Annotated in this window: 61 protein-coding genes and 2 other annotated features (1 of these 63 running past the window's edge); of the genes, 17 read left to right on the top strand and 44 right to left on the bottom strand. The window is 40.0% G+C overall.

Features of this window, described 5'->3' with window-relative positions:
• From ctaD to cyoE, 3 genes are all read right to left on the bottom strand, one after another.
• Positions 1 to 685, bottom strand: partial view of a cytochrome c oxidase subunit I gene (gene ctaD, locus ACQKL5_RS07170; RefSeq protein ID WP_427607518.1) — the start only. Its footprint begins 1187 nt before the window's first position; 685 of the gene's 1872 nt are visible here — the first part of the coding sequence; the start codon lies at positions 683 to 685; its stop codon lies off the left edge, out of view.
• Between the two features lie 24 nt (positions 686 to 709).
• On the bottom strand, positions 710 to 1792 hold the full coding sequence (gene coxB, locus ACQKL5_RS07165; protein WP_427607516.1) for a cytochrome c oxidase subunit II: 1083 nt from the start codon (positions 1790 to 1792) through the stop codon (positions 710 to 712).
• Between the two features lie 242 nt (positions 1793 to 2034).
• Positions 2035 to 2973 carry a heme o synthase gene (gene cyoE, locus ACQKL5_RS07160; RefSeq protein WP_427607514.1) on the bottom strand — a complete coding sequence of 313 codons (939 nt, stop codon included), beginning with the start codon at positions 2971 to 2973 and terminating at the stop codon, positions 2035 to 2037.
• A gap of 631 nt (positions 2974 to 3604) precedes the next feature.
• Here cyoE and ACQKL5_RS07155 point away from each other — a divergent pair.
• On the top strand, positions 3605 to 4591 hold the full coding sequence (locus ACQKL5_RS07155) for a COX15/CtaA family protein (protein ID WP_427607512.1): 987 nt from the start codon (positions 3605 to 3607) through the stop codon (positions 4589 to 4591).
• A gap of 146 nt (positions 4592 to 4737) precedes the next feature.
• Here ACQKL5_RS07155 and pyc read toward each other — a convergent pair whose 3' ends face one another.
• Both pyc and ACQKL5_RS07145 read right to left on the bottom strand, forming a co-directional pair.
• On the bottom strand, positions 4738 to 8175 hold the full coding sequence (gene pyc, locus ACQKL5_RS07150; protein WP_427607510.1) for a pyruvate carboxylase: 3438 nt from the start codon (positions 8173 to 8175) through the stop codon (positions 4738 to 4740).
• Between the two features lie 566 nt (positions 8176 to 8741).
• On the bottom strand, positions 8742 to 9023 hold the full coding sequence (locus ACQKL5_RS07145) for a YlaN family protein (RefSeq protein ID WP_427607509.1): 282 nt from the start codon (positions 9021 to 9023) through the stop codon (positions 8742 to 8744).
• 192 nt (positions 9024 to 9215) lie between these two features.
• Between ACQKL5_RS07145 and ACQKL5_RS07140 the strand changes: the two genes are divergently transcribed.
• On the top strand, positions 9216 to 9728 hold the full coding sequence (locus ACQKL5_RS07140) for a peptidyl-prolyl cis-trans isomerase (RefSeq protein ID WP_427607508.1): 513 nt from the start codon (positions 9216 to 9218) through the stop codon (positions 9726 to 9728).
• A gap of 73 nt (positions 9729 to 9801) precedes the next feature.
• On the opposite strand, the gene ACQKL5_RS07135 is transcribed toward ACQKL5_RS07140, so the two are convergent.
• On the bottom strand, positions 9802 to 11130 hold the full coding sequence (locus ACQKL5_RS07135) for a PhoH family protein (RefSeq protein ID WP_427607506.1): 1329 nt from the start codon (positions 11128 to 11130) through the stop codon (positions 9802 to 9804).
• Between the two features lie 201 nt (positions 11131 to 11331).
• Here ACQKL5_RS07135 and ACQKL5_RS07130 point away from each other — a divergent pair, with 201 nt between their 5' ends.
• From ACQKL5_RS07130 to ACQKL5_RS07120, 3 genes are all read left to right on the top strand, one after another.
• Positions 11332 to 11931, top strand: a complete 600-nt coding sequence (locus ACQKL5_RS07130; RefSeq protein ID WP_427607504.1) for a YhcN/YlaJ family sporulation lipoprotein — start codon at positions 11332 to 11334, stop codon at positions 11929 to 11931.
• Between the two features lie 159 nt (positions 11932 to 12090).
• Positions 12091 to 12291 (top strand): YlaI family protein, encoded by a 201-nt coding sequence (locus tag ACQKL5_RS07125; protein ID WP_427607502.1) that lies wholly within the window; start codon positions 12091 to 12093, stop codon positions 12289 to 12291.
• Positions 12281 to 12700: a hypothetical protein gene (locus ACQKL5_RS07120; RefSeq protein WP_427607500.1), complete on the top strand. Its 420-nt coding sequence runs from the start codon at positions 12281 to 12283 to the stop codon at positions 12698 to 12700. Before ACQKL5_RS07125 ends, ACQKL5_RS07120 begins: the two co-directional genes overlap by 11 nt.
• Before the next feature lie 31 nt (positions 12701 to 12731).
• On the opposite strand, the gene ACQKL5_RS07115 is transcribed toward ACQKL5_RS07120, so the two are convergent.
• From ACQKL5_RS07115 to typA, 3 genes are read right to left on the bottom strand one after another with little or no spacing between them, the layout of a single operon-like run.
• Positions 12732 to 13016, bottom strand: a complete 285-nt coding sequence (locus ACQKL5_RS07115) for a hypothetical protein (RefSeq protein WP_427607498.1) — start codon at positions 13014 to 13016, stop codon at positions 12732 to 12734.
• A 7-nt stretch (positions 13017 to 13023) separates the two neighbouring features.
• Positions 13024 to 13332 carry a YlaH-like family protein gene (locus ACQKL5_RS07110; RefSeq protein ID WP_427607496.1) on the bottom strand — a complete coding sequence of 103 codons (309 nt, stop codon included), beginning with the start codon at positions 13330 to 13332 and terminating at the stop codon, positions 13024 to 13026.
• Positions 13333 to 13354: 22 nt separating this feature from the next.
• On the bottom strand, positions 13355 to 15202 hold the full coding sequence (typA, locus tag ACQKL5_RS07105) for a translational GTPase TypA (RefSeq protein ID WP_427607494.1): 1848 nt from the start codon (positions 15200 to 15202) through the stop codon (positions 13355 to 13357).
• A 125-nt stretch (positions 15203 to 15327) separates the two neighbouring features.
• On the opposite strand from typA, the gene ACQKL5_RS07100 reads away from it, so the two are divergent.
• Complete coding sequence (locus ACQKL5_RS07100) at positions 15328 to 15510, top strand: YlaF family protein (protein WP_427607493.1); 183 nt, start codon at positions 15328 to 15330, stop codon at positions 15508 to 15510.
• Positions 15511 to 15617: 107 nt separating this feature from the next.
• Here the strand turns inward: ACQKL5_RS07100 and ACQKL5_RS07095 are convergent, their stop codons facing one another.
• Both ACQKL5_RS07095 and ACQKL5_RS07090 read right to left on the bottom strand, forming a co-directional pair.
• Complete coding sequence (locus ACQKL5_RS07095; protein WP_427607546.1) at positions 15618 to 16421, bottom strand: inositol monophosphatase family protein; 804 nt, start codon at positions 16419 to 16421, stop codon at positions 15618 to 15620.
• 240 nt (positions 16422 to 16661) lie between these two features.
• A complete protein-coding gene (locus ACQKL5_RS07090) occupies positions 16662 to 16859 on the bottom strand; it encodes a hypothetical protein (protein ID WP_402968452.1) in 198 nt (65 codons plus the stop codon).
• A gap of 202 nt (positions 16860 to 17061) precedes the next feature.
• Here ACQKL5_RS07090 and ACQKL5_RS07085 point away from each other — a divergent pair, with 202 nt between their 5' ends.
• Positions 17062 to 17682, top strand: coding sequence for a DUF1054 domain-containing protein (locus tag ACQKL5_RS07085; protein WP_427607491.1), 621 nt, complete (start codon positions 17062 to 17064; stop codon positions 17680 to 17682).
• 97 nt (positions 17683 to 17779) lie between these two features.
• Here ACQKL5_RS07085 and trpA read toward each other — a convergent pair whose 3' ends face one another.
• The 9 genes from trpA to ACQKL5_RS07040 all read right to left on the bottom strand — a co-directional run bounded on the left by trpA (position 17780) and on the right by ACQKL5_RS07040 (position 26230).
• Entirely contained in the window at positions 17780 to 18559 is a 780-nt protein-coding gene (gene trpA / locus ACQKL5_RS07080) for a tryptophan synthase subunit alpha (RefSeq protein WP_427607489.1), read from the bottom strand.
• Positions 18552 to 19757: a tryptophan synthase subunit beta gene (trpB, locus tag ACQKL5_RS07075; protein WP_427607487.1), complete on the bottom strand. Its 1206-nt coding sequence runs from the start codon at positions 19755 to 19757 to the stop codon at positions 18552 to 18554. Before trpB ends, trpA begins: the two co-directional genes overlap by 8 nt.
• 4 nt (positions 19758 to 19761) lie before the next feature.
• Positions 19762 to 20376, bottom strand: a complete 615-nt coding sequence (locus tag ACQKL5_RS07070; protein WP_427607485.1) for a phosphoribosylanthranilate isomerase — start codon at positions 20374 to 20376, stop codon at positions 19762 to 19764.
• 18 nt (positions 20377 to 20394) lie between these two features.
• Positions 20395 to 21171, bottom strand: coding sequence for an indole-3-glycerol phosphate synthase TrpC (gene trpC / locus ACQKL5_RS07065; RefSeq protein WP_427607483.1), 777 nt, complete (start codon positions 21169 to 21171; stop codon positions 20395 to 20397).
• On the bottom strand, positions 21172 to 22194 hold the full coding sequence (gene trpD / locus ACQKL5_RS07060; protein WP_427607481.1) for an anthranilate phosphoribosyltransferase: 1023 nt from the start codon (positions 22192 to 22194) through the stop codon (positions 21172 to 21174).
• A gap of 27 nt (positions 22195 to 22221) precedes the next feature.
• Complete coding sequence (locus ACQKL5_RS07055; RefSeq protein WP_427607479.1) at positions 22222 to 22827, bottom strand: anthranilate synthase component II; 606 nt, start codon at positions 22825 to 22827, stop codon at positions 22222 to 22224.
• Positions 22824 to 24218: an anthranilate synthase component I gene (trpE, locus tag ACQKL5_RS07050; protein ID WP_427607478.1), complete on the bottom strand. Its 1395-nt coding sequence runs from the start codon at positions 24216 to 24218 to the stop codon at positions 22824 to 22826. Before trpE ends, ACQKL5_RS07055 begins: the two co-directional genes overlap by 4 nt.
• Before the next feature lie 144 nt (positions 24219 to 24362).
• Positions 24363 to 24602 (bottom strand) — a binding site (T-box leader).
• 35 nt (positions 24603 to 24637) lie between these two features.
• Positions 24638 to 24875 (bottom strand) — a binding site (T-box leader).
• A gap of 68 nt (positions 24876 to 24943) precedes the next feature.
• Entirely contained in the window at positions 24944 to 25216 is a 273-nt protein-coding gene (locus tag ACQKL5_RS07045) for a UPF0223 family protein (protein WP_427607477.1), read from the bottom strand.
• 54 nt (positions 25217 to 25270) lie between these two features.
• Complete coding sequence (locus ACQKL5_RS07040) at positions 25271 to 26230, bottom strand: NAD(P)H-dependent flavin oxidoreductase (RefSeq protein WP_427607475.1); 960 nt, start codon at positions 26228 to 26230, stop codon at positions 25271 to 25273.
• A 330-nt stretch (positions 26231 to 26560) separates the two neighbouring features.
• On the opposite strand from ACQKL5_RS07040, the gene ACQKL5_RS07035 reads away from it, so the two are divergent.
• Positions 26561 to 28018, top strand: a complete 1458-nt coding sequence (locus tag ACQKL5_RS07035; protein WP_427607474.1) for an aminotransferase class I/II-fold pyridoxal phosphate-dependent enzyme — start codon at positions 26561 to 26563, stop codon at positions 28016 to 28018.
• Between the two features lie 170 nt (positions 28019 to 28188).
• On the opposite strand, the gene ACQKL5_RS07030 is transcribed toward ACQKL5_RS07035, so the two are convergent.
• From ACQKL5_RS07030 to hutH, 5 genes are all read right to left on the bottom strand, one after another.
• Positions 28189 to 28314, bottom strand: coding sequence for a GapA-binding peptide SR1P (locus ACQKL5_RS07030; RefSeq protein WP_427607472.1), 126 nt, complete (start codon positions 28312 to 28314; stop codon positions 28189 to 28191).
• A gap of 165 nt (positions 28315 to 28479) precedes the next feature.
• A complete protein-coding gene (locus ACQKL5_RS07025) occupies positions 28480 to 29490 on the bottom strand; it encodes an agmatinase family protein (protein WP_427607470.1) in 1011 nt (336 codons plus the stop codon).
• Positions 29483 to 30760, bottom strand: a complete 1278-nt coding sequence (hutI, locus tag ACQKL5_RS07020) for an imidazolonepropionase (RefSeq protein WP_427607468.1) — start codon at positions 30758 to 30760, stop codon at positions 29483 to 29485. Before hutI ends, ACQKL5_RS07025 begins: the two co-directional genes overlap by 8 nt.
• Entirely contained in the window at positions 30761 to 32428 is a 1668-nt protein-coding gene (hutU, locus tag ACQKL5_RS07015; RefSeq protein WP_427607467.1) for a urocanate hydratase, read from the bottom strand.
• A gap of 5 nt (positions 32429 to 32433) precedes the next feature.
• Positions 32434 to 33945, bottom strand: a complete 1512-nt coding sequence (gene hutH, locus ACQKL5_RS07010) for a histidine ammonia-lyase (RefSeq protein WP_427607466.1) — start codon at positions 33943 to 33945, stop codon at positions 32434 to 32436.
• A gap of 328 nt (positions 33946 to 34273) precedes the next feature.
• Between hutH and ACQKL5_RS07005 the strand changes: the two genes are divergently transcribed.
• Together ACQKL5_RS07005 and ACQKL5_RS07000 are read left to right on the top strand one after the other, a co-directional pair.
• Positions 34274 to 34708, top strand: a complete 435-nt coding sequence (locus tag ACQKL5_RS07005; RefSeq protein WP_427607465.1) for a DUF1885 family protein — start codon at positions 34274 to 34276, stop codon at positions 34706 to 34708.
• Positions 34709 to 35055: 347 nt separating this feature from the next.
• Positions 35056 to 35304 (top strand): hypothetical protein, encoded by a 249-nt coding sequence (locus ACQKL5_RS07000; protein ID WP_427607464.1) that lies wholly within the window; start codon positions 35056 to 35058, stop codon positions 35302 to 35304.
• Between the two features lie 148 nt (positions 35305 to 35452).
• On the opposite strand, the gene ACQKL5_RS06995 is transcribed toward ACQKL5_RS07000, so the two are convergent.
• From ACQKL5_RS06995 to ACQKL5_RS06965, 7 genes are all read right to left on the bottom strand, one after another.
• A complete protein-coding gene (locus tag ACQKL5_RS06995; protein ID WP_427607463.1) occupies positions 35453 to 36280 on the bottom strand; it encodes a polysaccharide deacetylase family protein in 828 nt (275 codons plus the stop codon).
• A gap of 43 nt (positions 36281 to 36323) precedes the next feature.
• Positions 36324 to 36572, bottom strand: a complete 249-nt coding sequence (locus tag ACQKL5_RS06990; protein ID WP_427607462.1) for a hypothetical protein — start codon at positions 36570 to 36572, stop codon at positions 36324 to 36326.
• 253 nt (positions 36573 to 36825) lie between these two features.
• On the bottom strand, positions 36826 to 38238 hold the full coding sequence (gene lpdA, locus ACQKL5_RS06985; RefSeq protein WP_427607461.1) for a dihydrolipoyl dehydrogenase: 1413 nt from the start codon (positions 38236 to 38238) through the stop codon (positions 36826 to 36828).
• Positions 38239 to 38241: 3 nt separating this feature from the next.
• The gene (locus ACQKL5_RS06980) at positions 38242 to 39603 is read right to left on the bottom strand and encodes a dihydrolipoamide acetyltransferase family protein (protein WP_427607459.1); all 1362 of its coding nucleotides are present in this window, start codon (positions 39601 to 39603) and stop codon (positions 38242 to 38244) included.
• Between the two features lie 120 nt (positions 39604 to 39723).
• Positions 39724 to 40701 carry an alpha-ketoacid dehydrogenase subunit beta gene (locus ACQKL5_RS06975; RefSeq protein ID WP_427607458.1) on the bottom strand — a complete coding sequence of 326 codons (978 nt, stop codon included), beginning with the start codon at positions 40699 to 40701 and terminating at the stop codon, positions 39724 to 39726.
• A gap of 3 nt (positions 40702 to 40704) precedes the next feature.
• Entirely contained in the window at positions 40705 to 41820 is a 1116-nt protein-coding gene (gene pdhA, locus ACQKL5_RS06970) for a pyruvate dehydrogenase (acetyl-transferring) E1 component subunit alpha (protein WP_427607456.1), read from the bottom strand.
• A 612-nt stretch (positions 41821 to 42432) separates the two neighbouring features.
• The gene (locus ACQKL5_RS06965) at positions 42433 to 43101 is read right to left on the bottom strand and encodes a YkyA family protein (RefSeq protein WP_427607454.1); all 669 of its coding nucleotides are present in this window, start codon (positions 43099 to 43101) and stop codon (positions 42433 to 42435) included.
• A gap of 207 nt (positions 43102 to 43308) precedes the next feature.
• Between ACQKL5_RS06965 and ACQKL5_RS06960 the strand changes: the two genes are divergently transcribed.
• Positions 43309 to 43482: a YjcZ family sporulation protein gene (locus ACQKL5_RS06960; protein WP_427607452.1), complete on the top strand. Its 174-nt coding sequence runs from the start codon at positions 43309 to 43311 to the stop codon at positions 43480 to 43482.
• A gap of 202 nt (positions 43483 to 43684) precedes the next feature.
• Positions 43685 to 44239, top strand: a complete 555-nt coding sequence (gene def, locus ACQKL5_RS06955) for a peptide deformylase (RefSeq protein ID WP_427607450.1) — start codon at positions 43685 to 43687, stop codon at positions 44237 to 44239.
• 66 nt (positions 44240 to 44305) lie between these two features.
• On the opposite strand, the gene ACQKL5_RS06950 is transcribed toward def, so the two are convergent.
• Entirely contained in the window at positions 44306 to 45073 is a 768-nt protein-coding gene (locus tag ACQKL5_RS06950) for a Cof-type HAD-IIB family hydrolase (RefSeq protein ID WP_427607448.1), read from the bottom strand.
• Between the two features lie 883 nt (positions 45074 to 45956).
• On the opposite strand from ACQKL5_RS06950, the gene ACQKL5_RS06945 reads away from it, so the two are divergent.
• A complete protein-coding gene (locus ACQKL5_RS06945) occupies positions 45957 to 46169 on the top strand; it encodes a DNA-dependent RNA polymerase subunit epsilon (protein WP_427607446.1) in 213 nt (70 codons plus the stop codon).
• A 3-nt stretch (positions 46170 to 46172) separates the two neighbouring features.
• A complete protein-coding gene (gene rnjA, locus ACQKL5_RS06940; protein ID WP_402968538.1) occupies positions 46173 to 47843 on the top strand; it encodes a ribonuclease J1 in 1671 nt (556 codons plus the stop codon).
• Positions 47844 to 47930: 87 nt separating this feature from the next.
• On the opposite strand, the gene ACQKL5_RS06935 is transcribed toward rnjA, so the two are convergent.
• From ACQKL5_RS06935 to ACQKL5_RS06920, 4 genes are all read right to left on the bottom strand, one after another.
• A complete protein-coding gene (locus ACQKL5_RS06935) occupies positions 47931 to 48590 on the bottom strand; it encodes a potassium channel family protein (protein ID WP_402968541.1) in 660 nt (219 codons plus the stop codon).
• A 71-nt stretch (positions 48591 to 48661) separates the two neighbouring features.
• The gene (locus ACQKL5_RS06930; protein WP_427607445.1) at positions 48662 to 49792 is read right to left on the bottom strand and encodes an N-acetyldiaminopimelate deacetylase; all 1131 of its coding nucleotides are present in this window, start codon (positions 49790 to 49792) and stop codon (positions 48662 to 48664) included.
• A 71-nt stretch (positions 49793 to 49863) separates the two neighbouring features.
• The gene (gene dapD, locus ACQKL5_RS06925; RefSeq protein ID WP_427607444.1) at positions 49864 to 50574 is read right to left on the bottom strand and encodes a 2,3,4,5-tetrahydropyridine-2,6-dicarboxylate N-acetyltransferase; all 711 of its coding nucleotides are present in this window, start codon (positions 50572 to 50574) and stop codon (positions 49864 to 49866) included.
• Positions 50575 to 50696: 122 nt separating this feature from the next.
• Positions 50697 to 51581 carry a LysR family transcriptional regulator gene (locus ACQKL5_RS06920; protein WP_427607443.1) on the bottom strand — a complete coding sequence of 295 codons (885 nt, stop codon included), beginning with the start codon at positions 51579 to 51581 and terminating at the stop codon, positions 50697 to 50699.
• Between the two features lie 111 nt (positions 51582 to 51692).
• On the opposite strand from ACQKL5_RS06920, the gene ACQKL5_RS06915 reads away from it, so the two are divergent.
• Positions 51693 to 52430, top strand: coding sequence for a sulfite exporter TauE/SafE family protein (locus ACQKL5_RS06915; RefSeq protein WP_427607442.1), 738 nt, complete (start codon positions 51693 to 51695; stop codon positions 52428 to 52430).
• Between the two features lie 53 nt (positions 52431 to 52483).
• Here ACQKL5_RS06915 and ACQKL5_RS06910 read toward each other — a convergent pair whose 3' ends face one another.
• The 4 genes from ACQKL5_RS06910 to ACQKL5_RS06895 form a co-directional block, all read right to left on the bottom strand.
• Entirely contained in the window at positions 52484 to 53995 is a 1512-nt protein-coding gene (locus ACQKL5_RS06910; RefSeq protein WP_427607441.1) for an MDR family MFS transporter, read from the bottom strand.
• A 144-nt stretch (positions 53996 to 54139) separates the two neighbouring features.
• Positions 54140 to 54580, bottom strand: coding sequence for a cyclic-di-AMP-binding protein CbpB (cbpB, locus tag ACQKL5_RS06905; RefSeq protein ID WP_427607440.1), 441 nt, complete (start codon positions 54578 to 54580; stop codon positions 54140 to 54142).
• A 122-nt stretch (positions 54581 to 54702) separates the two neighbouring features.
• Positions 54703 to 54849 (bottom strand): hypothetical protein, encoded by a 147-nt coding sequence (locus tag ACQKL5_RS06900; RefSeq protein ID WP_402968557.1) that lies wholly within the window; start codon positions 54847 to 54849, stop codon positions 54703 to 54705.
• 117 nt (positions 54850 to 54966) lie between these two features.
• Positions 54967 to 55206: a YkuJ family protein gene (locus ACQKL5_RS06895; protein WP_427607439.1), complete on the bottom strand. Its 240-nt coding sequence runs from the start codon at positions 55204 to 55206 to the stop codon at positions 54967 to 54969.
• 183 nt (positions 55207 to 55389) lie between these two features.
• Between ACQKL5_RS06895 and ACQKL5_RS06890 the strand changes: the two genes are divergently transcribed.
• Both ACQKL5_RS06890 and ACQKL5_RS06885 read left to right on the top strand, forming a co-directional pair.
• Positions 55390 to 56367 (top strand): MBL fold metallo-hydrolase, encoded by a 978-nt coding sequence (locus tag ACQKL5_RS06890; protein WP_427607438.1) that lies wholly within the window; start codon positions 55390 to 55392, stop codon positions 56365 to 56367.
• A 51-nt stretch (positions 56368 to 56418) separates the two neighbouring features.
• A complete protein-coding gene (locus ACQKL5_RS06885; RefSeq protein ID WP_427607437.1) occupies positions 56419 to 56652 on the top strand; it encodes a glutaredoxin family protein in 234 nt (77 codons plus the stop codon).
• Between the two features lie 80 nt (positions 56653 to 56732).
• On the opposite strand, the gene ACQKL5_RS06880 is transcribed toward ACQKL5_RS06885, so the two are convergent.
• The 3 genes from ACQKL5_RS06880 to ACQKL5_RS06870 all read right to left on the bottom strand — a co-directional run bounded on the left by ACQKL5_RS06880 (position 56733) and on the right by ACQKL5_RS06870 (position 57668).
• Positions 56733 to 57233 (bottom strand): DUF3993 domain-containing protein, encoded by a 501-nt coding sequence (locus ACQKL5_RS06880; protein WP_427607436.1) that lies wholly within the window; start codon positions 57231 to 57233, stop codon positions 56733 to 56735.
• 11 nt (positions 57234 to 57244) lie between these two features.
• A complete protein-coding gene (locus tag ACQKL5_RS06875) occupies positions 57245 to 57367 on the bottom strand; it encodes a hypothetical protein (protein ID WP_427607435.1) in 123 nt (40 codons plus the stop codon).
• A 70-nt stretch (positions 57368 to 57437) separates the two neighbouring features.
• A complete protein-coding gene (locus ACQKL5_RS06870) occupies positions 57438 to 57668 on the bottom strand; it encodes a hypothetical protein (RefSeq protein ID WP_427607434.1) in 231 nt (76 codons plus the stop codon).
• Positions 57669 to 57671: the final 3 nt, after the last annotated feature.

Raw genomic sequence — 57671 nt, 5'->3', positions numbered from 1 at the left:
CGAAGAAATTAGCTCCGAACATCCGGTCAAACATCATTAATACTAACCCTACAGTAAGCGGAGGGAACGCAAATAGTATTAAAGCAGAAACCACGAATGTTGACCATGTAAATAGCGGCATACGCATATAGGTCATTCCTGGAGTACGCATATTGATAATGGTCACAAGGAAGTTAATCCCTGCAATTAAGGTTCCCAAACCAGATATCTGTAATCCTAATACATAAAAATCAATACCGTGCCCTTCAGAGTGAAGGGATAATGACGCATATGAAGTCCATCCTGCATCAGGAGCTCCACCTAAAAACCATGAAAGATTCAGGAAGATACCCCCAAAGAAAAACAACCAAAAACCTAATGAATTTAAAAATGGGAAAGCAACGTCGCGCGCGCCTATTTGCAGAGGCACAACGGCATTCATTACAGCAAATACCAATGGCATGGCAGCCAGGAAAATCATCGTCGTGCCGTGCATGGTCAATATTTCATTATAAAATCCGGCGCTTACAAAATCATTATTCGGAATCGCTAGTTGGATACGGATAAACATCGCTTCCAAACCGCCGATTACAAAGAATAATCCGCCAGCAATTAGATATAAAATGGCGATTTTCTTATGGTCTACCGTGGTTAGATAATCCCAAATCGTAGCGCCAAAACCTTTTTTATTAGCGTGCGTACTCACGATTTAACCTCCTTAATCAATGTTCTATTTGTCTTCCACCTTAAGCTCCAAAAGATAAGCTGTCAGTGCATTAATTTCTGAATCAGAAAGCTCACCGTAAGTCCCGGTCATAGTATTACCCGGCTTATACTTTTCAGGATTCTTGATCCATTTCTTCACATTTTCTTCAGTGTGATCCAATACTCCCGCTACTCGTTCACGTTCACCAAAAGTAGCCAGGTTGGGAGCTTGACGGGCCGCTTCGGGTCTACTGTCATTAGGCGTAACCGCATGACACCCGATACAGCTTTTATTAAAGACTTCTTCCCCCTGCTTAGCAACATCCCCTTTTGCCACAGGTGCTTTAGCAGTCTTCATATTTTTAGTCCAAGTTTCAAAGTCGGATTTTGATTTCGTAACGACCTTAAAATCCATTAGTGCATGGGAAGGTCCGCAAAGCTCAGCACATTTCCCGTAGAACAAGTCATTTGAATTTTCAGCTTTTTTGCTATCGAATTCTAAGAAAAATGAATTAACTCCTTCAGTGTTTGTATCCATCTTTCCTCCGGCAGCCGGAATCCAAAATGAATGTTTGACATCTGAAGCTGTCAAGTTAAAATATACTTTCTGATCAGTAGGAACGACTAGATCCTGGCTTGTTATCACGCCTAAGTCTGGATACTCGAACTCCCACCAATAAAGGTTCGCCCTAACATTGACTACCAAAGCGTCCTTCGTTTTTCCATCCTTATCTTTTTTATCCATTGCACTTGTGTCATCTAAATCAAAAGTTGTGACGACAGTCGGAACAGCTAGAACAATTAAAAGAAGGATAGGAATAACAGTCCAGATAATTTCAAGTTTGTGACTTCCTTCAATTTGTTTCGGTATTGTCTCGTCGCCTTTTTTTCGGCGGAAGCGCAATAATACTACAACGAATAAAATAACGACTACAATAATTACCAGTACCATGATTAATGTACTCAACATCAGTAAGTCAAACTGTGTTTGCGCAACATTGCCAGCTGGCTTCAGCGTGGATAGAAATGGTTCACCGCAGCCCGAAAGGACAAGTCCTACAATACCCAGCAAAGCAATCAGGCGCCATTTGTGCAACCTTTTTTTCATAGCTTCAGAAACCCCTCTTTCATCAAAATTTTCTCACAAAAACAAAAAATGGGCGCAATTGCGAATATTCTCTCTATGTCAATTTCTATTAAAGAAAGAATCCCTAGACTAAGGATTTTTAGTGAATAATCAACCGCTCTATCAATGAAGGAATCTCGTGATGTTCTCTCTGAATAATATGTATGAGGCAATTAATTACCAAGTAAGGTACAGCTCATTCATTAACAAGCTGCAACCATATTTTAAATAAGTGTAACTATAACCATCGCTACAAATAATATAGTCATATAATTAAGCGAATATACAAACATGGAAGTAGCCCATTTAATGTCATTTTTATTTTTATACCCCTTTAATCCCAAAATGAGCCATCCAGTACTTAATAATGCTGCCAACACGACTAATGGGGTACCTAATGGGGTTAAAAAGAAGGGAATGAACATTAAAGCAATAATCCACAATAAAATTGATTTTTTTGTCCTTTTAAAACCTTTTATAACAGGGAGCATTGGAATCCCAGCTGCACGGTATTCCTCGACTCGCCTCATTGCAAGAGCATAAAAGTGAGGTGGCTGCCATAAGAACATAATCGCGAATAACACCCACGCAATCACATCAAGATTCGGGTCAATGGCTGCCCAACCAATCAGAGGTGGTACAGCACCCGATATACTACCTATTATCGTATTCGAGACAAATCTTCTTTTGAAAACCATTGTGTAGAGGACTACATAGGCAAAGACGCCAAATGCTCCAATCAATAACGTGGTCATATTAGTCAATGCAAGAAAAATAAGGCCTGCAGCAATCAACCCAAAGCTTAGAAACAATACCTTGGAAGGCTGTGCTTTACCAGTAACAGTCGGACGATTTTTTGTTCTTTCCATCAAATGATCGATATCCCGATCAAAGTAATTATTAAAACAGCAGGATCCAGCCATGATTAGAGCCGACCCTACAAGAGCATAAAACACTACATCAAGGTTACTGAAAAAGCTAAGTTCCGAAAAGTGAATAGCTAACCACACACCAGTAAAAGCTGTGATTATGTTTGAATTGACAATCCCCACTTTAATAAGTGCGAGAAAGTCTTTCCAAGCTGTAGTTTCTGGTATATCCGATTGAAGGGTGGCTTTACTGTCTTTCAGGACAGCTTCGGACATACCCCTTGTATCTGACATTGGTTCTCCTCCTTTGAATCATCCACAAACATGCAAAAGTAAAAGTTTACACTTATTACATCTTATAGAACATTATTTCATACTTTTCAATATTTGTAACCAAGGAAGCGCAAACAAAAAGTAAATAAATTACCAATGTCCTTTACCATCGGCAGCCCTCGGAAGTTCATCAGATTCTCAATACTTTATAGCATACTTAGATAAAAGTAAAAATCAGTAAAATCATTTCTTCAATATATTAAAACACATTTTTGGAAGCTTTTGTGAAATTTTTTAGTATTATTCTTGACCAAATTGTGTCGAGAACTTTTTAATGAAAAGCGCTTTCAGCATTAAAAAATGCTAGTAAGTACATTCAGTGATTATTATATCAATATCCTGCATTTTACACATCTTTACTCTTTTTTACATTTCCCACTTCTTATACTTTTAGCAAATTTTCTTATATTTTTCAACCATAACCATTGTTCTCATATAAAAACACACTTTTTTCTAACTTGTAAAATCATGCTATTTTGTGTAATATCGAGGAGATTCTACAAATATTTATGAAATACTTTATGATATGATGATAGTAACAAATTTTTATAAACCTAACTAATTTGACTCCAAGAAAAAGGTGGGACTACTAGTGAAATCGTCTCTTAAATGGTTGGCTGTTTTAACTACGATTGTAATGCTCTTTATCTTAATAGGGGGGGCTTTAGTCACAAAGACAGACTCCGGTATGGGTTGTGGAAGATCATGGCCTTTATGTAACGGTCAATTTATCCCCGAAAAAATCACGTTCGAACTGGTGATAGAACTCTCCCATAGACTTATATCAGGTGCAGGTGGACTTTTGGTCCTTCTATTATCAATTATGTCTTGGCGAAAGATAGGCCATATTAGGGAAGCTCGCTTTTTATCCATCATTTCCTTCGGCTTCCTCGTTCTTCAAGGATTAATAGGGGCAGCTGCCGTCATATGGTCACAATCTGATTTCGTCTTGGCTCTTCACTTCGGTATTTCCCTGATATCCTTTGCATCTGTCTTATTGCTAACCCTATTGATTTTCGAAGTGGATAAAAAATTTGAAGCTGAAAAACTTATTGTTGATAAAAGAATGAGATTTCACATTACAGGCATTTTAATTTTTTGTTTAATAGTCGTTTATACTGGCGCACTCGTTAGGCATACCGAATCTAGCCTAGTCTGTAAAGATTGGCCTTTATGCGGGAATGGGAACTTGATTCTACCTACCAATATCTATGAATGGATTCAAATGGGGCATAGGGCGATAGCCGGAATAATTTTCTTTTGGGTATCATACGCCACATTTTTGGCACATAAGCACTATAAACATCAAAAAGTCATATATGGTGGTTGGAATGTTGCATTCATACTCGTTTTTTTGCAAGTGACCGCCGGAGCTTTCATCATTTTTTCAAAACAGAATTTGTATATAGCCTTGGCACATGCCTTATTTATTGCCTGTTTTTTCGGGGTAATGAGTTATCTGCTGCTCCTCACTACAAGAAGCAGGAGAAACGCTTTGATAGTTGAAAAGGATAATACGGTCCCAACGATTAATGAACAAGACGTGAACGTGACATCCCCAACCATTCCCGCTCGCTAACGTCTGATTTTTCACACAATAAAAGCCATCATTCGTTGAATGATGGCTTTTACATGCTTTTAATAGTGGAAAGAGAATGGAGGCCTACGGGCAATTATTAATCCTGTAGACCTCCATTATCGTCCTTCACTTATTCTCTTAATCTCTTACTTTGAGATTTCAATCAATAAATCTCCTGTACTTATCGGTTCTCCATCTTTAACATGGATGTCCTTAATTGTCCCAGAGAACGGAGCTTGAACAGTTGTTTCCATTTTCATAGCTTCTGTAATGATAAGGTGATCCCCTTGCTTGACTTGATCGCCTTTTTCTACTACTACACGGATGACTGTACCAGGCATCGTAGCTGCGATATGTTCTTTGTTTTTCGCATCAGCTTTCATTTTGGTTTGTACGGACGATTTAATGTTCTCATCTTTGATGATTACCTCACGAGATTGACCATTCAATTCAAAATAAACCACTCGTGTACCATCAGCCAACGGCTGTCCGATAGATACCAATTTAACGATAAGGGTTTTACCTTTTTCTATCTCGACTTCGATTTCTTCCCCTAATCTCATGCCGTATAAGAAAGTGGCTGTGTCTAAATTGGATACATCACCAAATGACTCTATCGTTTTATTATAATCCAAAAATACTTTAGGATATAGGGCATATGCAAGCACATCAAAATCAGTGACTGGACGACCCAATTCTTTGAATAATTCTTCTCTGAGCGCTTCAAAATCCACATCTTCTAATAGTTCACCAGGTCTTACTGTAATTGGTTGTTTCCCTTTAAGGATAACTTCCTGCAATTCTTTAGGGAAACCTCCCGTTGGTTGTCCCAAATATCCTTCGAAAAGTTCAATAACGGAATCAGGGAAATCAATGGTTTGACCTTTTGTAAGTACATCTTCTTCCGACAGGTTATTTTGTACCATGAATAAGGCCATGTCACCTACCACTTTTGATGAAGGCGTAACTTTAACGATATCTCCAAACATTACATTGACGCGTTGATACATTTCCTTCACTTCATGCCACCGTTCCCCAAGTCCTACAGCTTTAGCCTGTTGTTGTAAATTACTATACTGTCCACCTGGCATTTCATGCTTATAAACTTCGGTATGAGGTGCGTTCATTCCGCTTTCGAAGTCTTTATAGAACTTCCGTACCTCTCCCCAATATTCTCCTAAACGTTCAAGTGATTCCACTTCCAATTTCGGCTGTCTTCCCGAGCCTTCTAATGCATAATGAAGAGTTTGAATGCTTGGCTGCGACGTTAAACCAGCAAGAGATCCAATGGCCGTATCAACGATATCCACTCCAGCTTCAATGGCTTTTGAGTACATATAGATTCCATTTCCGCTCGTATCATGCGTATGCAAATGGATAGGAAGGGAGGTCGTTTCTTTCAATTCTGATACCAAACGGTAAGCAGCGTCCGGTTTTAAAAGTCCAGCCATATCCTTGATAGCTAAAATATGAGCACCTGCATGTTCCAATTCCTTCGCCATATCTTTATAGTAATCGATATTGTATTTACTGCGTGACGGGTCATTCAAATCGCCGGTATAACAAATGGCCGCTTCAGCAATTTTGCCGGATTGACGAACCGCATCAATAGCAACCTCCATGCCTTTTACCCAGTTAAGGCTGTCGAAAATACGGAAGACATCTATGCCAGCTTGCGCTGATTTCTCGACGAATTCCTGAATGACATTATCCGGGTAATTTTTATATCCGACTGCATTGGAAGCTCTTAAAAGCATTTGTAGAAGGACATTAGGTGTTTTCTTCCTGAAACTTAATAAACGCTCCCATGGATCTTCTTTCAAGAAACGATAGGCTACATCAAATGTTGCCCCTCCCCACATTTCCATGGAAAATAGGTTAGGAAGTAATTTCGCTGTAGGCTCTGCAATATCTAAAATATCCTTGGATCTAATTCTTGTTGCCAATAAGGATTGATGCGCATCACGGAAGGTCGTGTCGGTAACTAACACTTCTTTCTGTTCCTTGATCCAGTTTACCAGCCCTTCCGCTCCCTGCTCATCTAAGATATTTTTCGTACCTGGGATGAGAGGTAGATTACTAACCTTCGGAATCGGTGCAGGATCAAAGACAGGTTTTTTCTTTGTTTCCACTCCCGGGAAGCCGTTAACCGTGACATTTCCGATATACGAAAGCATTTTTGTTCCACGGTCTTTTCTAACTGGGAAATTAAATAGTTCAGGCGTTGAGTCGATAAACGAAGTATCGTACTCTCCCGTTAGGAAATTCTTATGTTTGACGACATTTTCAAGGAATGGGATGTTTGTCTTGATTCCACGAATCCTGAATTCTTTCAGGTTACGCACCATTTTGGAGGCAGCTTGCTCGAATGTTAGCGCATGTGTTGAAAGCTTAACGAGCAAGGAATCATAATAAGGTGTAATCACAGCACCTTGGAATCCATTACCTGCATCCAAACGTACTCCAAATCCTCCTCCTGAACGATAAACCATCATTTTACCCGTATCAGGCATAAAGTTATTCAACGGATCTTCTGTTGTTACCCGGGACTGAATGGCAAAGCCATGTGTGCTGATCCCAGCTTGTTCAGGGATACCTATCTTTTCGCCATGGAGCTCATGCCCTTGTGCAATCATGATTTGCGTTTGAACGATATCGATACCAGTAATCATTTCTGTAATCGTGTGCTCCACCTGTACCCTTGGATTGACTTCGATGAAGTAAAACTCTCCATCTGCAACAAGGAATTCAACTGTACCCGCATTAACATAGTCAATATTTTTAGCCAATTTGACTGCGGACTCACATATCTTTTCTCTAAGTTCCACCGGAAGGGATACGGAAGGTGCAACTTCCACCACTTTTTGATGACGTCTTTGTACCGAACAATCACGTTCATATAAGTGAACGGTATTACCATGGGTATCCGCCAATATTTGGACTTCAATATGCTTTGGATTTTGAATGAATCTTTCTACATAAACTTCATCATTACCAAAGGCCGCTTTCGCTTCTGATTTACAGCGATTGTATGCTTCTTCGGTTTCATCCATTTTTTCAACAATACGCATGCCGCGACCGCCACCGCCAAGTGAAGCTTTTATAATGATGGGAAAACCATACTTTTCACCGAATTCTTTGACTTCCTCCACGCTTGTAACAGGTCCGTCGCTTCCTGGAATAACCGGAATACCAGCCAATTCAGCCTGTGTTCTTGCCTTTACTTTGTCCCCAAACATATCTAGGTGCCTTGATTCAGGTCCAATGAAGATGATTCCTTCTTCTTCACAACGTTTAGCAAAATCTATGTTTTCTGAAAGGAATCCATAACCCGGATGAATAGCGTCAACTCCACTCATCTTAGCGATTTCAATAATTCCTTCAATGTCCAGGTATGCGTCGATCGGCTTTTTACCTTCACCAACTAGGTATGCTTCATCAGCCTTATATCGGTGATAGGATCCGTAATCTTCCTTGGAATAGATTGCAACTGTACAAATGTCTAATTCCGTACATGCCCGAAAAATCCGTATCGCAATTTCTCCACGATTTGCCGCAAGTACCTTTTCTATACGTTTAACCATTGCTACCACCCTAATCAATATGTATTTTTTAAAAAATAAATATATAGAAAAAAAGTGTGAGTGATATCACAACTTTTAAATCTCCAGTTCGCAGAGTAACTTTCCATATTATCCCTAAATTATTATTGTACATTAATTCATTTCTCTTATTTAACAATTCAAAGTAGTATAAAACTAAATTTTTAAATAATTACTATTATTATGATATATCAACTTTTTATATTTTTCACTTTAACAATCAATTAATATAACCATAATACTAAAATAAACTGAATACAATAAAAAAATAAAAAATTCTTTTATTTCCATTACTAGGAAATATACAATCCGCTCTTAGTCGTAGTACCAATGGTTCAGCGATAAGATATAGATTTCGAGGTATGTCGATACTTAGATGCCTGCTAAAACCATTTGTATCAAATTACATATAAAAGAGGACTAACAATGACTGTTACACCCGATTAGTATAACACTTTTATATATAGTATAACTCTTATTTTTTTATGTATATAAATAAAAAACTCAAACAATCATCGAGATTTGTTTGAGTTAGTATGTTTTGTATATTATTTTTTTAATGATGCTTCATGTAATACTGACAATTCTCTTTCAAGTGTCTCTAAAAGAGATTTGCCTTCCAGTTCCTCTATTAAGTCTAAACGCACGGCAAAATCAATTTCCCGTGATAAACCAAACATTTGAGTATCCAATACCTCTTCATATAATGGACATTGAGGCATTGTGAGATTCTCCATTTGAACTTTTATCAATTTTAGAATCTTGTCAGCATCTGCTTTTAATAAAGCATAAGCTTTTTCTCGATGATTGACAAGCATTTCAGATGCCATGTTAAATCCCCCCGCTCAGAGCGATTAAATCTTATCTTTAAATTCTACCTTTAGTTGTCTGAAAAAGCAAGGATATTGACAAACAAAAGAATAACGAAATTAAGGAAGCAATCGTCTCGAAGGCTGCTAGATAATGTGACAATTTACTTGTAATTGATTATAATTGAACCTGTATGTGAGTAAAAGGAAGGAATGAGATATTTGGAATCCATCGTGTTTATTAACGGCAAAGTGAAATATCCTATTACTATTGACCCTGGAGTATGGATCTTTGATGATCGTAAAATGGAGATTGATACATATTTTAGTGCCGAAAGAGTACAAATCAATGAATTAGAAGATTATACGAAGAAAGCTTCTAGACATTGGCAAAAAGAGATCCAAGAGGGAGCCATTTTACCTCCTACCATAAAAACTGAACGGAAATTCGAGAAACAAAGATTACTTGAAGGTTCTTTCGGTATCCTTTTTGAACCTTTCTTAAAAAATTCCGAACCCGCTGACGATGCAACTGAAGTTATCGTCACCACAGATGGAAAAGAAATAGCGTTTCCTTTAGAAGATGCACTGAAATTTTTCATAGGATTTTCCAAGGATGGCCAACCTCTTAAAGTATCGGAAGGCGGCCCTATGGAAATTTATTTTGGTGATGGTTCTAATATCAATAATCCAATTAGGCATGTCACGTCTTTCACCGTTAAATAATACTATTGACGCAGACTGCAGCGATATCTGACAAAAATGGCAAAGGAAATTTCCCGCGCCATTTTTTTGTTTGTTATAAGAGTGTTGCAGCCAACTGGGCCAATACGGACCTTTCTCCTTTTATCAACTTTACATGCCCTGCAATCCGCTCTGTCTTGAATTTTTCGACAACATAGGTTAAGCCATTATTATATTCATCCAAATACGGATGGTCAATTTGCTCTGGATCTCCCATCAGAACTATCTTACTTCGTTCCCCGACCCTTGTTAAGATCGTTTTCACTTCATGTTTGGTTAAATTCTGGGCCTCATCTATGATGATGAATTGATCGGGAATACTCCTTCCCCTGATATACGTTAAGGCTTCTACTTCAATCGAACTCATTCCCGCTAAAATGGCATCCAATTCCCCTGGTTTCTTCGTATTGAACAAATATTCCAGGTTATCGAATATAGGCTGCATCCATGGTTTCAATTTCTCTTCCTTTTCTCCCGGCAAATACCCGATATCTTTACCGACTGGCACAATTGGCCTCGCGACAAGAAGTTTCTTATAATGCGCAAGATCTTCTGTCTGCAGCAAACCTGTTGCTAAAGCGAGCAACGTCTTTCCCGTACCTGCTTTACCGATAAGGGTAACAAGCTGAACATCCGAACGAAGCAATAAGTCTAAAGCCATCGTCTGTTGGACATTCCTTGGCTTGATTCCCCATATATGTTCTCCTTCATACATCAATTTCTTCACTCTCTTACAGTTTTCATCGATAATTCCTATCGCTGAAGCTGAACTTCCTAACGTGTCCTTCATAAGTAGAAATTGATTTGGATAGTATTGTTCATCCTTTAATTCTTTAAGATCTAAATAACCTTTTTCATAAAACGTATTTAGATTGTCAATCGAAATAAATTTCTCTTTATACCCTCCATACACATGGTCTAGTTCTACAACCCGGTCATTTAAAAAATCTTCTGCTTCAAGACCGATAGCATCCGCCTTTACACGCACTAACGTATCTTTGCTAACTAAGATGACCGTCTTCCCATCCTCTTTTGTCTCTTCCTCCAATGATAAATTTTTTGCAACCGCTAGTATTCTGTTATCATTTGTTTTCTCTACAAAAATTTCCTGTAACTCATGAAAAGAACGATGATTTAGCTCTATTCGTAAACTGCCCCCATTATGAAGCGCAACACTCTGGTGAAGTTTCCCTTTTTCACGAAATTGATCAATTAATTTCGATACCTGCCTTGCATTTCTTCCGATTTCGTCCATATACCTTTTTTTCGAATCCAATTCTTCTAATACAACCGCTGGAATGATGATTTCATTATCTCCAAATGAATAGATTGAATACGGATCCTGCAACAGGACATTCGTATCTAAAACGTAGATTTTGTCCAATATGACGCCTCCTGCCTGCTCTTTATCGGATATACCCTACCAATGACTGCACTCAGCAGTTATGTAGCGGACGAGACTGTTGATAAAATATATGTTCCTTTGTATAAAGATAGAAGAACATTTAAAGACTATAAAGAAAACTTCCATAAATGAAATGAAATGTGCTTAGAGATACTATTCAATGAAAGGGAGGTTAGACACTTGCACAAACTATTTTTTTCATTCGCAACGATTTTACTGATGTCAGGCTGTTCAATGGATAATAATAGTAATGAATCAACAGATTCAACTAAAAACAATCTAACTCAAGTCCATAACACAACCATTCAGGAAAGCGATCGTAGAACTGGACAAAATACCTCTAAAAGGCTTAAGGCGCTCGCTCAGTCTGTACCCGAAGTGAATGATGCCACTGCTGTTGTACTTGGAAAATACGCACTGGTGGGAATCGATATCGATGAGGACATCGAACGCTCTCAAGTCGGAACCGTTAAATACACGGTTGGCGAAACATTAAAAAACGATCCCTACGGGGCTTATGCAATTGTCGTCGCCGATCCAGACCTATATGCCCGAATTAAAGAAGTCGCAGCAGACATTAGGAATGGAGAACCAGTAAGAGGGATTTTAAATGAGTTGGCAGATATCACAAGCAGAGTCATCCCCGAGATCCCAAGTGATAATCTAGAGCCCACTCCGACCAAAGTTATGGAAGATAAGAAGAATTCTCCGAATGACACACATGAAAGAAAACAGTTGGATAAAGAACAAAATGAACAATCGAACCATTATAAAGACTAACCATGGAACCCGTCGAACTTCTACGGGTTTTTCTTAGGTTTTGGTTTGACAACCACAAGGAATTCATCAGAGGAGACTTGTACTTTATCCTCGTTTTAGCATGAAATTATTGGTATACTTAAAGATAAACATACTGAAATTGAAGTGAGGTTCAAAAATATGAAGGTAAAATGCGTAATATGCGATCAAATTGAAGATATACCCGATGATAGTCCGGAAGCTAAGAAACTACGTAACCGTCCTATACATACTTACATGTGCGATGCATGTAAACATCGCATTGAAGAACGCACGAATGAGCGGATAGCCACAGGCAATTTCCACCTATACCGTACCATAAAAAAAGAAGATGAATGGTAAGTGGTTACGGATATTACTACTCGGGCTCTTTAATGGATTATTGCTTGGTTCTATAACCAAATGGTTTGAATTACTTTCAGGTCTAAAAGTGTATCAACTATTATTGAATGTGGATTTTATACCGGTAGTAGGCGAATTCCATTGGAACGAGGCATGGTTATTCACTTTTCATTTAATTACATCTCTCTTCATTACAATGAGTTATGCCTACATGATACGTAGAAGAAGGATAGTCCGCCGATTGCCCTTTGCTTTATTATTCATCGTTCCAGCCGTCCTGCTTTATTTTCCATTATCATTTCTTTCTAAAATAGGGGGCCTCCTACCTTTCGACTTATCCGCTTTTTCGTTATGGGCCCTTTCTCATTTTATTTATGCCCTGTTTCTTCCTCTTTCCATACAAAAATGACCGTGCGGAAATCCGCACGGTCATTTTTGTATTACTCGACATTATTATACTTATCAGGCTCAAGCTGTATTTGATTCAACATGATGTCAATTAATTCAATTGGAAAACGTTGCTTTTTCATTTCGTCTCTTACTTTATAATCAACGAAATAAAAAGGCTCTGTTTTTGTTACGGAATTAATAAACACTTGATGGTCATCCTGCAACATTTGCATGAAAAACATTTCTGTATCCCGTGCAGCTGTATCATCAGGTCTTTCATCACAGACAACTCTAATCGTCAGCCAATTGTATAAAGCATCTTGTAATGATTTCATAGCTCACTCAAGCCTGTTCTTCTTTTCTTGAATTATGAAGACGAATCTTATAAATTCCAAGGACAAGAGATGCTATGACTAATGCTTCCCCCATTGGGAGAAACACAGCAAAGAAAGAAAGAAGGGTACATCCAAGTGCCATTACCGCATAAATAATCACGTTTTTGAGCAAAGGTAGCTTTTTGGCAAAACCTAGCTGATAGACAAGGATGCATAATCCAAAGATTGTTAAATACAAATACCACATTCCCGCTTCAGGATTCTCATCCACTCTGTACAACGCTGCAAAAAATGATAATCGCTCTTGGATATCCAATCTTTACTCCTCCTCTTGCTAATTATTTTTCTTCAACAGCCACTTTTTTTCTTTTAGCTGCTCTTTCACGTTCGTTTTTATCAAGAATCTTCTTACGAAGACGGATTGATTCAGGAGTTACTTCACAATACTCATCATCATTCAAATACTCAAGAGCTTCTTCAAGTGACATGATTCTTGGTTTCTTCATTGAAGAAGTTTGGTCTTTATTAGCTGAACGCATGTTTGTCATTTGTTTTGCTTTTACGATGTTAACCGTTAAATCTGAATCACGGTTATGTTCGCCGACGATCATACCTTCATAGATATCAGTACCTGGTTCAACAAAGATTACACCACGGTCTTCTACTTGCATTGTACCGTATTGTGTTGTTTTTCCTGATTCCATAGATACCAATACACCTTGGCGTCTTCCACCGACTTGACCTTGAGCCATTGGTTGGTAGCTGTCGAATGAATGGTTCATGATTCCGTAACCACGAGTGATCGTTAAGAACTCAGTAGAGTAACCGATAAGTCCACGTGCAGGAATCGTGAATAGTAAACGAACTTGACCGCTTCCGCTATTGACCATATCCAACAATTCACCTTTACGTGCTCCCATTGATTCCATGATAGAACCAGTGTGTTCTTCTGGAACATCAATTTGAACACGTTCAACTGGCTCACAACGTACGCCATCAATAAGACGAACGATAACTTCTGGTTTAGATACTTGAAGTTCATATCCTTCACGTCTCATGTTTTCAATCAGGATAGAAAGATGAAGCTCTCCACGACCTGAAACAATCCATACGTCCGGTGAATCAGTATTTTCAACTCTTAAGCTAACATCTGTTTGTAATTGGCTTTTCAAACGCTCTTCGATTTTACGAGCTGTTACGAATTTACCTTCACGGCCTGCGAATGGGCTGTTATTAACAAGGAAAGTCATTTGTAATGTAGGCTCATCGATACGTAGGATTGGAAGAGCATCAGGGTGTTCTACAGGACAAACCGTTTCCCCAACGTTGATATCTTCCATACCAGAAACAGCGATTAGATCGCCAGCAACGGCTTCTTGGATTTCAACTTTTTTCAAGCCGATATAACCAAAGATTTTCGTTACACGGAATTGCTTAACAGATCCATCAAGTTTCATTAATGAAACTTGTTGACCCACGTGCATTTTTCCACGGAATACGCGACCAACACCGATACGTCCTACATAATCGTTGTAATCAAGTAAAGCCACTTGGAATTGAAGTGGTTCTTCTGAATTATCAACTGGAGCTGGAATCGTATCGACAATTGTTTCAAACAAAGGAGTCATGTCTTTCTCTTGTTTAGTTGGATCTGAATCCAAGCTTGCTGTTCCAGCAATACCTGAAGTAAAGACAACTGGGAAATCTAATTGCTCTTCTTCTGCTCCAAGCTCGATGAATAAGTCGATTACTTCATCAACAACTTCATCTGGACGGGCAGAATCTTTGTCAATTTTATTCACGACAACGATAGGCGTGATTTTTTGTTCTAACGCTTTTTTCAACACGAAACGTGTTTGTGGCATACAACCTTCATAAGCATCAACAACAAGTAAAACACCGTCAACCATTTTCATGATCCGTTCTACTTCTCCACCGAAATCGGCATGACCAGGTGTATCCAAGATATTGATTCTTGTATCTTGATATTGAACTGCTGTATTTTTCGCAAGAATCGTAATTCCGCGTTCTTTTTCAATAGCATTAGAATCCATCGCACGTTCTTCTACGTGTTCGTTTTCACGGAATGTACCAGATTGCTTAAGCAACTGATCCACTAAAGTTGTTTTACCATGATCGACGTGGGCAATGATGGCTATATTACGAATATTTTCTCTTAATTTCAAAAAATTCACTCCTAAAAAAATTTGGTGTTTAACGTATCACTAGTATTAACTTACATATTATATCACAAACATGGTAGAAACAAATAACGAAATTATGTACAATAGAATTATTAGGGGTGATTTTAATGAATATTAAATGGAATTTCTTAATTTTAGCGATCCTAGCGACAATTTGTATTGGCTCCATTGGCATCTTTATTGCTGAAAAGAGCATACTCGGAATTCTTGCTGCAATCGTGGTACTATGCGGAATAATGGGGTATGGCTTCTCTCAAAAGAAAAAACTGCGTGAAGCAGGAAAGTTATAAATAAAAAACTCGCTGACTTCAGCGAGTTTTTTTTATAACTTTATATTCCAAAAATTTCATGCCCATTAAATTATTTTTTCACAAGTAATTTTACTTCTCCAAAAAGGCTATCTTTTCTCGATCCCTGATAAATATCTTTCAAAAACCTCATTATGAAGACCCGGCTTGGATACGAAAAGAGAACCCCCTAACAAAAAGTCCAGTTCTTCTCCTTTTATATTGCTCACTTCCCCACCAACCTCTTCAATAAGCAAAACGCCTCCGGCAAAGTCCCATGGCATAAGACGCATGGTAATATAAGCATCTAGCCGCCCAGCTGCGACGAAAGCAAGTTCCAATGCCGCTGAACCATATGAACGCGTCCCTCTAACATCCCGGACAAGCGGAGCTAGGAGGTTTGGATCAATCCGCCGATTTTCCGTCACCCAACTCGCATTAATGGATAGAATGGATTTACTGACTGAGCCTTCGTTTAATGGGGCAAGCCTTTGATCATTCATAAATGCTCCATGCCCTTTAACCGTATGGTATAACTCATCATGCACAACATCATAGACCATGCCGATAATCCCAACGCCATCTTGAAATACCCCCAGGGAAATTGCAAAATTCCGTTGTTGATGGATGAAATTCAATGTGCCATCGATAGGATCAATGATCCATACGGTCCCCTTTAAATCTTTTATATCATCCCCCATGCCTTCTTCCCCAAAAATGCGGTGACCTGGAAATGTCGCCGTTATATTGTCAACAAAGAACCTCTCTATAGCCTTATCCATATTGGTTACCAAGTCATTGGGATTCGATTTCTCCTCAATATTCAGTTTAGTTTCAAAAGACTCCCTGAGCTTGCCTCCAGCTTGCCTCATCCAAAGTTTCGCATATGTATCCATTTCTTTGACCGATGCCATCATAATATCCCGTCCTTTGTAATCTAAACTACATTAAATAGATAATTTATAGAGTAATGCAAACATACCAACACTTCAAGTTTTTAACATCTTTACACCATTACATTTTGAAAATTTACTAATATATGTATTGAAAAACGGACACTTTATTTTCCGAAAAAATAAGTGTCCGTTCATCTATGTTTGATTACATTATTCATTTAATTCGTATGCTCCTTAATGATCTCTACAGCTACTCATTTACAATGCTTTAAGCTTTAGCAATTCCAAACGGATACGTTCTAGCCTCTGCTTGCATTGTGACCTCTTCTGCTCATTTTCTTCACTTATCGCTTCAAAAAGGGTTGCTAATTCATAGTCCATTTCCATCCGTAACACTGCAGCTCTATGTTTTTCTACTTCTTTAGCTTTTAATGCTTGGTTCATGACTTGTTTCATAATTAACATTCTCCCTTCATCAATAAACTAAATTTTCTGATTTTATTTTTATCTTATCATATGTCTTTCACAGACAAATAGCAACTAATTTGTGTTTTTACCCAACATGTTATTCAGATTCTGATTGAAAAACGCTTTTTTCGAATTTACCTTATACTTATGCTACAATATGTGCAGATATTTACGGTAGGAGAGATAATAAATGAATGTACCGATTTTCACTTCTGATGATTTTAACGTATTTAAAATTGATGGATTAGAGCCAAGAATGGAAGCTTTAAAAGAAAAAATTCAACCCAAGCTTCATATGCTTGGCGAACATTTTGCACATCAGCTTTCTATAATGACTGGTGAAGAAATGTTTCCTCATGTCGCAAAACATGCTAGACGGAAAGTTAACCCTCCTAACGATACATGGGTTGCATTTGCGGCTAATAGCCGGGGCTATAAGATGATGCCCCATTTCCAGATTGGTTTATGGGAAACACATTTGTTTATTTGGTACGCTGTCATTTATGAAGCACCCAATAAGGTCGAAATAGGACAGCATTTCGAGAAAAATGTCATCCAGTTAAAAGAAAATATTCCTTCTGACTATGTTTGGTCAATAGATCATACAAAACCTGAAGTCATCCCACATGAAGGTCTTTCTTCTGAAGATTTACGTTCCATGTTTACTCGATTGCAAACGGTAAAGAAAGCCGAAATCCTCTGCGGTATACAGATTCCCCGCGAAAAGGCCATTCAAATAAAAAAGGAAGATTTCATTCAAACCATTCAAGATGCGTTTGAACATCTTTTACCCTTATATCAATTAAAATAAACACATTTGTCGTAATATGACGATGAATTTACAAAACATGTGCAATACTTAAATATAAGAAGGCAAGGAGGGCTTCCATAATGGGCCCTCCTTACTTTTATCTTTGCACCACTATTTTGCTTGCTCTAATCAGTTCGGTTATTTGTTCCTCTTGCCCATTTTCAAAGCACTCTATGACCTTACTGCCGACAATGACCCCGTCACAAGATTGAATCGCATTCCTGACATGCTCCGGCGTGGAAATTCCAAATCCGGCAAGTACCGGAACAGGACTAAGTTCCTTTACCTGTTTAAGATATTCACCGACTTCCCCTCCAAAGGCATCACGCGTTCCGGTGATTCCCTTTACCGTCACGGCATAAACAAACCCTTCTGCTCCTGCTGTTATCTCCATGATTCTCTCCCTTGAGGAAGTGAGGGTCACAAGTCGAATCAGGGTGATGCCTGCTGCTTTGATGGATGAAAATATCCTTTCTTCTTCAATCGGCAAATCAGGAATGATGCAGGCTGCAATTCCAGCCTGGAGACAATCTTCTGTAAACTCCTTAAGGCCATATGACATGATTGAATTTGTATATCCCATTAAAATAATCGGGATATTCACATCTGCTTTGATTTCCGTTACTTTTTTCAGAATTCCCTTTAAAGTCGTTCCCCTCTCCAATGAACGGATGCCGGCCTGCTGAATGACCGGTCCATCAGCCGAAGGATCGGAAAATGGAATGCCCAATTCAACAGCCGTCGCCCCACTTTTTTCTAGGAATACAAGCTGGTTTCTTAACTGGTCCAACCCGCCATCACCCGCCATGATATAGGGGATGAATGCTTTTTCTCCTTTGTTTTCACATTCCTGTAGCACCCTTGTTAACTTATTCATGTTCGCTGCCCCCCAATATAGATTGGACCTGTTCTACATCCTTATCGCCACGACCTGAGAGGCAAATGACTAGCCCGGTCCCTTTTTCCATTTCTTTGGCTAGTTTTAACCCATAAGAGATTGCATGGGAGCTTTCCAGAGCCGGAATGATCCCTTCTTCCCTAGAAAGCAACACGAGCGCATCCAAGGCTTCTTGATCAGTAACCGAAGTATAGGAGACCCGATTTGTATCTTTTAGGTAACTGTGTTCAGGTCCTACCCCAGGATAATCCAATCCCGCCGAGACAGAATGGGCCTCCTGAATTTGTCCGTCTTCGTTTTGCAGGACGTACATGAAGGCCCCGTGAAGTACACCAGGTCTTCCCTTAGTCAAGCTTGAAGCATGTAATGGTGTATGAAGGCCATGACCTGCTGCTTCTACTCCATATAACTTCACTTTTTCGTCTTCAATGAAAGGATAAAACATCCCCATGGCATTGCTGCCGCCCCCGATACAAGCGACCACTGCATCAGGAAGGCCACCTACCTGGTCAGCATACTGACGCTTCGTTTCGTTTCCAATGACACTTTGATAATCGCGGACGATAACTGGAACCGGATGGGGCCCAAGGACCGACCCCATAATGTAATGAGTGTCTTCTACATTTGCGACCCAGTACCTTAGCGCTTCGTTGACTGCATCCTTCAGAGTGGCGCTACCTTGTGTTACGGAAACAACTTTTGCCCCTAACAGTTCCATCCGAAAAACGTTCAATTTCTGCCTTCTAATATCCTCTGCCCCCATAAAGATGATGCATTCGAGCTTCAATAACGCGCATACGGTCGCCGTGGCTACGCCATGTTGTCCTGCACCCGTTTCGGCTATGACCTTTTTCTTGCCCATTTTCTGCGTCAACAATGCCTGCCCAATCGTATTATTGATTTTATGGGCACCGGTATGGTTCAAATCCTCGCGTTTCAAGTAGATATCCGCACCACCAGCAAGTTTCGTCAAGTTTTCTGCAAAATAAAGTGGTGTTTCACGGCCGACATATTGTGTCAGATAATAGTTTAGTTGTTTTTGAAATTCCGGATCTTTTTTAGATTGTTCATACACCTCTTCAAGTTCCGTGATTGCAGCCATCAGGGTTTCCGGGACAAAACGGCCACCATATGCACCAAAATGTCCAGTTTTATCGGGTTGTGTATAAGTACTCATCTTTTCAATCCTCTCCTCCAGGTATATTTTTTACCTTCCTTATAAACGCTTCTACTTTTGTTTTATCCTTGACTCCATTCGTCTCCACACCGCTTGCAACGTCAACCCCTACTGGGGACACGACAGAGATTGCTTCCTCAACATTTTCCGGGGTCAATCCACCGGCTAGAAAAACCTTGTTAAGCGGAAGGGCGGCTTTTTGGAGCATATTCCAGTCCAACGTCAATCCCTTGCCCGACGAACCTTTCGGCAGGTCGACCAGCAGATAATCAGCCGGGTAATCACTAAGGTTTTCAAGGTCCTTCTCTGAACGTATGGCAAAGGCCTTGATAACCGGAAGCGGCATATTTTTGGCAAAACTAGCAGGCTCGTTTCCGTGCAGTTGTATATAATCCAATCTGGCCTTTTCAGCAATCCTGATCACTTCTTGTTCAGTTTGATTAGAAAATACCCCTACTTTTTTAACGTGGTCTGGAAGTTCACCACCAATATCGCGTACCAATTCCGGATGAACTTTCCGGCTACTTTCTGCAAATATGAACCCAATGAAATCAGCGCCTTCTCGTACAGCCGATTGAGCATCCACTAATGTTTTTAACCCGCAAATTTTCACAAACATATTTATCTCCTTAGCTACTTAAAAGTTCACTTGCAGTTCATTCATTGTCTTTGAAAGGTTGGTAGCCGTCATCAAGGTTTCTCCAACCAATATGCCCCTAGCGCCTGCATTTTGCACACGCTGGACATCCGCTTTCGTTTTGATCCCACTTTCACTGATGATTATATGAAGTTTCGGATCAAGCAGTTTCGCAAGACGTTCCGTCACAGCCAGATCCACTTCGAATGTTTTTAAATTTCGATTGTTTATCCCAATCAGCTCTGCTTTAAGGTCTAAAGCCTGCTTTAACTCTGTTTCATCATGAACTTCAGTTAATACTTCGAGTCCTTTGCTCTTTGCATAAAGATATAACTCATGTAGGCGTTCTTTCGAAAGAGCTGCCACAATTAATAGAATAATAGTAGCTCCCGCTTGGTAGGCCCGATCAACTTGGATTTCATCTATGATGAAATCCTTACATAGCCTAGGGATTTTAACAATTTGGCTCACATTTCTTAAATCGTCGATTGTACCTTTAAAGAAAGACTCATCAGTCAACACAGATATAGCTGCAGCTCCCCCTTTTTCATAAGAAAGGGCCTGATTGATGGGGTCAACATCCATTTTTATCGTGCCTTTTGAGGGAGAGGCACGTTTGATTTCAGCAATGATTGAAATGGTGGCCGCCGTTTTTAAATATTCCACAAGCGATGGCCTTGTGGAAAGTACCATCTCCTTATGAGGTACACCCGCTTCTTTAAACCGAGCAATTTCTATTTTTTTCTGTTCGATAATTTTCGTTAAAATGTTTTCCATTTACATTACCACCTTATTTCGGTTGCCATAGGCAATTAAATTTTCTAATTTAGCCAACGCCGATCCACTGTCTAGGCTTTCTCTAGCCAGCGTAATGCCCTTTTCAATCGTGGTCGCCGTTCCATGGGCAAATAATCCCAGTCCTGCATTCAATAAAACGGTATCTCGATAGGCCCCTTTTTCTCCTTTTAAAATACGTAGCATAATATCCGCATTTTCCTTGGCATTACCTCCACGTATTTCCTCATTCCCGTAGATAGGCAAGTTCACTTCTTCAGGATGAAGTGTAAAAGGAATGATGTCCCCTTCCTCTAAAAGAACGAGAGAATTTTCTCCTTGCAGACTTGCTTCATCCATAGATCCGGCTCCATGGACGACAACCGCACGTTTTCTGCCTAGTTTGTGAAGCACCTCACCAAACAGCTCAAGCATATCCCGACGATTAATCCCCAATAATTGTGTCTCGAGCTGGACAGGATTTGTTAAAGGACCCAACAAATTAAATACAGTTGGAATTTTCAAATCCTTTCTCACTTTCATTATCCGGGCACTATTTGGATGGACTGACGGCGCAAACAAGAAAGTGATTCCGTTTTCCTCCAGCAGTTCTTTCATCATCCCAGGTTCAAGGAATAAATTGACCCCAAGCTCTTCCAAAACATCCGCACTGCCCGTTTTACTGGAAATGCTGCGGTTTCCATGCTTCGCCACCTTTACACCGGCACCAGCCAGGACGAAAGCAGAAGCGGTACTGATATTAAAGCTTTGTGAGCCATCTCCTCCCGTTCCACAATTGTCCATCACATTCAAACAGTCCGGTTGTACACTTCTTGCTTCTTTTCGCATGGCCTTGACCAGACTTGCGATTTCTCCTGCCGTTTCCCCTTTTGCTTTTAACGCTATAAGGAAAGCCGCAATCTCGCTTTCTGTAGTATCTTTAGAAAATAACGCTTGGGCTGCTCTACTCATCTCATCTTCCGTCAATGTTTGACGCTCTGCTAACTTCACTAAATACTCCTTCACAACTGACTCCCCCACTCGTTTTTAAAATTATAAAATGGATTGTTCATTCTCTAATTGATATGCAGATGCAATCTTATAAAATTCATGCAACAGTTCCTTACCAATTTTTGTTCCAATTGATTCAGGGTGGAATTGCAACCCATAAAGCGGATATTCCCGATGTTTTAACGCCATAACTTCTCCATCATCCATGGCATTCGCCGTAACCAGTAATTCAGGAGGCAAACTTTTTCTTTCAACAACCAGGGAATGGTACCGCATCACCGGAAATTGTGATGCCTGATTGACAAAAACCCCTGTTCCATCATGTTCTATGACCGATGTTTTTCCATGCATGATCACCTTGGCTCTAATCACATTCGCCCCAAATGTTGCCCCAATAGCCTGATGACCAAGACAAATCCCTAGTATAGGTAGTTTTTTATAAAAGGACCGAATGATTTCCATACTCATTCCCGCATCTTCAGGTCGTCCTGGACCTGGTGAAATGATGATTGCCTTTGGGTTCATGACCTCAATTTCAGCAATCGTGATTTCGTCATTCCTTTTAACAATTAAGTCTTTTTCAACTTCACCTAAATATTGATACAAGTTATAAGTAAATGAATCATAATTATCAATCAACAAAATCATATATTGTTCACCTCCATCAACGCCCGTGCTTTATTCTGTGTTTCCTCATATTCGGTTTTCGGGTCCGAGTCATACACAATTCCCGCCCCGGCCTGTACGTAGGCGTGCCCCTCCTTAATAATCATCGTCCGAATGGCGAGTGCCATATCCAAGTCGCCTCCAAATCCGATAAATCCAATCGATCCCGAATAGACACCTCGCTTACAGTTTTCAAGCCCGTTGATCAATTCCATCGCCCGTATCTTCGGGGCACCCGATACAGTGCCAGCAGGCTGACAGACCGTTAGCGCATCTAAACTCGTAAATTTCTCCTTAAGCTTTCCGCTAATCTTCGAGGCTATATGCATTACATGCTGATATCTCTGAATTTCCATTTCTTCCGTCAGGTGAATCGAGCCAATTTCACATACCCGCCCCAGATCATTTCTTCCCAAATCAACAAGCATCCTGTGTTCAGCCAATTCCTTCTCGTCCATCAGCAAGCTTTTTTCCAACCCTCTATCTTCCTCATCAGTCTTTCCTCTTGGACGAGTACCGGCGATAGGATTAACATGCACCAAACCGGCTGAAACACTAATTAAGCTTTCTGGTGAGGAACCGAGAACGGTATAATCTCCAAACTCTATATAAAACATATATGGCGAAGGATTGGCCAAGCGAAGACGACGATAGGCATCGAAAGGCTCTCCGTCAAAATCAGCCTGAAATCTTTGTGATAAAACAATCTGGAACACTTCACCCGCGACAATGGCCTCCTTTGCTTCAAGCACCATTTTCTCGAACTGTTCCTGACTGAAATTCGAGTAAAATTCCAAAAATTCTGACGATAATTCATGTGAAGGTTTACTCGGCTGGTTAATTCTCTCCTTCATATCTGCCAGGCTTTTTTTGCCATCGTCTTCCGCAGTCAAAAGATGAATTTTCTGTAAGACGTGATCGAATATATACAATTCCTTAAAGAAAAGAAAATGAGCATCCGGCATTTGAAGCGGATCAGGGGGCACATCTCCAATCTTTTCATATAAGCGAATGACATCATACCCAAGATATCCGATTGCCCCTCCATTAAATGGAGGGAGATTCACGGGTATGTCTTCAAGCTCGACCAAAAGTTGGTCCTTCAGGAATTCAATGATGTTCGTCTCCTGAACTTGCTCCTCTCCCGTTACAGGATTCTTAACATGAACTTGATTAGCTAATGAAGTGACCTCCATATAAGGATTTGATCCAAGGTAGGAATATCGACCATTATTATGATGTGAATTTGAACTTTCTAGTAAGAACTTCTTCTTATCCTTCAATTTCCTAAATATCGATATGGGTGTATGTATATCTCCTTCTATGGTTTCCATTTTAAAATGTAGTATCTTTTTTTCATTCAAAGATTTCATTCCAATTCCCCTCCCGGTCTTTAGCTTCATTACATGTTTTACATTTGGTTTTTCCTACCCAAATAGAATCAGAGGTAGATTTATAATAAATTGGTACAGTACATATATAAAAAAAAGCCCCCTACAAACACAAATATTGTGCTTGCAGAGGACGGAATACCGCGGTGCCACCTCAAGTTGGAAAAAACAATCATCTTTCCCTCTCACAGCAGGAAATGATACAATCCTGCCAAACCCTTTAACGGTGGTCACCGGGTTTCCCTACTTCATTCAAGAAACCACTCATAAGTCCATTCATCTTCTTATCTCGTACCGGTTTTCACCTGATCCGGCTCTCTGTGACGACAGTAAAAGAAGATTACTACTCTTAATCGTAGATTTAATTATCTATTTTAAAAAAACGCAAAAAGGGCCCTCATCCAAAGGACGAGGAACCCGTGGTACCACCTTAATTAGCTATAATAGCTCACTTTACGGCATAATAATATAATATGCCTGTCTCCATTAACGATGAGATAATCGCCAAAGCCTACTCCGTCAATCCGTTTCGGTTTGGGGCTCGGAAGTCCATTCGCTTAAGCTTGTTCACCAGTTTTCAGCAACCACTGGCTCTCTGCGGAACAATATTAAGGTACTATTCTCCGTCACTGCCTTTATCTTTTCTTGTCTATTATGTTAAATCAAAATTTTCAGGAAGTCAATGGAGTTTTCTAATAATCTAAATTTCATTTCATTTTGATCCAATCGCTATCCTCAAGAGTCTTCGCTTTCTTAACAACAAGATAAGCTGAATACTTGCTGACCGATTCAAATTCGTCCGTATATCTCTTTTCGTCTGCCTTACCGGGAACAATTTCCTTAAATCGGCGATATGCTTTCATAAAGGCCTCTTTTTCAATTTTACTTTCATAAGCCTTCTCGACCGCTTCAAAAAACTTAATGACGTCGACGATTTCCTCTGTTGACCAATCAAGGTCCATTGGATATTGATAATCCATGTTTACACACTCCTTCTAGTTAGTTATAAACACCTGTTGAATGGGAAACTGTTTTCAATCAGCCCATTTAAAACGAATGGCCTCCGCTTCACCTATGATCCGATTGAATAGCTCAGCCGTCGTTGGTATATCATGAATCATGCCCATAACCTGTCCTGCCCAAGCAAAGCCTTCATCCTGGATACCATCATAAATATACCGCTGGTTTGCCTCTCCACTTATGTAGTTCTTCAGTCGCTCGTATCCACCGTTTTCTTTTTCGATTTCAATTATTTTATCTGTCCAGCTATTGGAAATGACACGGGCAGGCGCACCAATCGACCGCTTAATAACAACGGTATCTTTTTCCGTCCCGGAAACTAAGGCATTTTTATATATTTCATGAGCATGTACGCATTCCTCTACGGCAATGAATCTTGTCCCCATCTCGATTCCTTCAGCACCAAGAGCCAAAGCAGCCATCAAACCTCGACCATCCCCAATACCCCCTGATGCAATTACAGGGATTTTCACAGAATCAACCACTTGGGGAATCAGTACGGAAGTGCCGATATCATCTCGGCCTAAATGGCCTCCGCCTTCCTGCCCGACGACCATCACAGCATCCGCGCCTAATTGTTCGGCTTTGACCGCCTGTCTCTTAGCCGCAACTAATACAAGCTTCTTTACTGGCGTACCTTTAAGGAATTCTAGAAATGGAGCCGGATTTCCACCCGTTACCGAAACAACGGCAATCTCTTCTTTCATCGCTGCCTCAAGCATATGTTCATATGGCCTGCCATGTTGACCAATAGCGAAATTGACGCCAAAAGGCTTGTCCGTCATTGCTTTCGTTTTCCTAATTTCTTGAACCAATTGATTTGGATCATTCAACGACATTGCCGTTACTTGACCTAACCCCCCGGCATTTGAAACCGCTGCAGCCAAATCCGCATAGGCAAGATGCGCCAAGCCTCCTTGCACAATCGGATACTGTATTCCCAATAATTCGATCACGCGAGTTTTCCATTTCAAGAACATCTTCCCCCTGTCATACTTCAATGCAATTCAAATCATTATGGCAAATATGATTTATTTATTCAAATGATAAACGTTTAATATGTAAGGAAATCCATATAAGCGTTCATGAAATTCGTACGCGTAATTTTAAGAACGAATAGCACTAGACTTCTATTTTAGGATGAAAAAGTATAACTAGGAATTTATTGTTAGACGTGCTATAATTCTTTTGTTTTATGACTATCCATAGGCGGCATCTCATTTTAGTAGATGTTGTCATATAGAATAATATACTGAGATAAATGATTCTATTTATCTATTAAATTGAAAAGGGGCTACAAGAATTTGTCACAGAATGAAACACCCTTATACACATCTTTGTTACAGCACGCAAAAAAGAATCCGCTTCAATTCCATATTCCTGGACATAAAAAGGGTAAAGGGATGGATGCTGAATTTCGAGAATTCATCGGCGAAAATGCCTTATCAATAGATTTAATCAATATTGCTCCACTTGATGACCTTCATCAACCAAAAGGAATCATAAAAAAAGCTCAGGATTTAGCAGCCGAGGCTTTCGGAGCCGACCATACATTCTTTTCCGTACAAGGAACAAGCGGTGCAATCATGACAATGGTCATGTCCGTCTGCGGGCCGGGGGATAAAATCATCGTTCCGAGGAACGTACATAAATCCGTCATGTCTGCCATCGTATTTTCCGGTGCTGTTCCCATTTTCATTAATCCCGAAATCGATAAAGACCTGGGAATCTCCCATGGAGTGACTATAGAAGCCGTTGAAAAAACACTGAAGGAACACAGCGATGCAAAAGGGTTGCTCGTAATCAACCCGACCTATTTCGGCATCTCAGCTGATTTACAAAGGATAGTTGAATCGGCCCATTCCTACCAAATTCCCGTACTAGTTGATGAGGCACATGGGGTCCATATTCATTTTCATGAAGACCTGCCCCTATCCGCCATGCAGGCTGGCGCCGATATGGCCGCTACAAGCGTACATAAACTCGGAGGTTCGATGACGGGCAGTTCCGTTTTGAATGTTAAGGACGGGCTCGTTTCGGCAAACCGGGTCCAGGCAATTTTAAGCATGCTTACAACCACTTCCACTTCCTATATTCTTCTCGCTTCGCTTGACACGGCCAGAAGGCAGCTTGCAACAATCGGCCGGGAGATGATCGACGAATCAATCAAGCTTGCAGAATATACGAGGGCAGCAATCAATGAAATTCCATATTTATATTGCGTAGGGGCTGAGATATTAGCAAGTCCAGCCGCCTTTAGTTTTGACCCGACAAAATTGATCATTTCCATTAAAGAATTGGCCATTACCGGATATGACGTAGAAAAGTGGTTACGTGAAAAGCATAATATCGAGGTGGAACTTTCTGACTTGTATAATATTCTTTGTTTGATAACGCCAGGAGATTCAAAAGAGGAAGCGGATATGTTAATCGCTGCCCTCAAGGACTTATCAGAAGAATTTAAAGAACAGGCTGCAGATCATGGAAGAATTGAAGTTCTGCTTCCAGATACACCTCCTCTTGCTTTATCACCAAGAGATGCTTTCTATGCAGAAACCGAAGTCGTACCTATCGAGGAATCCGTGGGTAAAATCAGTGCCGAATTCATTATGGTTTATCCGCCCGGCATTCCGATTTTCATTCCAGGCGAATTGATCACGGAAGATAATATTGCGTATATCCAGAAAAATATTGAGGTAGGCCTACCCGTCCAAGGTCCTGAGGATCCTGAAATTAAATACTTACGGATTATCAAAAAGTAAGAAAACAGTAAAAACCAGAACGTATTTCCGTTCTGGTTTTTACACGTTGGTGTATCCTCTACGTTTCTAAGACTCCCTTAAATGGATGATTCCTTGGTTCAATGGAAAAAGGGTGTCCAGGTTAACTACTGAACACCCTCAAAATCTATTAGCATTCTATGTTAGTTACTTTATTCCTTAGAGGCAGCCGTATCGCAGCTGTGGCAGTTGTGATTATGTGTATAAAGTACACTTACTTTTTCATCTTCAAAATGTTCAATCGTGCTGTTGCAAGTTTGACAAACGATAGTTCCCATTTTTACAACCCCTTCCTCTATATTGTATGCATGAAACGATTAATGTAACCGCTTTAATTCATTATAATATAGCACATTTAATTTTTCAAGCTATAAAGTATGACATATATAAAATTTTCCAATGGTTTTTTTCGTACTCTGCCTCTTAATTAAGCTATAAGATTACTACCCTGAATCGTTATTATTCCCCCTGGATAGAAGACCACATATCATAGTTAGAAAAACAGATGTACCAATCTGAACCGTAGTCTGTCTAATCGTATCCCGAAGTGGGTCCAAACAAACGATATCAAAGGCTTTCACCTTCTTATGACTTCCGGCTAGGAATACAGCTTCCAGCAATTCTTCCGGGCGCATTCCACCTGACGTTGCGGCCGGAACACCAGGGGCATATGTCATATCGAGCACATCCATATCTATTGTCACATAAATCATATCCACTTCATTTTCTAGAGTATTTAATATTTCGCTTACCACCTGTTCAAGGCCATACTTCCGAGCAAGGCGTAAAGGGACATACCGGACCCCTTTCTTTTTGGCATAATCGCATAATTCCTTGGTGTTATAAAATCCATGCAAGCCTATATTATGGATATGCTTCCCTTCGACAGTACCCGCTTCAATTAACTGACGCATGGGGGTACCATTGGAAGGACCTTGCTCTGACGGGTCGCGTAAATCAAAATGGGTATCGAATTGTAAAATACCAATTTTTTTATCAGGATAGATTTCTTTCATCCCTTTCACTAGCATGGCAGTCGTAGAATGATCACCACCAATTCCCCCTATCAAGGAATCCCGGAAATGATTGTGAACAGCATTGGATGTTTCCCTAATAAACCGATGACAAAGATTGATGTCGGTTCCATGCATGGCTATGTCACCTATATCCCAAACCTGCATGCCTGAGAAATCCAGATCATAATCCATATTATAGGTAGAAAAACCCTTCCATGAACGCCGGAAGTATTCGGGAAACTCAGATGCTCCTGATGGACTGATTGATGACCTTGATAGTGGAGCCCCAAAAAAGACACAATCAGGTTTCTCTCTTTCTTCCACTGATTTCAGTTCATTGATAGTCCGTATCCATTGGTGGACCTTAGCTGGATGATCAGCAAGGGGCATCTCCTTCCTCCATGTGAAAGTAGCTGGTTGTAGATGCAGGTCATTCAACAAGTGTTCCCCCTCTCACGACGATTTTGCCTTTTTTAATGACGGTATGTGTATGATTGACCCCATAATAGTATTGAAGTTTCGCGAAATGATCTACGTCAAAAATCGTGATGTCCGCTCTTTTTCCCACTTCGATACTCCCGATTTCCTTTGAACGGTCGATGGCATGAGCAGCATTTATCGTGGCGGCCGTTATAGCTTCAGCTGGACTCATCCCCATGTTCATGCAGGCAAGATTCATCATGAAAGGCAGAGACACCGTCGGCGAGGACCCCGGGTTGCAATCGGTAGAAAGGGCGACCGGTATGCCTAAATCAATCATCTTTCTTGCATCGGCAAACTTTTTCATTAAAAAGTAAGCTGTCCCTGGCAGTAAAACGGCGACTACTCCTGCTGCCGCCATTTTCTTCATTCCATTATCCGATGCTTCAAGCAAATGATCTGCGGAAATGGCTCCTATTTCCGAGGCTAGTTCCGCTCCTTCATACGGCTCAATTTCATCCGCATGAATTTTTGCCTGCAGCCCGAACTTCTTTCCCGCCTCCAATATTTTTTTTGCTTGTTCTGGTGTAAATACACCTTTTTCGCAAAATACATCATTAAACTCGGCTAATTTATTTTGTGCAACCGCAGGAATCATTTCTTTAATGATTAAATCAACAAAGCCTTCGGGGTTTTCTTTAAAATGTAGCGGGACGGCGTGGGCACCCATGAAGGTTGAAACAACATCAATCGGATGTTTTTCATGAAGCTCCTTTGCCACTTCAAGTTGTTTTCGCTCCGTGTTCCAGTCCAGGCCGTAGCCGCTTTTCGCCTCCACTGTGGTCACTCCATGTAAAAGAAAACCATTCAACCTCTCCCAGCTCTCTTGAAACAACTGCGAGTGGCTGGCTTGCTTTACAGCCTCTGTCGTCGCATATATGCCCCCACCTTGATTCATGATATCCATGTAAGTGGCCCCTTCTAAGCGTTGGTTAAATTCTGTTTCCCTGCTCCCTGCAAACACTAAGTGGGTATGCGGATCCACCAATCCAGGTGTAACCAAAAGGCCTGAGGCATCAACGGTATCTGCTTGGGACAACCGATCTGTGTATTTTTCAAGTAAATCACTCGTTTTTCCTACTGCCTGCACGACTCCCTCTTCAAGCCAGACGCCCCCATTTTCAATGATCCGCAAGTCCGACATGTCTGCTTTAATCCGGGGGGTTTTTGCATTACCGCCAAGCGTAACTAACTGGGAGGCATTTTTTATAAAAAGGGGTCTACTCATCTATTCCTCTCCCATCATTGGCATATGAATTCCCTTTTCTTTAGCTGTCGCGATTGCCAGTTCGTAACCTGCATCCGCATGCCTTACTACGCCCATCCCAGGATCTGTTGTGAGTACCCGTTCTAGTCTTGCTTCCGCTTCTTTTGTGCCATCTGCGACTATTACCATACCAGCATGTATTGAATAGCCCATCCCTACGCCGCCGCCATGATGAACCGAAACCCAGCTTGCTCCGCCGACAGCATTGATCATGGCATTTAAGATTGGCCAATCGGCAACAGCATCACTGCCGTCTTTCATCGCTTCCGTCTCACGGTTAGGGGAGGCAACCGAACCTGCATCTAAATGATCTCTTCCTATGACAATCGGTGCCTTCAATTCGCCATCTCCGACCATTTTATTAATGATTTTTCCTAACCGGGCCCTATCACCATAGCCCAACCAACAAATTCGGGCAGGAAGGCCTTGGAACTGAATTTTCTCCTGAGCAAGCTTTATCCAGTTGCAAAGATTTCGATCTCCTTTGAATTCCTCGAGCAATACTGCGTCAATTTTATAAATGTCATCAGGGTCACCTGATAGGGCAGCCCACCTGAACGGTCCCTTACCTTCGCAAAAAAGCGGGCGAATAAAAGCAGGAACGAACCCTGGAAAACTAAAGGCATTTTCGACGCCCTCATCTTTAGCCACCTGACGGATGTTGTTTCCATAATCAAAGGTGATGGCTCCCTTCTCCTGCATGATCAGCATGGATCTTACGTGGCTTGCTATCGTTTGTTTAGAGAGGGATACATAAGCCTTCGGTTTCTCTTTTCGTAACCATTCAGCTTGTGCAACTGTCATTCCTGTAGGGATGTAGCCATGTAACGGATCATGGGCAGATGTTTGATCCGTTAAAATATCGGGGATGAAACCACGTTCAATCATAAGAGGTAAAATGTCAGCTGCATTACCGAGCAGACCAATGGACAATGATTCACCACCCTGCTTCGCTTTTTTTACAATGGCAATCGCCTCGTCGATGTCAGCTGTTTTTCGATCTAGATAGCCGCTTTGTATTCGCCTGTCGATTTTAGCTTCATCTACTTCAATGGCGAGACAGACCCCATGGTTCATGGTAACCGCTAACGGTTGGGCTCCTCCCATTCCACCAAGGCCGGATGTCAAGGTGATGGTCTGTTTTAATGACCCTTGGAAATGTTGCCTGGCCAGTTCGGAAAATGTTTCGTACGTTCCCTGAATGATTCCCTGGCTGCCGATATAAATCCAGCTACCGGCTGTCATTTGTCCGTACATCATCAATCCTTTTCTGTCGAGTTCATGAAAGTGATTCCAGTTGGCCCAGGCCGGAACTAGGTTGGAATTGGCTAGCAAAATTCGAGGCGCATCAGGATGTGTCTTGAAAACGGCCACAGGTTTTCCAGATTGAATCAATAAGGTCTCGCATGATTCCAATTCATGTAGAGTCTTCATGATAGTGTCATAGCTTTCCCAGTTTCGTGCCGCCTTGCCAATCCCCCCGTATACAACAAGTTCTCCAGGATTCTCGGCTACTTGAGGATCCAGATTGTTCATCAACATCCTAATCGCCGCTTCCTGAATCCAGCCTTTTGCATGTAGCGTAGAACCTTTATAATTGACGATTTCCCTATACCCCTTAGCCACCATTTACTTCACTCCTTATTATCTCTTTCAAAAAAATCCGTACAGTCATAATTTTTCAACCAAGAAGTACAGGCTTCAATATCAGTGGAAAACAATCTGTCCGACTTAATACTTGGAACGATTTCCCTTGCTTTTTCAAAAAATTGAAAGGTTCGTGGACTCATATGTTCAGTTCCTCTGTACTCAACGCCCTGCATTGCCGTAATACATTCTATTGCCAACACCCTCCAAGTATTTTGTATTATTTCATAAGCATGTCTAGCAGCAATGGTTCCCATGCTCACATGATCCTCTTGATTTGCAGAAGAGGGAATGGAGTCGACACTTGCAGGATGAGCTAGAGTCTTATTTTCGGAGACAAGTGAAGCTGCACAATATTGCATGATCATCGCACCGGATTGCAGTCCAGGTCTGGCACTTAAAAAAGGCGGTAAATCATTCAATTGTGGATTAACAAGGCGTTCAATCCTTCTTTCCGATATATTAGCTACTTCCGCCATACCCAACTTCAAGAAATCCATGGCAAAAGCAATCGGCTGTCCATGAAAGTTCCCCCCTGAAATCACCTGTTCACCCTCATCAAAAATAAGTGGATTATCAGTGGCCGCATTCATTTCAATTTCCAGCTTTTCTTTTACATATCCAATAACCTGCCAGGAGGCTCCAAGGACTTGAGGGATACACCGAAGCGAGTACGCATCTTGCACCCTGATTTCCCCTTGCCGAGTGGTAAGCCCGCTTCCCTCGAGCCAACTTCTCATTCTTTTGGCAACATCAATCTGTTCTGGGTACGCTCTTGCTAGGTGGACCCTCTCATCAAACGTGTCTATGATGCCATTTAAAGCCTCGACAGTCATGGCAGCAATCGCCTCTGATAACCATCCGATTTTTTCCGCTTCTAGTAGGGCTACCACCCCCATCGCCGTCATCGCTTGCGTACCGTTAATAAGAGCCAGGCCTTCTTTGGCCTCGAGCTGGATGGGTGAAATCCCTTCCTGTCTCATGGCATCGGAAGCTTCCATCTGTTTTCCCCGGTAAACGACCTCTCCCTCGCCCACTAACACTAGTGCTAAATGCGATAAAGGTGCTAAGTCCCCGCTTGCTCCGAGAGATCCCTGTTGCGGGATAACAGGATGTATTTCTGCATTTAAAAGTGCCAATAAACTTGAGATGACCTCAACCCTTACACCAGAAAACCCCTTAGCCAGAGCATTGGCCCGAAGTAATATCATTGCTCTGGAAACACTTTCAGGAAATGGGCTCCCGACTCCACAGGCATGTGAGTGAATTAGATTATATTGCAGTTCTTTTACATCTTCGGTATCAATATATACATCACTGAATTTCCCAAACCCAGTCGTGATTCCATACACTGTCCGTTTTTCCAAGACCATTTTTTCCACTACTTTTCTACTTTTCAATACTTTTTCCAGAGCATCTTGGGAGAGGGTGACCTTTTCTTTCTCAAATATGACCTTTTTAGAAAGATGTAACGTTAAATCTTCACCTGTAAGAATCATACCCTACACCCCTTTAACATAGTAAAGGGGCTGTATCACTTTAAATAAAGCGATACAGCCCCTTTTTTTGCAGCAAATGAATTGACTCATTACAGTGTATAATCATGTTCATTTCACTCCTCACAGAGTATTAGTTTTTTAAATTCTACAAATAAAAAAAGCTGTTTGTCAACTAACTTTTTACACATTTTACCAAAAGTATTGTAAACTTGACTCGGAAATGTGCTGAAGGAATGATTCCCAACCAATTACATATAGATGAGTATATCAACCATCCAAATAATGTTAATATATAAGGGGAATACGAAGGAAAAGGAGGCCGAACAATGTGATTGAGAACGCCTATATTAAACTAGTCCCAGCGTCCGTGAAAACTAATATAACGATAGAGGATGTGAAGGAGCTACTCGCCTATTATCAAATGGTCACCTCAAAGACGGGAAAACAGCTGGATTGGGACTATGATAAAAAAGCCTTTCCATATGACATGAAAGAACCTGATAAAATGAAAGATAAAATGATTTATTTACAATCCAACGACGACCGTTATCATATGATCTTAATTGGGGTTGACCAGGAAATCGTTCAAGATGAACAGGGCATGGAACGAATGCAATCTTATATCCAATTTACCCTTCCTGAATCCGCAACATTCGGCGACAAAGGGAAGGCAAATGAACTTTGTAAATTCCTCGCAAAAAAATTACAAGGCCAACTTCACCTCTTTAATAAACGTGTCATGTATTATTATCCCAGAAAATAAAAAAACATCATTCAGCTAATTCACCTTAAGAAATTCTTTCTTTACCAATCCATATCAACTTAATTTTTGGAGAAAAAACGCATTAACAATCAGAACAAAACCTAAAGACAGATTTGTACAAGAACTTTTACGTTAGACGGCATTTTAACGTATCATTATTAATTATTTGGTCAAACTTCTTCATATAGACAGTAATTATGAGCATTATCAACGAAAGCCCCTCGTAAGCATTTTCCATGAGGGCTTTTTCTTTTGTTTACAATTATTTGAGTCATGATTATTGACCTATTAAGCGATTTAATTTAATGTTGGTATTTGTATGTGTTGTATTATTAGGAGGAATTGGCTTGAAAATATTAATTACGCTTATTATATCTTTTTGGGTTCCTGGTGGAGGACATTTATTCCTAAGTTTACACCCTAGTTGGGAATGGTCATCAAGAGACAGAAAGTTATTTAAAAGAGCTATTTATTTTGCTATAGCTTATCTAGTCTCTTGCCTACTTGCTTTTGTTTCCATAGGATTTATCCTTGCCCCTATCGTAATAATATTGGCGATGGTAGACAGCTATAGGCAAGCAAAGAAGATATTATGAAAAGCACAGTCTGCATATATTGATTTCAGTTTCAAAAAGGCATTCGGAATGATTCCATCCGGATGCCTTTTATAATGAAATATAAATGGGGGTAAGGCTGCTCATATAGTCCAAGTGTATTTACAAGTTCACCTATGAAATAGCTTTCTTATTTAGGAGTTTCTATTAATCTAGGATCAAGAAACTTATAACCTTTCTTTTGAAAACCTATTACAATATCCTCAATCGCCTCACTTGTCCATTTCCGATCATGCATCAATAAATTGGCGCCATTCGTTAAGTACTCGCTATTTAACATGATATTGGTTAGAGCTTTTTTGTTTTGGTATTCTTTTTCCCAGTCATACCCATAGGTCCAGTTCATAACTAGCATTTTTTCTTTTTCAGCCATTTCTTTTGAGTAATCAGTATTAGCTCCAAAAGGTGCCCTGATAAATTTAGGGCGTTCTCCAACGGTTTCCTCGACTAAGTCATTCAATTTTACAATTTCTTTTTTTTGCGATTCTTCCGTCTGTTCTTTCAAGTTAACGTGAGAATATGTATGGTTTCCGATAAAAAAACCCATATCATGAATCTTTTTTAATGTTTTTTTCTTTTCATCATCGGTTTCAAAAAAATGCCCATTCACGAAAAATATGGCTGGCACATGAAGCCTATGAAGTGTTTTAGCAATATCAAGTGAGTATTTATCGGGTGCATCATCAAACGTCAACAGAACGACCTTCGGATCAGCATCCTCTATAGGCTCAAAAGACCCATTCGCTTTATTCAAGCGATACTGTGCTGGAACATCGGCTTCTTCTACTTTCTCATTTTCATTTTTGGTCTCTACCTTTTCATTTTGCTCTTCCGTTTGTTCGCCTTGAATGGCGCTGGTCGTTTCAACGCTCCTTTTGGCAGTGTCTATATCGGAATCATTGCACCCCATTAATAAGAATGAAATCATCGCAAACACACATAAAGTTTTGTTAAACATAGTTCCTCCATTGGTGTATGTGGCATTGGAGCTACGTTATCATTCAATAAACAGGTACTAACGTTTCTAAAAGGATTTGCAATACACCATAGCAGAGTAGACTAATTACAGTGACCAGCAGTGTCCTCTTATTGGATTTCAGTATCATTTTTCCGATATAAATGGCTAAATAAGAAAAGACCAAAAACATAAATACTTTAAAAACAAAACGATCATTTACAGAAAGCCATTCTACTACTGTATATCCACTCCAAACGATTAGTTGAAAAAGGATGACAAAATAATCTTTCATGTAATCCACCCCATTAAAATGAACAGTCGCTTACCTTATTCTCGACAAGCTTGTTCTCAAGTCACGCAGCTCTTGCTATTTTTTATCCTATTTGGCATGTTTCAAACCTTTTTCTAAGAAAAAAGTAAGTCCCTCTTTATAACATATGCCGTTTTTCACATTTCATTAAAAATTTTCGATTTAACTATCATATTTTTGTAAAGAAAAAAGCACACTCTCCCAGATTTGGGAAGTGTGCTTTTTTAAAAACAAATTATTTAATGATATGGATAGGAGTTCCAAGGGCTACTTCAGCAGCTTCCATTGTAATTTCACCTAAAGTTGGATGCGCATGAATTGTCATCGCGATATCTTCAGCAGTCATACCTGCTTCAATTGCCAAACCAAGTTCAGCAATCATATCAGAAGCATTTGGTCCTGCGATTTGTGCTCCAATAACCAATCCGTCCTCTTTGCGAGTGATAAGCTTCACAAATCCGTCCGTACTGTTCAATGAAAGCGCACGACCATTTGCAGCGAATGGGAATTTAGATGCAAGTGCTTCGATTCCTGCTTCTTTCGCATCTTTTTCGTTATATCCTACAGATGCAAGTTCCGGTTCAGTGAATGCAACAGCCGGAATTGCAAGATAATCGATTTCAGAAGTCTCACCAGCAATAGCTTCTGCAGCGATTTTTCCTTCATAAGAAGCTTTATGTGCTAATTGAGGTCCAGAAACGATGTCACCAATCGCATATATGTTTTTCACATTAGTGCGACATTGCTTATCGATTTCGATCAAGCCTCTATCAGTCATTTTGATGCCGACTTGTTCAAGACCGATTTCAGAAGTGTTCGGACGGCGACCTACTGTTACTAAAACGTAATCAGCTTCGACTTTTTTCTCTTCGCCTTTAACTTCATAAGTAACGGTAACGCCTGTTTCTGTTTCTTCCACGCCTTTAGCAAGAGCTTTTGTAACAATTTCGGCACCTTTGTTTTTAAGGTTCTTTTTAACTAGGGCTGCCATTTGTTTCTCAAAGCCAGCGGAAAGAATTTCTTCCGTACCTTCAAGGATCGTTACTTTAGTTCCGAAGCTAGCCAACGCTCCACTAAGCTCAGTTCCAATGTAACCTCCACCGATAACAACGATCGAACTTGGCAATTCATCCAAAGCAAGAACACCAGTAGAATTAAGTACACGTTTCGTATATTTAAATGATGGAATCTCGATTGGTGTAGAACCAGTTGCGATGATTGCATTTTTAAATGTATATGTTTGAGCTGAGTCTTCATTCATGACACGGATACTATTTTCATCTACGAAATAAGCTTCTCCTGACACGACCTCAACTTTATTTCCTTTTAAGAGGCTGCTTACACCGCCCGTTAATTTGTTTACAACAGATTGTTTCCAAGCTTGCACTTTAGAAAAGTCCACGGAAACCTTCTCTGCAAAGATCCCCATATCTTCTGAATGCAAAGCGTTATGGAAACGGTGTCCTGCTGAAATTAAAGCTTTAGAAGGGATACAACCTACGTTCAAACAAACTCCGCCGATTGATCCTTTTTCAACCACTGTTACTTTTTGTCCAAGCTGTGCTGCGCGAATTGCCGCAACATACCCCCCAGGTCCTGAACCTATTACTAATGTATCTGTTTCGATCGGAAAATCTCCTACTACCATTGTTTACGCCTCCATTAACAATAATTCTGGGTCGTTCAATAACTTTTTGATGTGATTCAAAGCATGCTGAGCAGTGGCCCCGTCAATAATACGGTGATCAAAGCTAAGTGATAATGCCAGAACTGGAGCGGCGATTATTTCCCCGTCGCGAACAATTGCTTTTTCTGCAATTCGTCCAATCCCTAGAATGGCAACTTCTGGATGATTGATTACAGGTGTGAACCATTGACCGCCTGCGGAACCGATATTCGTGATAGAGCATGAAGCACCTTTCATTTCATTAGATGCCAATTTACCGTCACGAGCTTTTGCAGCTAATTCGTTAATTTCTTGTGAAATAGCAAAAGTTGATTTTCGATCTGCATCTTTTACAACTGGAACGAGCAGTCCTTTATCTGTATCTGCTGCAATTCCAATATTGTAATAGTGTTTATGGACAATCTCACTTGTCTCATCATCAAATGATGTATTAAGCATTGGGAATTCACGTAATGCACTTGTTAATGCTTTTACAACATAAGGTAGGAATGTAAGCTTGATTCCTTTTTCTGCAGCAATATTCTTGAATTTTTTACGATGATCAACAAGTAACGTCACATCAACTTCGTCCATTAATGTTACATGTGGAGCTGTCTGTTTCGATTTAACCATTGCCTTGGCAATAGCTTTTCTCATGCCACTCATTTTCTCGCGTGTTTCAGGGTATTGCCCTTCAGGAATCGTCACTTTTTTATTATCTGAGCTATCCGATTCCATTTGTTGTGAAGCATTATCACTTTGACGAGCCGGTTCTTCGGAAGCAACTGTACCGTTTTTGAAAGCATCAATATCGTCTTTCATGATACGGCCATTATCTCCTGAGCCAGTAATCTCGCGAATATTTACCCCTTGTTCTCGTGCATACTTTCTGACAGAAGGCATGGCAATGATACGTCGTGAAGGGTCTGCTTCCACCTGTGGTTGAGATCCTGCGCCCGTTTCTCCACTTTTCTCCTGAGCTGGAGCAGTTTCTTTCTTAACTTCCTGTCCACTTTCAGCAGTAGCTTGAACTTGGGCTTCCGTATCTTTCTTACCTTCTGTTTTCGCTTCTTCCCCATGATCCCCTTTAAACTGAAGATCTTCATATCCAGGAGCATCAAAAGTGACAAGTACATCTCCGACTACAGCAACTGTTCCTTCTTGAACAAGAATTTCTTCAACAGTACCTTCGACTGGTGATGGAATTTCTACTACGGCTTTATCGTTCTGAACTTCACATAGTACGTCATCTTCTTGAATTTTGTCTCCTGGTTTAATAAACCATTTTACTATTTCACCTTCGTGTATACCTTCTCCGATATCAGGGAGTCTAAATTGGAATGCCACTGAATTCAACCTCCTATATTAAATCATACTTAGGGCTTTGAATAAAGCCCTTTGTCATGTATTTCTACTTATAAAAAGGCCATGTAAAGCCCTATTTTTCATTTTTGCCTTAAGAAACTATTAGAATTTCAAGACTTTAGTCGCTGTTTCCATAATATCTTTATAATTAGGCAGCCAAACTGTTTCTGCTTGAGAAAATGGGAAGATTGTATCGGCAGCTGTGACGCGTAAAACTGGTGCATCAAGGCTTAAAATAGCACGGTCATTAATTTCCGCTACAACATTCGCTGCAACACCGGCTTGCTTTTGGGCTTCTTGAACGACGATAGCCCGTCCCGTTTTCTCTACTGAACCAATAATCGTATCAATATCTAATGGAGAAACCGTACGCAAGTCGACCACTTCTACCGAATGGCCTTCCTTAGCCAATTCTTCCGCAGCTTTGATGGATTCTTGCACCATCGCACCGTAAGTAATAATGGATAAGTCCGTTCCTTCTCGTTTTACATCTGCCTTGCCCAATGGAATCGTGTACTCTTCTTCAGGAACTTCCTGACGGAAAGAACGATATAATTTCATGTGTTCAAGGAATATGACAGGGTCATTGTCTCTAATTGCAGATATCAACAATCCTTTTGCATCATAAGGAGTGGAAGGGATAACTACCTTTAACCCTGGTTGTTGGGCCATTAAACCTTCAAGACTATCTGCATGCATTTCAGGAGTATGAACTCCACCACCAAATGGAGAGCGGATGGTAACAGGTGCATTATAGCGACCGCCTGAACGATAGCGCATACGAGCAAGCTGTCCGCTGACTGAATCCATTACTTCATAAATAAATCCAAAGAATTGAATTTCAGGTACTGGACGGAAACCTTGCAAGGAAAGACCAACTGTCAATCCGCCGATTCCTGATTCAGCAAGGGGTGTATCGAATACACGCTCTTCACCGAACTCTTTTTGAAGGTTTTCCGTTGCACGGAAAACTCCTCCATTATTACCGACATCTTCTCCAAAAACGAGTACATTCTCATCGTTTTTAAGTTCCGTACGTAATGCGTCTGTAATTGCTTGGATCATAGTCAATTGAGCCATGGTTTACTTCGACTCCTTTTCTTTATAAATTTCATATTGTTCTTTTAAGTTGTTTGGCATTTCTTCAAACATGATTGAAATAAGGTCTGTCACTGTTTGCTTAGGTTCTGCATCAGCCTTTTTGATTGCTTCTTTAATATCTTCTTTTGCTTTATCTATAGTTTCATTCTCTAATTCTTCATTCCAAAGATCTTTACTTTCCAAGAACTTACGAAGTCGAACCAATGGATCCTTTTGTTCCCACTCATTATCCAAATCACTTGTCCGATAACGGGTCGGATCATCACCAGCCATTGTGTGTGGACCATAGCGATAAGTCAACGTTTCAATCAATGTTGGGCCTTCACCATTAATTGCGCGCTCACGAGCTTCTTTTACAGCTGTGTAAACCGCTAATGCATCCATTCCATCTACTTGAATTCCAGGAATACCAGCTGCTACACCTTTTTGTGCCAAAGTCTTCGCCGCAGATTGCTTATCTACCGGTGTAGAGATAGCGAACCTGTTATTTTGAACAATGAAAATGGCTGGCGCTTTAAAGGCTCCAGCAAAGTTGATTCCTTCATAGAAATCACCTTGTGAAGTTCCGCCATCACCTGTATATGTAATAGCGACTGCTTTTTTACCGCGTTTCTTCAGACCGAGCGCTACACCAGCAGCTTGAATGTATTGAGCACCGATAATGATTTGTGGTGAAATGACATTCACATCTTCTGGAATTTGATTTCCTTTAAAATGTCCTCTTGAGAATAAGAATGCTTGCCAAAGTGGCAGGCCATGCCAGACGATTTGTGGGACATCACGATATCCAGGAAGAATGAAATCTTCTTTTTCCAAGGCATATTGGGAAGCGATTTGAGAGGCTTCCTGCCCTGCAGTCGGTGCATAAAAGCCCAATCTACCTTGTCTATTAAGAGAGATCGAACGTTGATCCAATATTCTTGTATAAACCATACGACGCATTAATTCCTGTAGTTGTTCGTTACTTAAATCAGGCATCGCCGCTTCATTCACGACTTCTCCCTCTTCATTTAAGATTTGGAACATTTCAAATTGTTCTTCAACCTTTTTCAGCTGATCTTGAACATTAAATTTAGGCTGTTTAGTTTTTTGAGCCATTTGGCACCTCATCCTTTCATTAAAAAGGTTAGTAATTATTATTCTATAAAGCAAAATGATTTGTCTTATAGTCTCTTCAAGAACACATTGTTTTATTTTCCCCTTAAGTCTAATCTCTCAAACACGGGGGTTGGTGTTTATGTCTTAATCTTATGCTGTACCAATAAAATAATCAAGAAATATGATACAAGAACTTTGGCAATTTCAGTTTACAAGATGTATTAACTTCAAGTCAATCACCTATACTTCCTTACATTTAGATTTTAATATACTTAATTTTCCACAAAACCAACCTCTGTTATAGTTTTTAAATTATATCTGTACTACAAACTTCTCCCCTTTCAGCATTTTTAAGATGCTAAAGTATAGTATTTCCCTTACACTCCACTTCCTATAGATGCAATTTTTAGCTTTATTTAAAGGGATTTCTAACTTTTGAATAGTATTTCAATAAAATTTCAAACGCTTTCATACCCATGAAACTGTTAGAATTTCTAATTTTATTTTTTTTTAGTACAGTTCATAACAATTAAACGAAAAAGTCTGAAATATTTAATTTTCAAAACAAAAACAATGGGCTATGAGTGATGCTCATAGCCCATTCCACACTCTTTATTTTTTGTCTGTCTCCGTTTCTTTTATGCCCGCAGTTTCATAAAAACTTTCTTTTTCTTGATTATATTTTTTGGTGATTTCATTGAATTTCTCATTTGCCTTCACTACTTTTGCATAAGACTTGTTAATTTTGTCGACTTGAATTTGAAGTTCATCCATTTTCAAATCCTTTTTTTTGAATAGTTCATACAGTTCCCTATCATTCGCTAAGCTTTGTTGATAGGCTTCATATAATTCCTCATATGATCTATATCGGTCACTCATTGTTTTTTCCATTTTCACTGCTTCTTTTTGCACCTTTTGATTCTCGATTTTTTCAGTTTCCCCCTCCATTTTATTGAATTGTTTTTCTGAAGCCTCCATACTTTCCTGCTCTTTCTCTATTAACGCTTCCCGTTTATCAATGTTTTTCAAGGCTTCATCGGAAAGTTCAACGATTTTGTCATACTCCTTCATCCCAAGTTTGATGGTTTTTTCATATATTTCTTTTTCTTCCACTTCCAATTTATTAAGTGGTTCTTGATTTTCCGCGAAGTCACGTTCTTTCTCACTTGTTTTATCAAGAATTTTATCAATATGCCCTTCCGGAGACCCACTATTTAAACAGCCGGTCATCATGACTACAGAAAATAACAAAACAACATATAGACGATAATGCTTCAACACTAATAACAACTCCCTCTGATCTTCCTACATGGATGATTTTCACTATCTGGATTGCCGCATCCAAAACACGCACATCCCCTATTAAAACAGGATTTTTTTCAAGTTTGGGTTAGAGCCTACACGCTTTAAACCATACCGCATAGGCTGTATTAAACCGTTTCTAATCAGGATGGTTGAAACCCAAAATATAAAACGGAGGTATAAATTATGTATTATGGAGGTTACACCCAAGATTGTTGTTATCCGGTTTCCGCTGCACCAAGCTATGGCTATGGGGGACAATGCGGAGGAGGAGGCGGCGGTTGTGGTTTTGGCAGCGGCTTCGCTTTAATCGTAGTCCTATTCATCCTACTTGTCATTGTCGGCGCTTGCTTATGCTAAAGAGATAACCACTATCATCCCTTTACCCAAAAATATTATATAATTACCCTTATTTACGAATTTCAAAATAAAAAATTAAAAAAATACCATGATAGGGACAGTTGTTTCTTCCCTATCATTTTCTCTCTTATTAACTTTTGAGAATATATTTGTTAAAATAATTCCATACATATTATTATGAACTATGATGGGGTGAAAGAACTTGTTTACAATGGATGATTTTGTTAAAGAAGACAATCCCGTTTTAAGAAAAGTGGCTGAGGAAGTCATATTGCCTGCTTCCGATGAGGATAAGCAGATTTTAAACGACTTGATGGACTACGTCCGCAACAGCCAGGATTCGGAAATTGCTGCTCAATATGGTTTAAGGGCCGGAATCGGGTTGGCCGCACCGCAGGTTAATATATCCAAACGGATGATAGCCGTTCATCTTAAAAACGAAAAAGGTGACATAGTTAGTCACGCTCTTTTCAACCCTAAACTCGTAAGCCATTCCCTGGAAATGTCCTACCTAACTGCTGGTGAAGGCTGCCTTTCCGTTAATCGGGCCGTTTCAGGTTATGTACCCCGCTATGCCCGCATAAAAGTATCGGGTACGAACCTAGAAGGTGAAGTGGTACAACTCCGTTTAAAAGGCATTGCCGCCATTTGCTTTCAACATGAAATCGATCATTTGAATGGAATTATGTTTTATGATCATATCAATGCAGAAGATCCTTTCAACATACCGGAACATTACATTCCGATAGAAAGGTGAAATTCAGTCCAATAGACATCAAATGCCCCCACCAATTAATATTGAAGGGGGCATTTGATGCTGTGCTTAAATTAATTCAAGTTCCTTTAATCCATGAAGTATGCCGTCTTTATCGACATCCGTCGTCACGAAGTCGGCTTCCTGCTTGACAAGCTGACCCGCGTTGCCCATAGCCACTCCATATCCCACCGCTTTTAACATTTCTATGTCATTTAAACCGTCCCCAAATGCGTATACATCCTCTAGACCAAAACCAACTTTATCCATCAATATCTTTATGCCCTCCGCCTTTGATCCTCCAGAAGGTAAAACGTCCGTCGAATACGTATGCCATCTAATAAAATTAAATTTATCATATTTGCCCACGTACTCCCCTTCTTCTTCCTCTGAACAAAACAATAAGGCTTGATAGATGTCATTGTTTTCATAAAAATCGGCCTGATGCTCAGGATGTGGGAATTTCAAACTGCTTAAAGCTTCTTCAATTCGATTATGATAAGGCACACTAGAAAGCATTCTTTCCTCATTCATAAATACGATAGGTAATCCACTTTTGTCGGCAGCCATATGCAGCCGTCTCACTTCAGACTGATCCAAAGGATTCTTATAGATGACCTTGCCCTCGAATACTACATATTGGCCATTAAAACTTACAAAAGTATCTATCCCTAGTTCCTCTCTTAAATCTTCAAACATGAAGGGAGCCCGTCCAGTGGCAATGGCTACGAAGACTCCACTTTCCTGCAGTTGCTTCACTGCTTTTTTTGTTGATGCCGGTAATTTTTTATCATGATCAAGCAACGTTCCATCAATATCAAAGAATACGATTTTCACTTACTCTTCACTTCCCATTCATTGAGTTTCCCTATTTTTAATATGTACCCATTTAATAATTGTCATCAAAATAAGTCAAGTAACTCATCTGTACAACACCATATATAACCAGGTTTTTTATATGCGTTTTAGCATATATTATTATATGTACATTAATCCCCTCATCCCATCCTCCAAAGGTAGTCAAACATTCGAGTTGAATCAGAGGCTTTTTTTCATAAATACGTCTTTTACCTGCAAAGACGTATTTACTTTATTGAATAATCCTATACAATAATAACTAAGGGAGTGTGATCACCATGTTAAAAAAGCTTCGTAAAAAGCTTGTAAAACAATGGAATGATCTTCTAAGAAAAAAATCAATCGCATGATAGCCATTTCCGTTTTGCCCTTGGCCGTCATCCATAAGCGAGATTTTTTTGTACAGCCCTTCAAAAACTTGCGGAGGGCTTCTTCCTTGTTGTAAAGTGCATATAAGCCTACTTCGAATTATTAAATTTACATACTATAATATCCTGACTTTGCATAAAAGTTCACACTACCCGTGTTTCCTACACAGAAAGTAATACACGGTTTCCTAATGCATTGAAGGGTTATACTTGAAATTCATATGTGATTCATAATAAGGGCTACTCTGGGACATATCTTTTATCCGTTTGGTTTTACACTTGGTAAAAACGGAAAGAATATAGAATAGAGGAAGTTTCGATATTAGCTATTTATTTTTATATACTATTATGTATTGGTATAATAAGTTAAATAAAAAACCCTCTTCCCGAAGGAAAGTTGGGTTTGTTTTTCCATGATGTTGAAAAACATGTAAAAATTGTTGTTTTTATATATAATGAAAAAAAGCAATGTAAACAAGTGAGGAGAGATTAAAATGGTTTTTAAGGTATACTATCAAGTAACCATAGCAGAGGTTCCCATCCGGGAGAATACTAAAACGATGTATGTGGAAGGTGAATCCATCCGTGACGTTCGTTTAAAATTAAAAAAAGAACCGTATAACGTAGAGTTGGTAGCACCAGTAACTGGGGCATACTTGGAATATGAAAAACAAAGTGATGATTTTAAAGTATTGGAGCTAGGATAATTTATGAAATTTGTGAAAAATGATCAAACAGCTGTATTCGCCCTGGGCGGTTTAGGCGAAATCGGCAAGAACACATATGCTGTTCAATTCCAAGATGAGATCATCGTCATCGATGCCGGAATCAAATTTCCGGAAGACGAACTTCTAGGAATTGACTATGTGATTCCCGATTACAGCTATTTAGAGAAAAATGTAGATAAAATTAAAGGGGTCTTCATCACTCATGGTCATGAAGATCACATCGGCGGTATTCCCTATTTATTGAGAAAAGTGAATGTTCCTGTATACGGTGGCAAGCTAGCACTTGGGCTACTTCGTAACAAACTGGAAGAGCATGGTCTTTTGCGCCAAACAACCATGATTGAAATCACGGAAGATGAAGTAATCAAATTCCGGAAAACTTCTGTCTCTTTCTTCCGTACGACTCACAGCATTCCCGATTCTTACGGAATTGTGGTAAAAACACCGCCTGGACAAATTGTTCATACCGGTGATTTCAAATTCGACTTCACACCAGTAGGAGAACCGGCCAACTTGACCAAAATGGCTGAAATCGGTAAAGAAGGCGTATTATGTTTACTTTCGGATAGTACGAATAGTGAAGTGCAAAACTTTACGATGTCAGAGAGTCGCGTCGGCGATACAATTCAAGACATATTCCGTAAAGTAGATGGTCGAATCATCTTTGCAACCTTTGCATCGAACATCCATCGTCTTCAGCAAGTCGTTGAGGCAGCTGTCGAAAATGGCCGTAAGATTGCCGTCTTTGGTCGTAGTATGGATTCAGCTATTGCCATCGGTCAAGAGCTTGGTTATATCGTAGCTCCTAAAGATACATTTATCGATGTACAGCAATTAAATCGTATGCCTGCCAACAAAGTGACCATCCTTTGTACTGGTAGCCAAGGTGAACCGATGGCAGCCCTTTCTAGGATTGCAAACGGGACCCACCGTCAGATTCAAATTATACCTGGAGATACAGTCGTTTTCTCTTCATCACCAATCCCAGGGAATACGATCAGCGTGTCTAGAACCATTAACCAATTATATCGTGCAGGCGCAGATGTCATTTCTGGTCCATTGAATAATATTCATACATCAGGTCATGGCGGTCAGCAAGAGCAAAAGTTAATGCTTCGTTTAATTAAGCCAAAATTCTTTATGCCTATTCATGGTGAGTATCGTATGCAGAAACTTCATGCAGGACATGCAATGGACTGTGGTGTACCTGAAGAAAATTGCTTTATCATGGATAATGGTGAAGTGCTTTCACTAAGTGAAAACACAGCACAGATTGCTGGTAAGATCCCTTCAGGTTCCGTCTATATCGACGGAAGCGGTATCGGTGATATCGGAAACATCGTTTTACGCGATCGTAGAATCCTTTCCGAAGAAGGACTTGTTGTTGTCGTTGTCAGCATAAACATGAAAGAATTTAAAATCTCTTCCGGTCCGGATATCATTTCAAGAGGGTTTGTGTACATGAGAGAATCCGGAGACCTTATCAATGATGCTCAGTCCCTTATCACTAAGCACTTGAATAAAGTGATGGAGCGCAAAACCACTCAATGGTCCGAAATCAAAAATGAGATTACAGATACTTTGTCACCATTCCTATATGAAAAAACAAAACGCCGCCCGATGATTCTTCCAATCATCATGGAGGTTCAATAATAAAGAAACCCCAGCCTAATGGTTGGGTTTTTTCTTTACGACACATATATAAGGAGGACCTATAGATCATTAGGTCCTCCTTTCTCATTAATCCACAATCTTTTTTTCAAATCGATTTATGTCAGAATCAGCACCAATGACTATCAAGATATCCCCTTTATGAATTAGATCATTGGCCTGTGGTGAGACATTAATCTCATTCTCTCTTTTGATTCCCACAATATTCAAGCCGTAATGGGCCCGGATATCGAGATCGAATATCGATTTACCGTTCATTTTTTGGCTAGCAACGATTTCCACAATGGAATGTTCATCAGAAAGTTCTAAATAGTCCAGGATATTATTAGAACCGATATTATGGGCAATACGTCTTCCCATGTCTCGTTCCGGATGCACCACAAAGTCCGCACCAATTTTCCGGAGCACCTTTTCGTGATAATCATTCTGTGCCTTTACCGTAACATTCGTAACCCCAAGTTCTTTGAGCATGAGGGTCGTTAAAATGCTTGCCTGAATATTTTCCCCGATTGCGACAATAACGTGTTCAAAGTTACGGATACCGATATTTTTAAGCACATTTTCATCAGTCGTATCCCCTACGATGGCATGTGAAGCAATTCTTGCATATTCATTAACGCGAACTTCATCGGCATCAATGGCCAGCACACCCATGCCTTCTTCTGCCAACGTCCTTACAATACTGCCACCAAAACGGCCAAGTCCTATCACGGCAAATTCTTTTTTCACAGTACACCCTCCAAAATCTCCCTTAGGTATAGGGAAATATCATTTCTTATGATGAGCCTTCCCAATACCTTTTAAGCTTTTTTACCTTTAAATGTTATATAGTTTGTTAGATGATTGATAGCCAGTTCAATGGACTCCTCATCAGGTGTCAACTTAGCATGATGTAAGCCATAGTCGGATGCCACACCCAGCCAGAACATGAAACCTGGTATCTCTTTCAACATATAGCCAAAATCTTCGCCTGTCATAGCCTCTGTACAACGATACAATTGGACCTCCGTGGATTGTTCGGTGAAATCCATGAATTCACTTGTCAGCTTCTCATCATTATACACCTGATGGTACATACAGCCATAGTCAATTTCCGCCTTGCACCCATATCCTACTTGAATGCCATCTACAAGAGCTTTTATACGAGACTTGACCTTAACCATTGCCTCCGGGTTTAACGTTCTTATTGTACCTTCTAGACGCGCCGTTTCCGCAATAATATTCTGAACGGTTCCTCCCGTTATCTTGCCAATGGTAATCACGGCTGAATCCAGGGGATTCACATTACGGGAAACGATCGTTTGTAGCTGTCCAACTAGCGAACAGGCAGTGATTACCATATCGTTTGTTTGGTGTGGATACGCTGCATGTCCGCCCTTTCCTTTTAAATCAATGAAGAGTTCAGATGTATTGGCAAATAAAAGTCCCTCTTTAACCGCAATCGTTCCCACAGGGTATTCCGGTGCAACATGCAGGGCAAGGATCATATCCGGTTTCCATTTTTTCATCGTCTCGGATTCCAGCATCGGTTCAGCTCCCCCAGGACCTTCCTCAGCTGGCTGGAAAATAAATAACACATCATCATCGATTGGATTTTCTACAAAATGCGTCAGAATGCCAAGACCTATGCTCATGTGAAAATCATGCCCACATGCATGCATATAATCTTCATGTCTAGAAGCAAATGACAGCCCCGTCTCCTCTTTTATTGGTAATCCGTCAATATCAGCTCGATAGCCGATTATCTTACTTGGATTCTCTCCCTTGATTTTCACGAAGATTCCAGTTCTCCAGGTTTCCACTTCGATTCGTTCAGACGGTAAATTCATTATGTATTGAAGCAAGTATTGCTGTGTCTTGTATTCTTGAAAACCAATTTCCGGTATTTGATGCAAATCGCGCCGAATGGCGACAAACGGGCTTAATTCCATATTTTTTCACTCCCTATACAGAAAGCGTGGATAAGATTATCCACGCTCTTGAACAATATTTTCAGTTGAAATTAAAGTTGACGAAGCTCTTGCATGATTTCAGTTTTCGATTTGGTTTTTTCATCAATTTGTTTAATTACTTTAGCAGGTATTCCAGCAGCCACTGAATATGGAGGTACGTCTTTCGTTACGATAGCTCCTGCCGCTACAACTGAACCTTTCCCGATTGTAACGCCTTCTAGCACGACAGCGTTAGCACCGATTAACACATCATCTTCCAATACGACTGGTTGTGCAGAAGGTGGTTCAATTACACCTGCAAGCACTGCTCCTGCCCCAACGTGACAGTTTTTACCCACTGTTGCACGTCCTCCAAGAGTTGCGTTCATGTCGATCATTGTGCCTTCGCCAATAACAGAACCAATATTGATTGATGCTCCCATCATGATAACGGCATTATCTCCAATAGAAACTTGGTCACGAATCACTGCGCCAGGCTCGATCCGTGCCTTGATTCCTTTTAGGTCCAATAGGGGGATTGCTGAATTGCGACGATCATTTTCAACTACATAGTCTTCAATTTTTGAACCTGCTGTTTCGATAGCCGATTCAATTTCATTCCACTCACCGAATACCACTCCAGTGTTACCGGTAATGAAAGTTTTTGAAGCAGACCCAAAATCTATGCCTTCTAATTCACCTTTGACATATACCTTCACAGGTGTCGATTTTTTGCTGTTGGAGATAAAAGAAATAATTTCATGTGCATCCATTTTATTCATTCTGAAAAACCTCCTAATTATGTATCATTGCTCGATTTAAATTTAACAGACAACAGCTTGCAAGACAAGAAATGAATATCTTTTTCTAAAGGGTTTCACTCCTTGACAATTGCTGTAGAAACCTACAACAAACCTTGTTCACGAATATGTTCCTTCACCACTTCCGTGAAGGCTTGGACCTGTTTAAGCTGAAATGCTGATTCATATCCACAAAGCCAGGTATCACGCTCGATGGAATGGTTCTGCCCGTCCAAGAGGGGGATTTTGAAAATGTTCGTATCTTTATCATGTAAAGTGATTGCCGGTAGAATTGCATAACCAATTCCATTGAACACCATCTGTTTACATGTTTCGATTTGATCAACGACGATTGTATTTTTTGGGGTGGTCTTGAATTGACGGTGCCACCAATCCTGTATCTCCTGATAATAATTTGAATCACTCTTAAATTGGATGAAGGGGCGGTCCGTTTCGAAAACCTGATCGAGTTCCTTCATCTCTGTATCAACCAAGTAGAGCATATCCGTAAACAAATGCTGTTTGACGCCCTTCCAGTCGGGCGCACCCCGGATAATACCAATATGGACCTGACCTTCATACAAAGATTTTAGGATTTCACTGCTCCATCCTGTGATTAAAGAAATCTTGGCATACGGGTATTTTTGGACGAACTTTTTCAAGACTTGCGGCAGCCAGTTTTGTCCGACTATCGAAGCACAGGCAATTTTCAGGGTACCATATACCTCGTGATCCATCGCCTGGATACTTTCCCTCACCATTTCTTCCTTTTCCAATATAACATTGGCCAATCGTATGACCGCTTCCCCAGCAGGCGTCAAGGAAAGACCTTTTTGCGAACGGAGGAACAGCTTTGATCCCCAATCCTTTTCAATCGTTTGTAGACGTTGAGAAAGTGCAGGCTGGGAAACAAATAAACGTTCTGCCGCTTTCCTCATATTCATCTCCTGGGCTAACACGGATAATAAATGGTATTCAGAAAATGACATATACACCAACCTCTTGATAATTTATTCTTATCACTATAACTCAATTTTTATTAATTTAATTATCAACAAAACAGGACTATAATACAAGAGAAAAGAAATGGAGTGATCCTTATGACAATTTTTTTATTGCTGATCATCGGTTTTGCGGCATCTTTTATAGGGACACTGGCCGGTAGTGGTGGATTAATTGGTATGCCTTCCCTGCTTTTAATCGGTATCCCGATTCATCAAGTCATTGGCTCCGTTAAGTTCTCCAATATGCTTTCTTCCTTTTCCAGTTTTTACTTCTTGTTCAAAAAAAAACAATTGAAATTGAAAGATGCTCTTAAGTTAGTACCCTTTGCTATATTTGGTGGCTTTTGTGGCGGCCTGCTGGCAAACTCTTTCACAGAAAAGACGATGAACCTAATGGCTATTTTTCTCTTAACAGTTGCGATGGTCATGAATTTTTTAAAGAAGCCACGCCCTCATAATGAAGAAGAATGGAAGCTTCCGAAGAAAGTCTATCCATCTCTTTTTGGAATAAGCGTGTATGACGGAATGTTCGGACCAGGTCAGGCAACCATGCTCATGTATACCTTCCTTCGTAACGGAGCCACTTACCTACAATCTCTTGCCTTTACTCGCTTCCAAACCTTTGTCAGCTGTACTGCAGCGTTCATCACCTACTTAATCGCCGGTAACATTACATGGAAAGTTGCAATCTATTATACGATAGGCTCCCTTATCGGATCACAACTCGCTCTGCGCGTGGCCGAAAAAATCTCGACTCGACAGCTGAAATTCATTTTACATTGCGTCACGATCGCCTTATTGATTCAGCTTATAACTCGCCTTGCCATGTCTTAGTCATTACAAAAAGGAGGCAACCCGTTTTACAGATTGCCTCTCTCCTAATCATTCTATTTCATTTCTTTCTCCCTACTTTTAAGCCTGGTGAGGGTGAGAAGACTGATTACAGCAAAAAGCAAGACGATAAGGTAAATGGTATGCAAGGACATCGTGAGCCCTTCTTGCAAGACCTCCACTACTCCTTTAGGCAATAGAGCCCTTTCTTCACTGTTTAATAATCTATTTGCCGTGTCAATGGTCACACCTGAATCTGCTGGTGCATGTTCATTTATATAGGCTTGCAACCTTGTATTCATGACTCCTCCAAGTAATGCCGCACCTACCGTATTTCCTAAATTACGCATAAACATATTCGAGGCCGTGGCAATACCCCGGCGTTCCCAACTGACCGTCTTTTGAATGACAACGATGAAAGATGTCGATGTCAAACCCATTCCCACCCCAACAAAGAAGGAGCCCATTGCCGCTAAAAGGGGGCCGGCTTCTGGCTTCATCAGGACTAAAATCAAGCTCCCGATGATTAAAGAGATTCCACCAAGGAGTGACGTGGCTTTAAACCCTATTTTTAATAAGAGCCTGCCAGATATTACGGAAGCAATTGGCCAGCCAATGGACATGGCAGTCAGTGTAAATCCTGCAACCGTAGGTGATCGTTCCATTACACCTTGAACGAATGTCGGAAGGAAGCTCGACAATCCAATCATCATGACACCTGTTGTAAGAGAAACAAGGTTAGCGATTAAAATGGACCGCTCCTTCCAGATTTCAAAGGGCATCATCGGCTCCGTTGCCCTTTTTTCCTGCATGATGAACAAAACAAAAGAAATGACGGCAAGGACTACTAGTGAAATCGCGGGGGGAGAGGCCCAGGACCATTTTACTCCACCTTGGACGAGGACAACCATCAAGGTTGAAATCGACAACGTCAACAAAGCGGCCCCTACATAATCAATGTCACGTTTTTTCTTTTCAATGTTTTCATGTAGGAAGAACCATATTCCAATGAATGATAGTAAGCCAAGGGGAATGTTAATCCAGAATACAAGTCTCCAAGAGAGAGATTCGACAATCAATCCTCCCAATGCAGGGCCCATTACCGCGGATATCCCCCACACACTTGAAAGGTATCCTTGTATACGGGCTCTCTCTTCATTTTTGTAGATGTCCCCGACAATCGTCGATGCTACTGGCGCGACGGCACCGGCACCAAACCCCTGTAAGAAACGGTAAAATATGAGTTCTGTCATCGAATCCGCAAAACCACAACTAATCGAACCAATCAAGAAAACAATAATACCGAATAAGAGAACCGGTTTTCGACCGACTATGTCGGATAGTTTCCCATAAATCAAAACTGTCACTGCATTCATTAGCAAATATCCTGAAAATACCCAGCTATAAAGAGAAAAACCACCCAAATCACTTACGATTGCCGGCATAGCCGTCGACACAATCGTACCTTCTATTGCATTCATGAACATCGCCAACATAATCGCAGCGAGGATGAATGGCCGCTTTAATTGTATATTTTGGCCGCTCGTGCCTTTAATTGCTTGTACCAAGTTCCGCATCCTCTCACCATATTGATATATAGGGTTAACCCTTACTTTATGATTTATGTAAAACTAATTTTAGAATAAGAAAACTCGCCACTTGGCGAGTTTGAAGGTAAACCGTTTCGTTTACTTATGAATATATTATCACCCTCACTCAGGCAACAACTGTTCTTTAAAAACTTTCTTCAAGATCGCTCTTCTCGTGAGTATTCCTTCAAATAGATGTTCATCATTCTCGACACAGACAAATGGATGATCAATTAACAACTCTACACCTTTTATCAATGGATCTTCTATATTCAGGCGAGGTATATCTATATTCATAATTTCAGAAACTTTTTTATTCTCCAGATTATCAAATTCAATTCTCTCAAGTCCCAAGATAGAGTCGAGAATGACTGGTGTGCTGATTAAGCCATGCAGTTTATACATTGGATCTAACACAGGAATGGCCGTATAACCGCTCTTCGTTAATACCAATAGCGCATGTTCTAAATTATTGGTTACCTGCACGTGGGCCACGCGTTCAGAAGAAATCATTAAGTCTTTCACGCTGGATTCCAATAAATCCCCATCATGAGTACCGATCATGTTAAAACCCCTAACCATATGTTTTTATATATATCCCTTATTCTAGTTTAACATAAAGAGGCGGAAAAGGCCCAACCAAAAGCCGCTCTAATCCCAAAATAAGGGGCGAAGGAAAGTAGTCATTAGCCCTTACTCGTTTTGATATCACCTTTTTTATAGCCACATTCAGGGCATTGGTAAATTACATTTTGATTGGACTGGGCGGTTAAAACATCCTCCAAAATCCTCTCATCTAAACAAACAGGGCATATCACTTTTGGTTTTTCCATTTAAATCCCTCCTCTTTCTAATGTGTCATAAATTCCTTGTATTCATTCAACCTGTCACTTGCCCGTAAATAAAAAAGCTGCATTCCTAATGGGATGCAGCTTTTACATTAAATTAATTTAAGATTGAAGAAGATCAAAGATTTCAATGGTAATCATATCAACATTATCAAATTGATATTTAGATGATTTCCCTTTATCACTGTATACTTCAAGCTCGAACATTTCAGTTTTGCTGAAATATGTAACCTGGCATTTTTTGACGCCCTCTATTTCAAAAAAACGCTGAGCAGATTCAGATTCCTTCGCTTGCTCTTGAAGACTTTTTAATCTGGTAAGAATGCCCTGTAATTGAGACATACTCCCTCTCCTTTCTGAATAAAACCTTTTCGATAGGTTTCACTATACCATACTTTTCTATGCAGTAGCCACGCTGAAATAAATTCAGAATAATTAAAACGTTCATTCTTTACATGCTACTATTATCAGAATAAAATAAGGAATGAATTTTGTACATAAAAAAATGACTGGAGGTGTATTTTAATGTTCAATTTCAATGAACTTGGTTACCATATATCCCTAATTGACGGTTTTGATTTGGGCAGAAAGAATCGGACAGGTACTTATGTAATTGCTGAGAGGAACATCACTTTAGTTGAAACATCCGCAAGCCCTTCCATCCCTCATATACTAGAGGGGCTAAATGCTTTAGGCATCGCTTTAGAAGAGATTACATATATCATTCTTACCCATATTCATTTGGACCATGCAGGGGGAGCCGGACTTTTTTTACAACATTGCCCCAACGCCAAAGTAATCGTTCACCCAAAAGGTGCGCGGCACCTTGAAGATCCCACAAGGCTGATTGCAGGGGCAAAAGAAGTCTATGGAGAAGATTTCGACAAGCTATTCAACCCCATCCTTCCGATTCCTTCCGATAAAATTATCGTAAAAGAAGACAAGGCATCCCTTCAGACTAGTGAAACACGTTCCTTGTCCTTCTATGACACCCCTGGCCATGCCAACCATCATCTCAGCATATTCGATCCCGTTTCAAGAGGAATGTTTTCGGGCGATACGGTCGGTGTGTACTATCGCGAATTAGAGCAAGACGGCATTGAATTTTATTTACCATCTACATCACCCAATCAGTTTAATCCTGAAGCGATGCTTGCCGCTGTGGACCTATATGAAAGTCTCGATGTTAAGCGAATTTATTTTGGTCATTATGGTGTTTCGGAGAATCCATTCGAAGTTTATAAGCAATTGCGTTACTGGCTGCCTATTTTCGTCGAGACAGCTGAAACCGCCTTCAAACAGTACGAGACTTTCAAGGAACAAGTCGCTGCAACTAGAACAAATATTTTCGATAATGTCACCACACAGCTAGCAACTATGGGCATTAAGAAGAATCATCCCGTTTTTGAGATTATTGGGCTGGATCTAGAAGTATGTTCTATGGGTTTAATTGACTATTGGAGCAAACGAGGGAAAATAGGACATAAATCTATTCAAATGTAATGGCATTCTTTATAATGAAAGAGTACTCAATTAAAGTTTATTGGAGGAACTATGAAAGATATTACACTTTATACTCAACCAGAATGCCCTCCCTGCAAAATCACGAAATTGTTTTTAAATGATAACAATATCGAATACAAGGAAAAAGATATTAAAGCAGATGGGAAAGCACGCAAAGAATTAACGGATAAATATAATTCATATTCCACACCGACGGTTGTCATTGATGGAAAAGTCATTATTGGCTTTAATCTCGATGCCATTGAAAAAGAATTGAATCTTTAATTGAAAAAGTCTAAAGAAGGACAGATCCTCTTTAGACTTTTTTCCTGCTAATCTGATAATTTCATTATGCAATCGATTGATTACTTATTACCGGCCGTTTTTTGTTTTTCACTTACATATGATACGTCAGTAATCTTCCAGACGTTTTTTTCTTTTTTCAAGGTAACGACCTCAACTTGTTTCCCGGAAGTGACAGGGCCATCCTCTGACGCCTCAAATGTCTCCTGCACATAAATATAATTCGAATCTTTTCCGTAGATAACTTCTGTATGATCATCGTAACTGAAGAAAGGAATGTAATAAGGTGCGAAATCTGAACCAAGGGCCATATAACCTTCTTCGACTTTCGTGACATTCGCTTGGATAAATTTTTCTGCAAATTCATCTGTGAAATGTTTATTCAGTTTCTCTTTGATTTCTTTTTTCGTTCTTATTTCCTCACTGAGTGAACCTTGATCATTCAATGCTTCCTGTACTAACGAAAGCACTTGTTCCTTATGTACACTTTCCTCTGCAGTAACGGGCAATCCTCCTAATAAAAGAAGGGCACTAACGACACAAGCCACTAAATATTTTTTCATCGTTTCATCTCCTAGGTAGTATAATATCCGAATGATACCGGTTTTTGTTTATACTTTTTCTTACCCGTCGTGAATAAGACCAAACTGATAAAAAATACCATCCTGGAAAATCCCCCGACAATTGGCAAATCCATTGCTCATTTTCCCCATAAAAAAGAAGATTTCCCAAAATAAGAAATCTTCATTCTACTGCTTATCTACTGCTTATTTAAATACATAATAAAAAATGAATCCGACTATCAAAACCGTAGCCACTAACAAAGAAATAAAAATCGGGTTCCACAAATAAGGATGCTCTTTAACAGATTCATCGAGAGACGAATCATACTTCCCTTTCACCACTTTTTGCCCTTTTGCGACAGACATGGTATAAAAGAGTAGATATATCGACAAGACGATTACAATGATGAGCAGGATCCAAATATATGTACTCAAAAT

The sequence above is a fragment of the Peribacillus sp. NPDC097675 genome (genome assembly GCF_050277655.1).
Classification (GTDB): Bacteria; Bacillota; Bacilli; order Bacillales; family DSM-1321; genus Peribacillus.
Note: the sequence above shows the minus strand (reverse complement) of the source record. Positions and strands in the feature narration are given on the sequence as shown.

Bases quoted from the DNA above. Each gene is read 5' to 3' on its own strand.
- ACQKL5_RS07095 (WP_427607546.1), bottom strand. From the start codon at position 16,421: ATGGCATCGGTCAAAGAAATGGATACATATGCGAAACTTTGGATGAGG.
- ACQKL5_RS07125 (WP_427607502.1), top strand. From the start codon at position 12,091: ATGAAGGTAAAATGCGTAATATGCGATCAAATTGAAGATATACCCGAT.
- ACQKL5_RS07030 (WP_427607472.1), bottom strand. From the start codon at position 28,314: ATGGGAACTATCGTTTGTCAAACTTGCAACAGCACGATTGAACATTTT.
- pdhA (WP_427607456.1), bottom strand. From the start codon at position 41,820: ATGGCTCAAAAAACTAAACAGCCTAAATTTAATGTTCAAGATCAGCTG.
- ACQKL5_RS07100 (WP_427607493.1), top strand. From the start codon at position 15,328: ATGAATATTAAATGGAATTTCTTAATTTTAGCGATCCTAGCGACAATT.
- ACQKL5_RS07090 (WP_402968452.1), bottom strand. From the start codon at position 16,859: ATGAAACAAGTCATGAACCAAGCATTAAAAGCTAAAGAAGTAGAAAAA.
- ACQKL5_RS07145 (WP_427607509.1), bottom strand. From the start codon at position 9,023: ATGGCATCTGAAATGCTTGTCAATCATCGAGAAAAAGCTTATGCTTTA.
- ACQKL5_RS06895 (WP_427607439.1), bottom strand. From the start codon at position 55,206: ATGTCTCAATTACAGGGCATTCTTACCAGATTAAAAAGTCTTCAAGAG.
- cyoE (WP_427607514.1), bottom strand. From the start codon at position 2,973: ATGTCAGATACAAGGGGTATGTCCGAAGCTGTCCTGAAAGACAGTAAA.
- ACQKL5_RS06900 (WP_402968557.1), bottom strand. From the start codon at position 54,849: ATGGAAAAACCAAAAGTGATATGCCCTGTTTGTTTAGATGAGAGGATT.
- ACQKL5_RS06915 (WP_427607442.1), top strand. From the start codon at position 51,693: ATGACAATTTTTTTATTGCTGATCATCGGTTTTGCGGCATCTTTTATA.
- ACQKL5_RS06930 (WP_427607445.1), bottom strand. From the start codon at position 49,792: ATGGAATTAAGCCCGTTTGTCGCCATTCGGCGCGATTTGCATCAAATA.
- trpC (WP_427607483.1), bottom strand. From the start codon at position 21,171: ATGGAAAACATTTTAACGAAAATTATCGAACAGAAAAAAATAGAAATT.
- trpB (WP_427607487.1), bottom strand. From the start codon at position 19,757: ATGAGTACTTATACACAACCCGATAAAACTGGACATTTTGGTGCATAT.
- hutH (WP_427607466.1), bottom strand. From the start codon at position 33,945: ATGATTCTTACAGGTGAAGATTTAACGTTACATCTTTCTAAAAAGGTC.
- trpA (WP_427607489.1), bottom strand. From the start codon at position 18,559: ATGAATAAGTTAACAAGGGTGCTACAGGAATGTGAAAACAAAGGAGAA.
- ACQKL5_RS07055 (WP_427607479.1), bottom strand. From the start codon at position 22,827: ATGATTTTGTTGATTGATAATTATGATTCATTTACTTATAACTTGTAT.
- ACQKL5_RS06920 (WP_427607443.1), bottom strand. From the start codon at position 51,581: ATGTCATTTTCTGAATACCATTTATTATCCGTGTTAGCCCAGGAGATG.
- ACQKL5_RS06875 (WP_427607435.1), bottom strand. From the start codon at position 57,367: ATGGATTTGCCAATTGTCGGGGGATTTTCCAGGATGGTATTTTTTATC.
- ACQKL5_RS07045 (WP_427607477.1), bottom strand. From the start codon at position 25,216: ATGGATTATCAATATCCAATGGACCTTGATTGGTCAACAGAGGAAATC.
- rnjA (WP_402968538.1), top strand. From the start codon at position 46,173: ATGAAATTTGTGAAAAATGATCAAACAGCTGTATTCGCCCTGGGCGGT.
- hutU (WP_427607467.1), bottom strand. From the start codon at position 32,428: ATGGTGGCTAAGGGGTATAGGGAAATCGTCAATTATAAAGGTTCTACG.
- coxB (WP_427607516.1), bottom strand. From the start codon at position 1,792: ATGAAAAAAAGGTTGCACAAATGGCGCCTGATTGCTTTGCTGGGTATT.
- pyc (WP_427607510.1), bottom strand. From the start codon at position 8,175: ATGGTTAAACGTATAGAAAAGGTACTTGCGGCAAATCGTGGAGAAATT.
- ACQKL5_RS07115 (WP_427607498.1), bottom strand. From the start codon at position 13,016: ATGAAATCATTACAAGATGCTTTATACAATTGGCTGACGATTAGAGTT.
- ACQKL5_RS07120 (WP_427607500.1), top strand. From the start codon at position 12,281: ATGAATGGTAAGTGGTTACGGATATTACTACTCGGGCTCTTTAATGGA.
- ACQKL5_RS06880 (WP_427607436.1), bottom strand. From the start codon at position 57,233: ATGAAAAAATATTTAGTGGCTTGTGTCGTTAGTGCCCTTCTTTTATTA.
- ACQKL5_RS06975 (WP_427607458.1), bottom strand. From the start codon at position 40,701: ATGGCTCAATTGACTATGATCCAAGCAATTACAGACGCATTACGTACG.
- ACQKL5_RS06945 (WP_427607446.1), top strand. From the start codon at position 45,957: ATGGTTTTTAAGGTATACTATCAAGTAACCATAGCAGAGGTTCCCATC.
- trpE (WP_427607478.1), bottom strand. From the start codon at position 24,218: ATGAAATCTTTGAATGAAAAAAAGATACTACATTTTAAAATGGAAACC.
- ACQKL5_RS06885 (WP_427607437.1), top strand. From the start codon at position 56,419: ATGAAAGATATTACACTTTATACTCAACCAGAATGCCCTCCCTGCAAA.
- ACQKL5_RS06890 (WP_427607438.1), top strand. From the start codon at position 55,390: ATGTTCAATTTCAATGAACTTGGTTACCATATATCCCTAATTGACGGT.
- ACQKL5_RS07085 (WP_427607491.1), top strand. From the start codon at position 17,062: ATGAATGTACCGATTTTCACTTCTGATGATTTTAACGTATTTAAAATT.
- ACQKL5_RS07070 (WP_427607485.1), bottom strand. From the start codon at position 20,376: ATGTTTGTGAAAATTTGCGGGTTAAAAACATTAGTGGATGCTCAATCG.
- lpdA (WP_427607461.1), bottom strand. From the start codon at position 38,238: ATGGTAGTAGGAGATTTTCCGATCGAAACAGATACATTAGTAATAGGT.
- ACQKL5_RS06990 (WP_427607462.1), bottom strand. From the start codon at position 36,572: ATGAAAGATTATTTTGTCATCCTTTTTCAACTAATCGTTTGGAGTGGA.
- dapD (WP_427607444.1), bottom strand. From the start codon at position 50,574: ATGAATAAAATGGATGCACATGAAATTATTTCTTTTATCTCCAACAGC.
- ACQKL5_RS06995 (WP_427607463.1), bottom strand. From the start codon at position 36,280: ATGTTTAACAAAACTTTATGTGTGTTTGCGATGATTTCATTCTTATTA.
- cbpB (WP_427607440.1), bottom strand. From the start codon at position 54,580: ATGATCGGTACTCATGATGGGGATTTATTGGAATCCAGCGTGAAAGAC.
- hutI (WP_427607468.1), bottom strand. From the start codon at position 30,760: ATGAGTAGACCCCTTTTTATAAAAAATGCCTCCCAGTTAGTTACGCTT.
- ACQKL5_RS06960 (WP_427607452.1), top strand. From the start codon at position 43,309: ATGTATTATGGAGGTTACACCCAAGATTGTTGTTATCCGGTTTCCGCT.
- ACQKL5_RS07140 (WP_427607508.1), top strand. From the start codon at position 9,216: ATGAGATATTTGGAATCCATCGTGTTTATTAACGGCAAAGTGAAATAT.